We start from the raw sequence: 57,671 nt of genomic DNA on the forward strand, positions 1-57,671 counted from the left end.
GCTTTCAACAGGCCGAAGGCGAACTTGAACAAATGCTAAGCCAACTGATTGAGAATTAGAAACAATCTGCAGTAGGGAAGAATCATTTACACAAAATTATTGACGCTCCCCTGAAATAAATGAAATGACGTAAACCTTTTGGTCATTTATAAATAATTTAGAACAAAAATAAATGTAGAAACCTATGTCGAGTTATTATTTAGATGAAAATATGAAAAAACCTCTTACTCAGAATCGAGTAGGAGGGATTTTTTTCGTTCTGATATCAATCTTTCCATCTCTTCTATATCCTCAAGAGTAGCTTGCTTGCGAAGAAAAGATCTAGTTGTACTACGATTGCGCAAATATCTTGCGTGTTCGCGATTTTTTTCTTGCCATTTCTTATTTGCTTCAGTCTGTTTGCTATTTTCTTCCAAGGGTACACGCCTCCTTTATTTACTTAAACCAAATAAGCCAAATGATTAATCCGATGAAACCTATCCAGGCAAGAGTCACTTTCCAATCTAATTTAATTTTCTCTAAAGTGATAATTATATTTTTCCATTCTTTTTTCATGGTATAATGAACATAGAAGCTAGGGGGTGTTAACCACCCCAGCTAAGTTTGATTGAGAACTTGAATATTAGAAGTGTGATTTCGAAGCCAACTTCTAATTTTCGGGCTCTCTTTTTTCTATGTCTCACTTTCTATATTTATATTATACTATCGATAGTATGGATAATCAAGCTTTTCCTGCCTTTTTTGTAAAAAAATAGCCCTTTTCAGGGCTCAAAAGGATCTGTTCAAAGACTCGAATTCAATCATAATTTTCGTTTTTCCAATCACCGAATACTTCTTCACAACAAACTGCTTACGATCGTTAAACTCACCAGCAACTACTATCCGCATTCCTTCGTCCACATCTGCTAAAAAGTTGAGACTGTGTGCAGCGATCAAACAATTTACATTATCCAGCGAGAAACGCACTAAAGGGGTCCTCGATATTTTCAACACTCGTGGCTTCGAAACTACACCTTTCAATGACTTCATGATTATCGCCACCGTATCGTTGTACATAGTAATTAAAATTAGTTTTCCCTAAAGTAAGTTTGACATAATGATCAACGCAACGAGTTCCAAAAACGCACTCTTGAGATTCAGATATACTATCAGGAAATTCCTGTACAAACTCTGAATAAGAAATATAGCCCTGCTCATACTGACTGATTACATTCATGAGAGATCAAACCATTTTAGCTCCCCGGCGTAAAATTCTACATTTCGAATTTCCTCATATTCAACGAGAGTAGAATCAACGTAAATTCCTATTTCATTATGCCCGGAAAGGCAGCCTACAATGTCCGGCAAGAATTTGTCATTCTGGGTGTAGTTAAGCTGAACAGCAATCTTTTTATTTTTCAAGAGAGCCTCTTGAAGAAATTCTCCAATTTCTTCAATTTCCATTTCCGGTTTAGGTGGGTAAGTGTAGCTCGTTCCTTTTCAACTTTATTTACACTTGTTGTATGTTCCGATAAAAAGAAACCTATCCATTTTAATTTTTTCCGGTCCTCGTAATGTTTAATCATTCCCATAATTATCACTCCTCACGGAATTTGTACGAACCTTTATTCGTTTTTTTGTAAAGCGAACAGATTATTAATTCCCACATTATTCCCACGAAAAATGTAAAAACATATAATATTCCAGAAATTAAAATAACTCTATATAAAAGAGCACATAGAAATACATCACTGTATTAAAGTCGATTATAAACGCTCAAATAGATCTGGATAAAAGGATAGAAAAGGGTATAAAAATGAGATATTTTAAGAAGCCTTCATGGCCGTTTTGAAAATGGACGAGGATGAGCCGAAGAAATAAGATTTTAAAAGTAAGATCAATAGGAGTGGGTTACAAACAATATTACATTTTCAGTTGTGGTTTTATTGCTATTGGTATAATATAAAAGTATCTTATGGAGGAGATGCTTTTTTTTTGCATTCAAATTAAACAAGAGCCTAGATTTAAGATAAGGAAAATTCTAAAAAATAAACTAAGTCCAAAGAAGTTGTTAAAAATGATAGGGATTACTCGTCAAAATATAATATGTTATGCGGATGGAAAACAAATACCTAGTTTAGATATTAAGTAGGAACCATTCTCAATTTTGAAAAAAATTATGTGAAAAATCCGAAAACCGATAGTTTATCTACTCATATTAAGACAAACGGAGAAAGAGATAACTCAACAAGTGTTATCAGAAATGCTTGATGTTTCTAGATAAGAAATATGTAGTAGGACACCACTAAAAAAGACAAATGCGAAAATTGATGGTTTATAAGTTGTTTGTATGGTAAAAAATTGGTTCAAAGAAGCAGAGTTTTTTCAAAAGATTAGTGATTCTTCTATGTATTGATATACAAAAAATCGAGGTATTTCTAACACAGAAACATTAGATTGGCATGTACACTTAAATAAGGTTTCATAGATATGGAGTAAAAAAATTTTTTATGATAGGAGAAAAACATTGGTCTTTTTTGAAAGTTTTCATTTTGATGAATCAGATACTAAATTTATATTTAGTAAAGATAGTCTTTGTTTTCAAGAAGTTATTGATTCATTCAGTAATGCAAAATCTATTGTTGTAGTTACATATTCACTTCCGACAAGTAAAAATAGTAAAGATAGTTTTTTAATGAATTCTATTTTAGAAGCTACAAAAAACGAAATTCCAGTAAAAATTATTACAAATATTCCTGGAAGATTTGAAGAGTATTATAATAAAGGAAGTAAAAGTAAATCAAGACAAAAAATAAGTAAATATGTAGAGAGTTTCAATCCAAAAAAATTTGGTTATCTGTTGACTATGTACTTCAACTTTAATAACCATATTAAAATTATCATGACAAATGAGATCGCTTTTGTAGGATCAGCGAATTTCAGTGAGGCTAGTGGTAATAATTATGAATCAGGGATAATATCACGAAATCCTTCTTTTTTAAGACACTTGACAAATAAAATTATTCCAGAGATTGAAAAGGAGTCTTTAGGATACTACGACTCAATTGAAAGTGAGATTTTATTGGATAATATAATAGCTCTATTTTATGTTGAGGACTATATTCAAAGAGTACTAACAGATATTTCTCAAACAAGTTTTTATATTACTGGTACGAAATATGGAGTAGGAAAAGAATTTAACGATTGTAAGGATTCATCTGACGAGTTGCGTTGGAAGAGACTAATTCACGTATCAGATATGCTAGAATTTTTTTGTGACCATTTAACTGATTTAGATAGTACCTACTTTAATTATGATAAGGACCTACAAGAATTCAAGAAATTTTATGATGAAACTACCGAATTTCTTTGTACTAAAATAGCTAACTTAGGATTGAGAATCGAAGAAGGAAAAAAATTTGATGAGTATGAATTCATCATGAATTTGGTTGAGGAATTGGAACATAGTTCAATTGGATACCTAGAAGACAATTCTTCTCTCGAAATAGCACAAAATATGGCATATCATGAATCCCAAAATCGAATGTATGAATTACGTGATGATCTAATCAAGTTAATGGATTTTATCCAAGAGTATATCGATACGGTCTCTGAAGGGCGAGAACAATTAGGGAAATTTGTTTCTAAATACAATAAGTTGAATAGAAGAATTGATAATACGAATTTACAGCAAGAATAATTTTAAACTTTTCTGATTAGATATTCTTGGAATTTAATACCACCCCAAAATCTTCCGACAACTTTTTCGAATAGTTACAAATCAACTTATATAGGGAGACATTAATTATGAAAAAAATGGTAGGAATAGTTCCTTTTCTATTATTGATTTGGCTGCATTTAGCCTATGGTACTTTTGGTAAAATGTCTGTGTTTCACCAATCTTTTATGGCCCTATCTAATTTTTTAGATAGTGTTGTACAAAACAATCTTGCGTCAACATTAATTCTTTTTTTAGGAATTCCTTTATTGTCAATAATTGGTTGTTATTATAGCCTTTTTAATGAGAAGGATAGCTCCCAAAAAATATTTTTTGGAGGCATGGCACTCGTATCAATTATTAGTTTTGGTATCTTTCTATTTATTACGTTAATGGGTTTAACAAATCAATAATCAATAGAGAAATAATAGATTTTTATGTGTAGAAATCAAAATCCCTCGTACTCGATTCTGGGTAGGAGGTTTTTTGTCAAAGTACAAACATACGTTCGAAATGATGTGAGACATAGTCCTCAACTATCAGAACTGTATGAAGTGTAGCACAAAAGTACGAATATGATTAGCTATACTCAAAAAATAAAAAAACAAGAGATACAGAATTCTTATTTGCTAGTCCAATCACAAACATAAAATCTAACAATAATGTTTTACTAAATCAAAGACCCTAGCCATGCTAAGGCCTTTCTTCATTGCTTCAAATTCAATCATAATCTTCGTTTTAATAATCACCGAATACTTCTTCGCAACAAACTACATTAGTTTTAATCATCTGTGAATTTATTTATCGATCTTTTTAATAAATAGTAATACCAAGATATCATTGGAATAAAAATAAAACTTAGTAGGTAAAAGAGGTAATTTTTTTGAATAAATAAAATAATCGTAGCAATAGAGAAGAACACTAGTAACACTAAGAATAGATTGATGGCCGTATTACATGTCTCTTAAAGTTTTTACTCATAACTTTCCTGCTTTCATTTTAGTGAAAGTATATCATTTTCCATAAATTCACTTGATGCTTTTTGAATTGTAGTGGGCTTTGTTTACAATAGAGACTTGTTAATTGATTCATATAACTAGTAATATTTTTTTAAAACATTTTTGCATACTTACTTATTGAAAACAATTTATAAAATCACTTTCATATTATAAATAACTGGATTTTTATCAAATAAAAGTTCAAAATACTTATAGAATATAATAGGTTTTTTCATCAAAAAAGCTAGAGACTTCAGAATATTTTAGCGAAAACTTATTATTATCCCCATTTATTAACAATTCTGAGGAGTATACTGCTTCTGTTAAATGAAAACCACGAAAGAAAATTAACTGATTTCCCTAAGAATAGAGGAGAACATTTTAGCTCACATGAATGAATGCTAAGTGGATGCTTTCTTTGATGAGACAGCCTCCTAATGGTGTGTTTCTGTAGAATAGTTAAGTGTAAATCTGGTTACAAAATTTAAAAAGTGTTGAGGAGTCCACTATGCAAAAAATTTTTCCCAAAGTTCCTGCTGTTTCGAACAATAGTCGTTTATTTGCTATTCTAATGGCTTTTTCAGGAGGAGCAATAGATGTCTATTGTCACAATTATTTCCATGGACTAGTTGCTACACAGACCGGAAATATAATATTGATGGCGTCGAATTTATCTCACAATGATTGGCAGCAAATGCTTCCTAAAATCCTATCTATCATCATGTTCACAGTAGGTTTTTTATTAGGGATTCTTCTTAAACGGAGTAACTTCAGTGACTACTGGCGAAGTTACACCATGTTGCCTGCGATTTTATCTAGTTTTGTCATTCCATTATTACCTCAAGATCTTCAGCTTTTTAAAATTGGTATTCTTGCTTTCGGGAGTGGTTTACTTATGCTGACGTTTAGCGGTACTCAAATTGAAGGAAATCCTTATACGATTATGATGACCTCGGGGAATTATCGTAAGATGCTTAACGAGTGGTACTTGTATTTGACCTCAAAAGATAAATCTTCCATGCAAAAACGGAATGCACACAACTATACTATAGTCGTTGTCTCTTTCATAGTTGGTGCATGTTTACTAGCCTTTATCAGCCAGTCTTTAAAAATGTATTCGATTTGGATAGTAACGATCACATTTACCATTTCTTTTTTTATTGAAATTTACCATGCCAAGAAGACGAATAAATAAAACGTCAAAGCAACATGTATGTTAAACAAGCTAAGTCTTATTTTTAAACATATGACCACTAAGTATTATTGATGAAAAGAGAAATTAGTGGATGAAATTCGTACAAAAGAACAAGTGAGATAGTTATGGCAATTGGGGAGTTTAAAAAAGCGCAAAATAATTTCTGCCTTTCTGACTTTTCAAAAAGACTGTTGAACAAACTGATTATAAATACACTACCTAATTGATCAGATAAGACACAAGATAATGTAATCGAGCCCGTATCAAATTTGTTAATAGGGTCTCACGAAAAGTTATATTTTTAAGTTTAATCTATTAGCTAGTGTCTCCAAGTATTTGCTTTTTGATGGATGAGCCATAGAGCCATAATAGTTTATCAGTTTTCTCTCAAAAGAGTCACATAATAACCAAAAAAGTAAATATTATTTACAGAATGATTATTGTAACTAAAAATCTCTCTTACACGGAATTAAGTAGGAAAGATTTTTACGTTCAATTCAATTTTTCCTTAGTTCGTTAAGAATAGGTGATTATTACATTAATCTTTAGTATTGTTATCAAACAGTCGTCAAACTAAAGAAGTGTCATACTTCTTTGGAATCGTTGATGCCATGTTTAACAGCAAGCCGAATGATCCAGTATAAGACAAAGCCAATAAAACCATACCAAACAAAACTGAAAAGCCACATTTTGAACTCCTCCTTTTTACTAAATCATACCACGATAAAAAATAGTCACTTACAAATATTTAGAAAAGAGAAAAGAGGATAATTAGTCTTCATGTCTCTCCAAAGCACCATTGCTCATTAAAATAACTTCTCTTAGAAAAAATAATACTTAAGAATAAGGATTTTTCCATTTTGGGAAGATCTTTTTTTTGCTAAGGAACCGTATGTCAAACAAAACAACAAATATTCTTTTGATAATAAAATAATCTATGAATAAATTATTGATTCAAAAAAACGAGCATAGTATAATTAAGAAAATAAAAAATATATTTTTACTAATTTATTAATTGCTATTTAATCTGACTTAGGATAAGGTATTAAGCCATCATGATGGGTTTTAATATAAAGAAACGAAGGAGTGTGGAGATAGATGAACATGAAAAAATTTCGTAAGAGTCTTTTGTTTGTTGCGGGCTTATTTGTTGTTACTTTTGGTGGTCTTTTCTTCTCTGAAAATGCCTCTGCCACATCGACTTCTCAGGCAACATCCTGGGTAAATAGCTCTATTGGTAAATCTTATGATTTTGATGGCGTGTACGGGGCGCAATGCTTTGATTATATCAACAAGTATGCCTATGATCTATTTGGAACAAGTTTTTCGGGGGCTGGCGCAATTGATTTATTGAATACGGGTAATAAGAATGGTTTCAAAGTTATCAGAGATGGCGCTAATCTTTATCCTCAGACAGGAGATATTTTTATATATCAGGTATATGGCTCACCTTGGGGACATACAGGAATTGTTATTAATGCTGATAAGAATGGGATGACGGTAGCGGATCAAAACTTTAACAATGTTCAACGAGTTCAAAAGCATTATATTAAATACAATGACTCATGGGGTGTTATCAAAGGGTGGATCAGACCACCGTTCAACAATCAAACCAATCCAAATCCTACACCCAACCAAAGGCTAAAAGTTTATAAAGTAGATGATCTACAGCATATAAATGGGCTTTGGCAAATCAAATCCAATGATCTCGTACCGACTGGCTTTAATTGGACAGATAATGGGATTGCTGTAGGTGATGTGATTGAGGTTGATCGAAATGGGAACAAAACTAGCGATCAAGTGATTGAAAAAGGCAGCTATTTCGTTTTTGATTCAGCAAAAGTGATCAGTGCGACGAATGCCCAAAAAGGAACAGGTGGCTGGTTCTGGTCGAATGTTCATTTGAAAGATAGCGGGTCGATCTGGTTATCCGTATGGAATAAAAATGATTTACTCTATGGAAAAAAATAGCAAAATTAGCCGCCTTATCCTAGGCGGCTTTAAAATTTTGAAGATCATGATTAAAAATTTACGTTTGCTTATTTTTCTTGACATGGAACGCGTTTCATTAACTATAATCACCTTGAAGGGTGGTATAAAAATGACAATAAAAATGATCGCTGTTGACATGGACGGGACGTTCTTAAATGATGAAAAGAAATATAATGTCGTTCAATTCAATCAGATTTTTCAGGTCCTAGAAGAAAAGAAAATTAAATTTGTGGTAGCAAGTGGCAATCAGTATTTTCAGTTACGTTCCTTTTTTCCTTCTCATTATGAAAGAATGGCTTTTGTAGCAGAAAACGGCGCAAATATTTTAATTGGAAGGAAACATATTTATAATGCAGAAATCCCGTCTGAGAATATCAAGAAGACATTGGCAATTCTTGAAAAATTACAACCGAAAAATTTGATTTTATGCGGCAAAAAAAGCGCTTATATTTCTGAAACGATATCAGACTCCGCGCTAAATGAAGCAAAATTTTATTATCCTGTACTAAAAAAAATAGCTAACCTATATGATATAGGTGATGAAGATGATGCGATTTTTAAGCTGGCTCTTTCATTTGATGAAGAGGACGCGAATGAAAAATTACACATTCTAAAAAAATCCTTAACCGGTATACTGATTCCAGTGTCAAGTGGACATGGAGACATCGATTTAATCCTCCCGGGAGTTCATAAATTGAACGGACTAAAAATTTTAGGAGAAAAGTGGGGAATCGGCTTAGACGAAATGGCAACATTCGGAGATAGCGGCAATGATTTAGAAATGATCAGGGGTGTCAAAAATAGTTTTGCTATGGAAAATGCGCAACAAAAGATTAAAGAAGCAGCGACAACTGTGATTGGAACGAATAACTCTGGTGCTGTTTTGGATACCATCCAATCTCTGATAAATTAGAATCAGAGACAATTTTCCTTGTTACAAACCATTCCATTTACAATAAAAAGTCATTAAGTGATACTTTTTGGGACTCAAAGTCAATGGACTAGAAGGTGAAGAAAAGTATCATGTGTTTAAAATAAAAAAATCTGTTTAAACAGACCAAAAAGGGTAAAAAGCTTGTAGTTTAGGGCTTTTTACCCTTTCCTTTTTTGGCATGAATCTTGCTTTTAATAGAGTGAGGTGAAGGATATGAAAAAAAAATTTTTAGTGGCAACACATGGAAAACTAGCCAGCGGTTTTCAAAATTCGTTGACAATATTAGCTGGTCGAGGCGCTGATCTTATCGTTGTTGATGCATATTTGACAAATGAGGATTATACGCCAATCATTAGTGATTTTATCAACTCGATCAACGCTGATGAACAAGGCATTATCTTTACTGACCTTTATGGTGGTAGTGTCAATCAAACAGCGGTGACCGAGCTGATGAGAAACAAGAAGGAGCAGATCTTTGTCATTTCTAACAGTAATTTGGCAATTATTTTATCATTAGTTCTGACTCCTGAAAGTGAAATTTTCACTCACAATAGTATCAATGAAGCAATTAATGATTGTCAGGTTCGCTTAGTGTCCACTCAATTACCAGAGGAAGAAGCACTTTTTTAGATAAATAAGAAGAATTTATAGGAGGAAAAAAGATGATAACACAAATACGCGTAGATGATCGCCTGATCCATGGACAAGTGGCTGTCGTTTGGACAAAAGAATTGAATGCTCCCTTATTAGTTGTTGCCAATGATGAGGCAGCAAAAAATGAAGTGATGCAAATGACATTGAAAATGGCGGTGCCTAATGGGATGAAGTTATTGATCCGATCCGTCGAGGAGGCCATTCAACTATTTAATGATCCTAGAGGAGCTGATAAACGAATTTTTGTGATTGTAAACAGTGTGAAAGATGCCAACAAAATTGCTCAAAATGTTGAAACCGTTGAAACTGTGAACATTGCTAATGCTGGTCGATTCGACAAATCAGATAAAGCAACAAAGACGATGGTTTTTCCGAGTGTGCAATTAAATCCTGATGAGTTGGCTGCGGCAAGGGAATTGGTGCGTTTGGACCGTGTTACCTGTTATAACCAAGTTTTGCCGTCTAATCCGCAATTAAGTTTAAAAGATGCTTTAAAATAGGAGGGGAAAGAAATGTTAATGCATGCAACGATGGCAGCTCTGGCGGTCTTTATCTGTTTTGCCGGAAATTATTTGACTGGTCAAAGTATGTTGGAGCGCCCATTAGTGGTAGGGCTTGTAACTGGTATATTGATGGGAGATATGAAAACTGGAATTCTAATGGGTGCATCATTAGAGGCGGTCTTTTTAGGAAATGTAAATATTGGTGGGGTAATTGCTGCAGAACCAGTGACAGCGACAACGTTAGCAACAACTTTTGCAATTATTTCGAATGTGGAACAAAATGCAGCAATGACATTAGCGGTTCCTATCGGTATGCTGGCTGCATTCGTAGTGATGTTCTTAAAAAATGTATTCATGAATATCTTTGCTCCATCCTTGGATAAGGCGGCTCGCGAGGATAATCAAAGAATGATCGTGCTTTTGCATTATGGAACGTGGCTTATTTATTATTTGATTATCGCTTCTATCGCTTTTATTGGTATTTTAGTTGGCAGTGGTCCGGTCAATACATTTGTTGAAAATATTCCTCAAAATTTGATGAACGGGCTTAGTGCAGCAGGAGGTTTGTTGCCGGCTGTGGGATTTGCTATGTTGATGAAACTTTTGTGGGACAAGAAGCTGTCGGTCTTTTATATTTTAGGTTTTGTCCTAACCGCTTATTTGCAATTGCCGGCAGTTGCGGTTGCAGTTATTGGTGTAGTGATCTGCGTGGTCAGTGCGCAACGAGACTTAGAGATCCGCGACGTGAACAATGGAGGAAACAGTCGCCATGTTGGACCGATGACAAAAGCGGAAGAAGAGGAGGACTTTTTCGCATGAAATTTCAAGAGAATTTATCCAAAGAAGAAAAGAAAATGATGCGCTCCGTCTTTTGGCGTTCATGGACGATGAACGCCAGTCGTACAGGAGCAACGCAATACCACGCAGTAGGTGTGATCTATACGTTATTGCCAGTAATCAATCGTTTCTATCAATCGAAGGAAGAGCGTGCAGAGGCGATCGTCCGTCACACGACCTGGTTCAATGCAACGATGCATATCAACAATTTCATTATGGGATTAGTTGCATCTATGGAAAAACAAAATAGCGAAGATGACCAATTTGATCCGAGTTCGATCACAGCGGTAAAAGCTTCATTGATGGGACCTATTTCTGGGATCGGTGATTCTTTCTTTTGGGGCATTTTGCGGGTCATTGCAGCTGGAATCGGTATTTCACTCGCGGCGACTGGCTCACCATTAGGTGCTATCTTATTTCTAGTGATCTATAACGTTCCTGCCTTCTTGATTCACTATTATGCACTTTATAGCGGATACTCGGTTGGCGCTAGTTTTATTCAGCGGATGTATGAATCCGGTGGTATGAAGATTTTAACGAAAGCATCTAGCATGCTTGGTTTAATGATGATGGGTTCAATGACAGCATCCAACGTGAAGTTTAAAACCATTCTCGAAGTAAGCGTTGAAGGAAGTAAGGAAGCAATGAAGATCCAAGATTATTTGGATCAGTTATTTGTGGGGATTGTCCCATTAACAGTCACATTGATTGCTTTTTGGCTCTTACGGAAAAAAGTGAACGTCAACGCCGTGATGTTTGGGATTATGTTTCTTGGTATTATTTTGGGACTGTTAGGAATATGTTAGATAAGCAAGCTGTTTTTTTCGATATTGATGATACATTATTAGATAACTATTGTGCCTTCAAGGAGACGATCCAGGAATTCTTTCCTGGATCTCTGAATGAATTCGCTTTGAAACGGTTGTATCGAAACTTTCGCCAAAACAGTGAAAAGATCTATCAAAGCTACTTAGATGGAAACAGGAAGCACAAGGCTGATCGCTGGCGGTTAGTTCTTCAAACATTACAGCCAACTTCAATCGTTAATATTTCTGAGTTAGACGACTATTACCATCTACGCCAAGGAAAACAACTCCTATCAAAAGAGATGCAACTTCTTTTGCGAAGCTTAAAGAAAAGCGGAATCTTATGTGGCGTGCTGACCAATGGATTTACGTTGCAACAGCAGAATAAAATCGATCAATTGATGCTTAATCAATTTATTGATCCAAATTGGCAGTTTATCTCAGAAGAGATAGATGATGCGAAGCCCAATGTAAGCTGTTTTCAGAAAGTGGCAAAGCAATTACCAGAGCAAATACAACGAATCTATTATTTAGGAGACAGCTATTCGAATGATATTATCCCCGCTCAAATGGCAGGCTGGCGGCCAATCTGGCTAAATCGGTTTGGCGATAAGGGAGAATCAGCTATTATTCAAGCAAAAAATGCAGAAGAAGCTGTCGTTTTACTTTTGTCACAATTGCTTTCTAATCGGGTATAAATCGGGGAATCAATCAACGTTTTTAAAAAGTACAGGAATTTTTATCCCCTAACAAGAAAGTTTATAGCAGAACTAATTCTCTTACAGAGACGGAGTGACTTTTTTTCTTCTATGCTGTATTTTTTATGGGGGAGGTAAAGATATGCGAAAAGAAACACGAGAACAGATACTACAGCTAGTAGTACAAGAAAAGGCCATGACGACGCAAGAAATTGCCAACGCTATTGGGTTGAGTCGCTCAGCAACCAGCTTGTACTTAAATGAACTGCTAAATCAAAACATCGTAAGTAAAGTTGGAACGAAGCCTGTCTACTGGGAGCTTGTTTCAGATGACACTTTTGTGGAAGACGTCTTTTCTCAGTATATAGGCAGTACTGGTAGTGCAAAAAATGCCATTGAAAAGTGTAAGTCAGCCGTTTTATACCCTCCATTAGGATTGCCCTTGCTCTTACATGGGGCGAGCGGTGTAGGTAAAAGTTTTTTGGCGGAGTTGATTTTTGATTATCTTCAAATGAAAAAATATCCAGGCGCACAAAAGTTTTTGGTCTTTAATTGCGCTGATTACGCGAATAACCCCGAACTATTGTCTTCCATTCTATTTGGGCATACGCGAGGAGCTTTTACTGGAGCAGAAAAGGAAAAAAGCGGACTTTTAGCTTTGGCAGACAATGGGGTATTGTTTTTAGATGAAGTTCATCGACTCTCGCATGAGAATCAGGAGAAGCTTTTTCAATTTATGGATACCGGGAGATTTCGTCCAGTTGGCGAAGAAGCAGAGATGGTCCAAGCAAATGTGCGACTCTTATTTGCGACGACAGAAGCGCCTGAAGAAGTTTTACTGCCTACTTTTTATCGTCGAATTTCAGTAATTGTGGATTTACCTTCTTTTCATGAACGACCCATTTTCGAAAGAGTAGATTTGGTCACCCATTTATTTGAGCGGGAGGCAAAGCGCATCAAGAAAAGTATCGTCATTTCAAATGATGTTTTTTCTGAATTAACCCACCAAGAACTTCCAGGTAACATTGGCAGCTTGTCAAACCAGGTAAGAATGGATTGCGCCAATGCATTACGGATAGCGCCAAACAGTTCAACATTATTTATCGGATCGGACAATGAACATACTATTCAAATCTCTTATCCACCATCACCAAAGGCAACTTCGGCCAATCTTCATCTTTTGAAGCAGAAACTGATTTCATTACTTGATATAAGTGATTTCATTGTTATGAAAGAAAAGTTACAAGATTTTGATAACAAGTATCTTGAACGAACTATATCCTGGATGAACGATAGTCTTTCAATAAACATTATCACTAGCATTCAACAGCAAAACCGATTAGTGATTGATAATGAATCTTTGACAGAGGATGCTGCTTCCTTAGTTTGTCGGCTAATACAAGTATTACAAACCGAGACTACTACGAAAAAAATAACAGAGAAACGTCATCTTCTTTCAAAAGAATACCCAAGAACCTTGCTTTTATCAACAAATTTAACAAAGACATTACCCGATGAGATTCAACCAATAGCAAATTTTCTTCTGGCAGTGCTGCTTATTGGCAAAGTTACAGAAGATATTTACTATCAAGCGCTTCTTGTTGCTCATGGAAATACCACCGCTAGTAGCATCCAAGCTGTGGCAAATAAAATGTGCGGTGACTATGTTTTTGATGCCATTGATATGCCTTTGTCTTCTTCCGCAAGAGATATCGTTTTGAAAGTTAGCGATTGGCTATCAGAAAGAGATACTTCTGAAGGGGTCATCATGCTAGTAGATATGGGCTCATTGACACATTTGTATAAAAGTTTAAAACCTCAGATTCTTGGTGAACTATTAGTGATCAATAATTTAACCACCTCTTTCGCATTAGAGATCGGACAGCAGCTAATAAATGGGCATTTTTTTTACGAGATTGCCAAAACGGCAGAGCAGGATTTTGTTACGAATATTCAATATTTTGAAGGGTTTGCAGTAGAAAAGAATGTCATCATAGCCAGTATATCTGGCCGAGACATCGCCAAACAAATCAAAGCCATTTGCGAGAAATATTTTAATCCTGATATCAAGCTGATTGTATTGAATTATAGTGAACTAGTGAATACATTAGAGCGCGCCTCATCAGAAGAAGGTTACTTGAAAGAAACCGCATTGATCGTAACCACTTCTTACCTAGATAATTCGGCGGCTGTTCCTAGTATCAACTTGATTGATGCACTAGATGAAGATGCAGAGGGACATTTGAATAAACAACTGAAAAACTTGATTCACCCAAGTAGCGTGCCATTATTAGTCAAAGAGTTCATCCATTTTTTCTCAAAAGAAGGACTGTCAGAAAAGCTAGAGTTCCTGAACCCTGATGTCATTATTCGTCAAGTAGAAGATGTGGTAGAGAAGTGCGAGAAAAGGTTCAACTTAAGATTGAATGCAAAAATGAAATTCAACTTGATGATGCATTTGGCGTTGATGGTGGAACGAACAATTCTTGGAGCCGAAGATTATCCTGTACCGGAAGACATCAATAAGTTAAAAATAAACCAGAAACCTTTTTATCAGAATGCACAGATGATTTTTTATACTCTAGAGCAATTTTATAAAATCAAAGTATCGACTTGGGAACTGTATATCGTGTATGAGATTTTGTTAGGCTAAAGCTTGATAAAAATGATCAACTGAAACCTTTGAGAATATTCAACAGGTGTTTTTAACAAATTGCATAAAAACGAAAAAAGATCTGAGATGGTAGTTACCGTTCAGATCTTTTTTCTATGGGCTCAGCTATAGATAAAAGGAAAGGGCGTTCCCTTTAACCATTTTTGTTTATTATTTTATTAACAGCATTTTTTCAGCTCCCAAGAAAAACATTGCACTAGAAGCGACAAATTGTTCATGAGAGAATAAAAATATATGGTGATCCACTTTATATTAAAGAGAAAGTTTTAAATGCTCGTTTCAAGAATTGATCGAAGTAGTGGATGATTGAGATAGGTAGAACGATTGTTGGACTTACTTTGAAGGGTGAAATGATGCTGGCCTCTTTGCACAATATGTGATTCTTTCCGACGAAAAGTAACGGATATACCGATGGAAAAATGGAATAACTAAAAAAAGATGAAGGAGTATTGATATGAAAAAGAAAGCAAAAATCTATTGTTTACTAGTTCTGGTCGTATTTACAGCTGGATGTATCAGCAAAACTGAAATAGGATTTGCTGAAGAGAATGGAACAATTTCCGCTAGTTCTGATAGTTCAGCTTTTATTGATTCATTCAAGAATGATTCATCCAAATGTTCAATAGCGGCATCGCAATGTCCAAATTCTGAGTCTTCATCTTCAAGTACTGAAGTTAAAACTAGTGACGAACGACCATCCAATGATAAAAAAACTCTAAATACAACTGAAGATTCGATTTCGGACAAGCAAATGGAGTCAGAAGGAAAAAAAGAGTACCGTGCAAAAAAAGACTTGAAAAAGGCATCAATAGAGAACTCTGTGACGGTAAACACATATCCTGAATTTAAGGCTGCGTTGCTTGACTCAAAGGTACAATCGATTACTTTAGCTAAGGATCTTAAAGTATTGGAAACATTTAATATCTTCAATAATAAAAAGATTCTTGGAAATGGTCATACAATCGATATGAATTATCAAAAAATTGGTGTAGCGTTAAACAACGCTGTATGTGGGATCGAAGACATTCACTTAACCAATCAGCCTATCTATCCGCTTTTCTGGTCTGAGTATCCAGGCGTGACTGTTAACTATAAGAACGTGACTTCAACAGGAAATCAGTTTATTTATTTGGCGAATGGAACGGCAAATTTGGAAGGAACCATAGAAGCAAGTGCCAATTTAGAAGAAATCTTTCAAGGAAAGCAGTTAAACATCGCAAAAGATGCGATGGTGAAATTTACAGATACCGCAAATTACATTGCTCTTAATACAGGCGACGGCCTAAACGTTGGTGCAAAAGCAAATGTAAAAGTAGCTGCAAAAGGATTAGGACTATCTATGTATAATCCTAACGGAAACATTGCTGTCCACGGAAATGTAACGATCGACTCCGATGTGGACTCTGCCATTCGTGGTGCAGCAGGAGGAAACTTGGTAATTGATCATGCTGGAACATTAGACACAAGTTCAAAGGTAACTGATGAAGAAGCGATTCTGCTTTATAATGGATCAGTGACAGTCAAAAGCAATGGGACATTGGTTGCTTCCTCTGAAGGACTGCAGGCAACACTTCAAACTGGGAACAAATTAAATCTCCTTGAAGGTTCCAATTTCAAGATTTCCAATAGTAAGGGGCCTGCTTTGGGGGCCTGGGCGCTTCCAACAACTGCTCATATTGATTCCTCAAAGGGACTAAGTACGTGGAAAGTAAAAAATACCGAATCAGAAGAACCAGATGCTGTTTATGAAGGTCCCTTAACCGCAAGTTTTGTTCTAGATACCTATACAACTGGCCAACGAACGTTAGACTTGGAATCAACTAATGCAGCTTTCTTAAAGAATTTTGATTCAGGAAAAGTTGGGAAAATTGTTGGCGGCAGTTTTTCAAAGAAAACAGAGATCGCCCCAACTACGATTGAGGCATTGACCACTGAAAGTACGCAAGTAAGTGGAACGGCTGAACCGAAAGCGGAAATTGTAATCAAAGTGAATGATAACGAAATCGCAAAAGGAACGGTCAACAAAAACGGAAAATATCTGCTGCCAATTCCACAACAAAAAGAAGGGACGAAAGTTGTTGCAGTGGCAACATTGAATGAATTATCATCCGATGCAAGTACAATAGTCAAATACGTTGGACCTCGCTTCGAAATACCAGATACCCTCGATTTCAAAGAGCAAGAAATTCCAGCTTCGGATGAGTTTGTGAATCTGCCAAGTAACCAAGAAATACGAGTGAATGATACTAGCAGTAAAAAGAAGGAGTGGTTCCTGTCTGTTCGCGAAGAACAACCTCTGCAGAATAGTCACGGGGATCAGCTAAAACATCGATTGAGCATTGTTGAACAAGAACAGATAACTCAAATCAACTCAACGTACCAACCGGTTTTTGAAGGCAAAGGAGCTGCCAAGATTAAACTCGCAGAATGTCTTCGAATGACGGTTCATCCGACAGATCAAAAAGGAACATATGAAGGACAATTAACTTGGACTTTGACAAATGGTCCTCAATAATAAAGTGATTTTCAAAACGAAAACAAAGCTTTTAACGTTTGTTCTTGTTATGCCGCCAAGAACGAACAATAAGGATTCATTTAAGCCGTCATAAGGATAAAAAGGAGATAAGAAACATGAAAGCAGCAGTGATTAAACACATTGGATCGCCGGAAAAAATAGAAATTGTAACGTTGCCAGATCCGAAAATTTCGCCAAATGAAGTTTTGATTGAAGTATGCGGTGTTGCTGTGAATCATGTCGATACCTTTATTCGTTCTGGAAGTTACCAAACACCCATTCCTTTGCCTTTTATTATTGGACGTGATGCAGTAGGAAAAGTCATTGATGCAGGTGAGAAAACCAGTAAGTTTAAAGTGGGAGAATGGGTTTGGACCAATAGCATGGGCTATGGAGGCCGTCAAGGAATTACCAGTACACTCGCTGCCATTCCAGAGGAGCGCTTGTTTCGCGTGCCGGAAAACTGTGATCCATTGCAACTTGTTGCTTCTGTACATTCAGCAGCCACTGCTGCTATTTTGCTTAAGGATGTGCTAAATCTATCTGGTGAAAGAACACTATTGATTGAGGGAGGCGCGGGGCATTTAGGAAAGAAGTTGATTCAGATTGCTTGTGACTTAGGTGCTCATGTTTTAACAACGAGCCATCCTGATTCCTTTGGTGGGCTCCGAAGTTTAGGCACCCAAGAGTGTTATAGTTATCATACAGATGATCTAGTTCAGCTGATTCATCAAAAGCATCCTCAAGGGGTCGATTTTGTGATTGATACTTCTGGACAAGTCTCTTTACAAACAAACCTGGACTGCTTATCTGTTAATGGTGTCCTAGGACTCATCACAGCACCGATTCAACCAGCTGCTTTTTCCGTGCAGTCTTTCTATACCCAGAATAAACAAATCAAAGGATTTGTGATTAGTTTAGCTACAATTTCTCAACTTCAGTCTGCTGGGGAACAGATAAATCGCTATTTTGGTCAGGGAAAATTACTGGAAAACAATATTCTCATCAAACATTTTTCCGATGCCTCTTGGGCTCATTCGATCCTCGAAAGAAATGAGGAAAAACGTAAAATCGTTCTAATCCCTGGAGATGAACAATAAAGGAGGACTCTTTCAAATCCGATAATTCATACACGGTGCTAGTTGAAAACCGCTGTTTTTAAAATCTAAAGTAATCATTTTATTAGAAAGGACTGGTTTACATAAGAAAGTAAGCTGGTCTTTTTCATTTTGTCCCTACACGTTCATTTTTATTCGCTTCTCGCGAAATTTATTAAACTAGAAAAATTTTGCCTATCATGGGAAAATAATTTTTGGTCGATTTTGGACCCTAGTTTCTGTAATAAGTTGTACAAAGAGAAAATGACAATTTTTCATTAAAAGAGGTTATCAATTGACGTTTCTTAAAGATCGTCTCATCATATAATTAAGACATCACTGTTTATTCATAAAAGGTATAAAAATTAAAAGGCCTGATTCTAAAAAATTGTTGTGGGAACTTTCATGTCTTTAGATTGTAGATGAGTGGTATTTTTTCCTCTCAAGAAGGTAATGGCGGACTTATCCGCTTCAGAAAGAAAACATTTCTTTCTAAAGCATTAGGAATTACAAGTCTGAACAAGTTAGCGGAAGAAATATTTTAAGAAATTCGTTTAAAAGGCGTGATTTTAACGGTTGGTGATAGTAAATGAAAAGGAAGTGGGTAGAATGGAATTAAAACAAATTTCTAAAACGATTGAGAACAAACCGATTTTGAACAATATCGACCTCGACGTTCGACCGGGAGAAATCGTTGGTTTGATCGGTCCGAATGGTGCGGGTAAGACCACCACGATGAAGATAATGAGCGGTTTAACGGTTAACTATACAGGGGAAGTGACTGGCGATGAACGAGTGGGGATGTTGATTGATGGACCAAAGTATTTTCCAAACAAGACAGCAAGAGAAAACTTATCTTATTTTCAGGCTATGTCTAATGATAGTTACCCGCTAGAATATATCGAATCGCTTTTTAACATGGAAGGCTATCAAAACAAAAAGGTAAAGAACTTCTCTTTAGGCATGAAGCAACGTCTAGGGATGGGAATCGCACTCATTAATAAGAATGATTTATTGATTCTGGATGAACCGATGAACGGTCTTGATCCAGATGGAATTCAAGCAACCATTGACACACTGAAACACCTTGCGAAAGATTTAAATCTCTCGATAATCATATCGAGCCATATTTTAAGAGACTTAGAGAAACTTTGTGACAGAGCTTATTTCATCAAGAATGGCGAAATTGTCTATCATGCGGAACTCGGCGCAAAAGAGCGTTATCAATTTGTTTTCTCAAAAGAAGACATAGTCAACGTTGAGAAATTGATCGGCCAAATTGGAGAATATGAACAATTGAATGAAACCTTTATCGTAGACGCTTCGGTAAGAGTTGAATTAATGAAATTACTTGTTCGTTTTGATTTATTTCCAACTGAAATAAAAAAATACCAATCAAATTTGGAAGAGCTGTATTTTTCAATGTAGGAAGGAGAAAGAATGATGAATGTATCCGTATTAACAAGAAAAGATATTCGAAGACGCGTCGTCTCTTTTGGCAGCAAGTATTTAATTGCAGTTAGCCTGGTTTGTTTAGCATTGCCATTCCTAAACTATTTCATGGGAGATCATTTGGATTTCACTGATTATCTGAGCGCGGTTAACTTTATTTTCCCTATTTTATTGCCTATACTAGCTGTTAATTTCCTAATAGACGATCAAAACACGCATATTGGCGATTTCTTCTTTAAAACAAAGAAAGGCAGAAGAAACTATCTTCTTTCGCTTTTGCTCTCTGCATTTGCTCTAGGTATTGTGGCAGGAATGTTATTATTGATTTTTAGTTTAGTCTTTCAATTTGGCTTTCAAGTGACAGTTCCCTGGGAACCAGTTCTGCTTTCGATAGGGGCTTATCTTTTGTGTCCGCTTTTCTATTTGAGCATTGCGTTGATTTTAGCGTTTTTTGTTAAATACGAAGGGGTAACACTGATGACCATCACGATTTTATTGCTGATCCTGTTACCAATTTTGATCTCGATTGGTGCTGCCAATATCGGGCTTTCTTTTCTATTTGAGACACCATTGTATTTACTTAGTTTTTTAGGAGTAGAGTCCTTTGCAGCAATCGATCTTGTGTATACAGCGTTTATGATCCTTATTCTTTATCTGATAGCTAATTGGAGAATCAAAAAGATTGATTTCTAAATGGGGGCTTCAGCAAAAAACTTAGCGTGACAATATATGTTCATAGACGAATGAACATCAGTCTGTAAAAAGATTTTTTAAATGATTAATTTCAGTATTCGCCTACGTCCATAAGATATGTAGGTGATTTTTTTAAGTTCCAGAAGCTGTTATTTTTCTCTGACCTTACTTGATCGGCTAGAATGAAGAACTTCAGAGAATAGCAAATAATTCAAAAGATTTGAGGTGCGAACAATGCAAACTTTTTTAACAAAAACATCCTTGAAGAAAATCGTTCTACTAGATTATTTACTTGAACAGAACACTCCCTGTGAAATCGACGAATTAAAAAAGATCCTTCATGTAACAGATCGATCAATCTTAAATTATATAGACGAACTAACAGAATTATTCGAAAAATATGATAGCAAAATCTTGTTGCTGAATGATAATAATAAACGATTTCAAATCCAAAAAGAAGAAGATTTTCCGATATACACTATCTATCTTCATTTTTACAAAGCATCCTATAATTATCATTTGATTCAGTTCATGTACAATCACCCAGAAAAAACCTTGAAAGACTTTGCTGAAAAACAATTTACTAGTGTCTCGACTGTTCTTCGTTATGCGAAACTTCTTGAACAGTACTTTAATCGTTACCGAATACATTTCCATCCATATCGATTGCAATTAACTGCAGATGAGAGAAAAATCCGCAGCTTTTTCTATTACTTCTATTGGAACGCTACTAGAGAAAATGGTGACAAATGGCCTTTCCAAACAACTTTAAGCAAAATAGAGCATCTGATAAGTTCTTTTGAAAAAAACTATCAGATCACATTAGAACCTTTACAAAAAAGGGTCTTTTCTTATTGGCTGGCGATCAATTTAGAGCGAAGTCAAATCAAAAAGGTCGTTGTCACTGTTGATGATCAGTCAGTGATCCAAGCAGATCCTAATTTTGAGCGATTGCAAAAATGGAACAATCAGTCAGGTTTGTTTCTTGATGAAAATGAACTCTTTTTTCTTTATCAAGTAATTTATTCTTTTGGTATTATCGATGGAAATAGCCAATATGAAAATAGTTATGCTACTGTTCAAAAAAAACATCAAACCCGTTCTTATAAAATTGTTTTACATTTGGATAAAGTATTAAGAGAGATGTTTAAGTTTAATCTAGCAGTTGATGATCAAGAATTAATTTTTAATTTTATTGCGTTTCATGAGCGTAGTTCCTTTTTCTTTGGAAATACGGATCTTTTTTTTAATCGTTCCTACATCGATGAAGTAAAAGAAGAAAGCCCAAAGAAATATCGCATTATTGAAGAATTCCATCAGCGATTGGCTGACACAACAGATCAAGATTTAGCACTTCTTTTGCAGAACTGGGAACAATTATTCTTAAATTATTATTTTATTCTCGATTACTACGATCTTTTCTCATTTTATATTGATCCGATAAAAATTTTAGTTCATGATGATTTGCATCATACTCACCGGCTGTGGTTGATGAATAAAATCAATGCGCTTTTCGGACATTCTTATACCTTTGCCTTTTATGATTACCAAACAAATATTAGGGAGGTTGATTTAGTGATTTCAAATTACTACTTCAACACTGGTGAAATTCCATTGATTTTAATGAAAAACATTCCTACAGAGCGCAACTGGCGCCAACTTGGAGAAGTGTTATTTCAGTTAACAACTATCAAAGCAAGTTTGCGTTAAACGCAGATTTGCTTTTTTAAATCGTAATTTCTTCTCGAAACAAGAAAATTCTTGAACTAGAAAAAGCAATCAGGGCATGGCAAAATATTCTTAGATCTTAATTAGATCAATTATTATTTAGGAGGAATTACAAAATGAAAAAAACTTTGGTTGCTACAACCGCGCTAGGATTACTTGCACTTAGCGCAACAAGTATGACTGCTTTAGCTGACAGTCAAGAAAGTCAATTGACAGGTGTTACGAACAAAACTGACGTAACATTTACACCTGGATCAGGAGAAGATGTAGACCCAATCGTTCCTGATGATACCCATGATGACGATCCAAGCACAGGAGATACCGGTTCATTATCAATTCCTTTCGCTTCGAACATCACATTTGGTCAACATGAAGTCTCTCAAGGAGACGAAACGTACTTTGCATTGAACCAAAAACCACACGTACAAGTAAACGACACCCGGGGCGGAGCAAAAGGTTGGTCACTTGGTGTGACATTGAAACCATTTGTTGGTGAAAATGGGAACGAACTAACTGGAGCCAAAATGACATTGTCTAATGGTAAAGTTGTCACTAAAAACAACAAATCTCCTATGCCTAAGATGGCAGACACTTCATTCGACTTGAATGAACAATACCAAGACTTAATGCTTGCTAAAGAGGGGCAAGGTGCTGGTGGCTTTGCTGCTGTTTTTGAAGGGGAAGACGGCAATAACCAAAACGTGAAGCTTTATGTTCCACGAGCAGGAGTTGAGGCACAAGCTTATACAGCAGATCTAACGTGGGTGTTAACTGATGCGCCAGCCTAAGAATCACGGAGGATGGGGAATAGCATTCTCCATCTTTTTTATTTTTTCTATTTTCTTCTTGTTAGGTACATCTCCCTTAAATGGCTTTGCTGAGGACGATTCGAAAACAGACAATAAAGTTTCTTTTGATGCACAAGCTGTTTTACCGGAAAATCAACAATCAGAAGCAAGTTATTACGATTTGAAAGTTGCTCCTGGAAGTTCACAAAAGTTAGTTCTTAAACTGCGAAATACCAGTACAAAGGACATCAAGGTCAATGTAGAAGCAAACAACGGAATAACCAATCAGAATGGGGCAATTGACTATTCTAAACATGGGGAAAAACTTCTTGGAGGACCTTCTTTTGAAGAACTGATTTCAAAGTCACAAAAAATCTCCTTAAAACCGGAAGAAGAAAAAGATGTTACTTTTGAACTGAAAATTCCTAAAGCAGGGTTCGATGGAACTGTGCTAGGCGGATTTTATTGCTATGAAGACACGGAAGGAAAAGAAGAACAATCCAAAGGGTTTACTCTAAACAACAAATTTGCCTATACGATTGGAGCGAAATTGATTTGTTCTGGTAAAAAAGTGCAACCAGACTTTGCTTTGACAAAGGTTACGCCGGGTTTAGATAATGGCTATTTAACAGTTTTTGCTGACCTGGAGAATTCGCAACCTATACTCATGAGCAAATTGGATATGCATGCTACGGTCACTAAAAAAGGCCAAAAAGATGTGCTAAAAGAAATGAATAAAAAAGTCTCTTTTGCTCCTCGGACTAAATTCAGTCTGCCAATCAGCTGGAACAATGATCCATTAAAAAAAGGAACCTATGAATTAGTCATTGATTTGAAAAATGACGAAGGAAAAACATGGCAATTGAAGAAAGACTTTGAAATCAAGGGGAAAGATGAAGAACTTAACACGAAAGCAGTCGAAGTAAACAAAGAAAAAGACAACACCTTCATTTATGTGATTGCTGCACTGTTCTTAGTGATCATTCTGGTATTAGTCGGCTATATTTACAATATGAAACGTAAAAAGCAATAGAATGGGGGAAGAACAATGAAAAAAATCTTTAGTCTATTCTTATTGATGGTATTACTTGGGGGAGCAGTATCAGTATCAGCAAGTGAACAAGTCAAAAGCGAAGTAGGAATCTCTTTCTATCAGCCTACCAATAAAAATCAAGTAATCCCAATGGAAAAAGTAGCTGTTGGGGATAATGGTGTGGCTGTAGGACCTAAAACATTGCCAAAAACTGGAGAAGAAAGACCGTTTTTCTTACAAGGATTCGGTGTACTATTACTAGGCACAGCTATTACGCTTTACTTATTGAAGAAGAATCAGAAGGATAAAAGGGATGCTTTATGAGAAGATACGAGCATCTAATCTACTGGTTGATACTATTTTCCGGCATTTTTTTAGGTGCAGTTACAGCAGAAGCTGCACCAAGACCTTTAACTGATCTAGGCTACTTTCATTGGGCCAATCAATCAGTGACACCAGCTGAGAATACATTTGTCATGCACTACAATGATCGTTTGTCAGTTACACCTCTAGAAGGAAAAGCGAGTAAGAGTTTCATAGAAGTTAACCGAAATACGAATCGAAGTAAAGCATTAGTAAAAAATGTCGGCTTCTATAAAGGGCAAGAAGTTAATCTGATGATAACACTTGAAAGAAATAAAGGAAATCTAGATGGAGGATCGATTTATTTCACGAAAAAAGATTTTTTGCGAATCTATATTTATGGGGAAATGATCGTTAACTATGATTTTTTGGATAAAAACGGGAACCCACTATTTTTGGAAACAACTTTAAATTATTATGGCTTAAATCAAAATAAATATGTCGGCTTTTTGTCTCCAAGTTCTCTGATCAAAGGATTGTACGCCAACAATCCTACAAATGTCAGGTATGATGTTTGGGATGGAGGAGCAGATGATTATTGGGTATATTTCAAAAATCCAGCAGGCGGCGGGGAATGGGCAGTTGATCCAAGGCAAAGTTTTGAAATAACTACCAAGGCGATTTCTAGTATGAAATTTGTGATCCATAATAATGATGCCACTACTTCGTCGGTAAAGTATGATACCAAATTTTTAGCAAAACCAGAATTTCCTGCTGCATACGGCGTTCAATCATCTTTTGAAAAAGCAAATCAGGATGTCTACTTGAAAGCGCAGCAAACTATTCCAAATATAGAAAATTGGCAAAAAAATAATTCTATCCAAGTTTCTTTCAATTTAAAAGATATGTATGATACAAAACAATATTCCATCAGAAATGCCAAAGTCGTCAATTTTAGCGGGGAAGATGTGACAAAATATTTTACCATTGAAAATGTTTCAGATAGTGATGTTATCAGTTTTAAAATTAAAGATTTTAATTCCCCAGAGTTATATAATACTGTTTTGTCCTATTTTGTAGATCTAACATGGGAAGGTGCATCATCCCCAGTAAATGTTGACCTCGTCAAAGAGGGGAAGCTATCACTGCCGTTTAGCACTCAAACATTCCGAAATGAGCAAAAAATAGGAGAGCATCCTGGAGAATCTTTGGTGAATTATCTAGGGAAAGTGACTGTCCCTTTCCTAGATGAGAATGATAATATTTTGCAGGCGCCATTTGTTAAGGAGGGGATCGTTACAACCTCCTTTGATTTTTCTGATGAATATCCGCAAATAGAAGGATACTATCCAATAAAAAGGACAGAAAAAGACAGAGGACTTTTTTTGCCAGATGAGCAAGTGATTGCTCATTATTACAAAAAAGGACAGCCTTTACACTTTGAACTCCTTAATAAAGAAAGTCCTTTACTGGTCTCAAGGTTTAACAACAAAAGAGAGTTAGCTATCCAATACTCTCAAGACCCTTCAAAAGAGGAAGCGACAACTCTCTCTTTCGTTGCCAAGTATCAGGATGAAGAAAAAGTTGTAAAAGAAATTCCGTCTGCTCCTCAAAAAGGGGATGCTAAAATTACCTTCGCATTTCCTGAAGAATGGATTGGTCATGAGGTTTCTTTTTACATGAAAGATACAGACGGTCAAGAATCGAATATGGAAACGCGGATCATTGAAAAGGAAAAAGGCCCTAGCTTGTCTCTTCCCGATGAAATCAGTTTCGGTGAAGTTGCTATTCCTACAGAGGACAAAGTCGTCTTTCCAATTACTAAAGATAAGGCTCAAATCGAAGATCATAGTAAGCTAGATCGAAGTCGCTGGAAAGTGAAAGTCAAAGAAGAACAGCCGCTTATGAATGATCAGAAAAACGTATTAGCTCATCGTTTAATCATAAAAGGCGATAAAACAGACTTTCAGATCAATAATTCCGACCAAGAAATCTGGTCAGGAAGTGGAAGTGCTTCTTTTGATTTATCGAAAGATCTAAAATTGGTTGTCCATCCTTCTGATAATATAGGAAGCTATCATGGTTCTTTACGATGGACTTTTGAAGACGCGCCAGACTAGGTAATTTGAGCAACAAAATCCATCGCTAAATATTAGAGGAACATTGGCTCCTTAATAATTAGTGATGGTAGAGAAAAAAACTTTAAAATTTTGGTAAGACAACATTATTGACCCAGAGTCAGATAATGTTGTCTTGTTAATTTGCCTCAAGAAAAGGAGAATCAACAATCTTCTTGTGTTGATATGTCAGAATATCTTAGCGCTACAACTAAACGATCATCATTTAAGATCAGAATAGGTAGGTGACATGAAAAATTATAAATTTTTTTTGGTTCTTTTTTTAGCCGGGTTGCTTTTGAATTTGGGACTATCTATTCTAATCGATAGACCTTTCAAATGGTGGATAACTGGGGGCTTATTTATAGGTTTTTCAGTTGCTTACCATGTTAGTTCAGAGAACAAAAAAACTACAGATAAAGGTACTCCTAGTAAGTAAGATTACTATCGCAAGACCAAATGACTTTTTGCTAAAAAACTTGGTATTTTCACTTAGATAGACTGGCACTTTACCAATAAGGAGTAATAGTTGTGTGAGATCATTTCTGATTCAACTAGTTCCATAAATTCCGTAGAAAAAGGACTAGCGAAACAGCTAGTCCTTTTTCTACGGAATTCTATTCCCAAGTTTGATTCATTTTGTCAGCATAAAAAGCAATCGCTTTGTGATAATCTCTGATATTTTGATCCGATGAAGTTTGTGCCAGCAGTTCTAATAAAATTTGATTGGATTGGCTGTATTGCTGAAGGTTAAATAGAGCCATCGCATAAAACACCTTTAGCGCATTATTAGTCGGGAATTTATCTTGTGCTTCACTTAAAACTTGTTCCGCTTTTTGATAGTTCCCTAAAGCCCGGTAAGTACTGCCTAATCCCAGGTAGGCTTCTTCCAGATCTGGCTCAGTCAATCCTAATTGAATCGCTCGTTCATAATAAGGCACCGCTTGAGATTCTTTTCCTAAGACATCAAAGCTCCAAGCAATTTGATAATTTAGATAGGCATTCTCAGGATTAGTTGGATAGATTTTTAGCAATAAGTCATTTGAATCTTGAAATTTTCCAGCTTTTCTTAACTGGATGGCTGTTTCGATTATATTCATTTGGTTTTCCATCATCTGTTATAAACACCCTTCGATTATATCCTTATTTCTGATAAGCCTCAAGCCAATGATGAGGCTGTAAGCTTCTCAATTCTGCAAATTCAATCCTGTCAACATCTTTTGTGGTCAATGCACACAACACATCACCACCCCAAAGAGCCAGCCGTTCTTGACATATGCCGCAGGGAGAAAGAATTTTGAAGGGAGCATTTTCGTCCTCTCGAACCAAACAGAGGGTATGGGTGATTCGTGCATTCATTTTAGCCGCTTCCAACATACAACCTAGTTCCATACACACACTGGAACCGGCATTCGGAAAGTCTGGCGAGATGCCAATTACTATTTCATCAGTATCTAAATAGGCACCGGCAACACCACCCCAACCTGTCGGATACCGCTGAAGTAACTCCGATTTAACCGTTTCAAAAAGTCTTGTTTCAGCTTTCATAAAAATCTCCTTTTCTTAATCGTGTCCTAGAAAAGCTTCTTTAGCGCTAAAAAGTAGAAGGGGACAAGCTTATGAAAGGAGAAATGCTTAGTTCGCCTCTACTTTTATGTGGCACTCTCTTTAAATACTAAACCCATTTAAATAAGAAACTTCTAAAGAAAATCAAACAGGCAATGTTGCTGTTCGCCTTCTTTTATTAACTGGCTGTTCCGTATTCCCGATGCAGTTTACTGATTCTTTGTTTCTGCTTATCTGTCAGGTGCGGTAGGTTTTCTAACTTGGAGAACAGAGCAGGCAATGCCTCAAGAGGGGTAATTTGAGCAACACGAATCGCATTTTGAAGCATAATCAGCAAGTTGCTGATTTTTTCAGTTTCAATCATCCCCAGGTAATCGTCTTTGATATTTGAAAACTTATTCTCAATATCACAAGCAACTAAATGGCTGACCAGATCATGGGCGATTCGTCGATGATAGGAGTTTTTATGGGCATGCAGTTGCCAAAAATCCTCCCAGTATGGATAAAAAAGTGTTGGCTCCAACAGAGAAGCTCGTTCAATAATCAAGTAACTATTGAAATAATAATTAATGTGATTCTTGCCATCAATGACATTTTTAACTAATTTTTCTCTTAACGAGTGGTCCAGCAAAGTGCTTTTAATATACGGTGTTGGGTCAAAACTTGTCGTATCAAATTTTGATTCAATCATTTCATAGGTAAACCGTTCCGAGTAGGTCATAACAGCGCTCCTTTATAAGTAGTTGAGAGAAGTGAATCACTATTTTCCTTCGTCATTTTTCAAATCAATGTTGTGGATTACTATTATAGTATCAAAGAATGAAAAGAATTACTTAAAAAAATTGATCTTCTTCAATTAGCCCTTTTTGTTCTCTTTACTATTGAAGGATTTGATTGGAGATGACAAAAATGATAGTTACTGACTGGCATTTTTCGTGCTATATTGTGTAAACCCTATTAGTGAAAGAAGGAATTCTCGATGCCAGTCATCGCTATTTTAATTGATTTGATTACTTGTGCTAGCTACTTTTTTCAATTGCATTCCATACCGTCACAATCCTTGTACTTGTTGGGAATGATCTTACAAGTATTCTTTGCCCTCATTTTATTGATTATCGCTTTCACCTATAGCGGTAAAAAATTTGCTCGTATCCAGCCCCATCTTTTTTACCGGGTCGTTTCTATTAGGTATGGGATTATTTTGATCTCTACATTCATCAACGGAGCAGTCCTGTTTTTGTATGTCCTGAATTACTTAGGTATCAATGATGTGGTCTTTTCCAACTTCTAATCAAGCAAAACAGTAAAAATCACAAAAAAAAATCCACTCGTATAAAGTGGATTTTTTTTGTGATTTTCATTTAAATTAGGTGGCAGACGAAAAGGCAATTAGCACTTCGTCTTTTTATTTCGATCTTAGGAGAGATAAAACTCTTTCAACGTTTTCGCGATCATTTTTGCGATGGGATGGCCCTCGGTAAAGCTGGAAGACAGATAAATCGTACGAGAGAGCGGGAAATCATCCAAGGTGCGCAATACGAATGGGGCACTTTCTTTGTAGCCCCAGGTCACTTTAGGAAAGAAGGTGATCCCTAATCCCTGATTGATTAATGAACGCAATGTTGCCGGATCATCTGTGGTGGCGCCAATACTCAAAGCAATTTTCCTTGATTCAAATGCTTCGTCAATAGTACGTCGTAATGGTGTATTCGATACCAGCATGATTAGTGGCAAATCAACGATATCAGCGGTCAATAGCGCTGCTTTTTTCGCTAATGGATGATTTTTAGGAATGGCCAACAAAATCGGTTCGGTAAAAATGGGTAAATTCGTCATTCCGGTTTTCGGTTCAGAAGTAATGTAAAAGACCCGACCTTTTTCCTTTTCAGCTTTTCCGTGTTGTTTGATTGAAAGTTGAATATCTGGGTGCTTCTCAACAAAAGTTTTGACCAAATTGGGAATTGATACCGAGGCAACTTCAGAATAGATCGTGATGGAAGGAATGATTTCTTCATTAAGAGATCGAATCGCTTCTAATCCCTGGTCATATTGTTCCAGTGTTTTAGTGACATAAGGGTAAAATTCTTCCGCATACATCGTCAGTTCAATGTGACGGCCAGTATGATAGAACAAAGGCACGCCTAAATCACTTTCTAAATGTTTCATGGCCCGGCTCAATGCCGGTTGCGAAATATACAGTTCTTGCGCAGATTGAGTAATATTTTTAGATTCCGCGACTTTTTGGAAATAACGTAAATGTTCGAGGTTCATAGGACACTCCTTATTCCATACCTTTTTGTTATGGATACTCATCAAATTGGTATTTTTTATTATAACAAACTTTGACTAGAATAACAGTGTAAGAGAAATTGTTAAGGAGGTTCTTCATGAGTACAGGTTTCTTATTCCCAGGTCAAGGCAGTCAAACAAGCGACATGTTGCATGATGTACCAGATGATTACTTCATTCGCTTGGAACAAGCTACTGGCTATCAATTGAAAAAGGCAACGAACATTGAAAATGACACTGTCTATATTCAATTAGCTATGCTTGTCAAAGCTGCTTATTATACCGACCAGATCAAGAAAGCAGGCATTTATCCTGATTTGGTCGCAGGTCATTCAATCGGCGCTTTTTGCGCAGCATTGGCTAGTGAATGTCTGAGCTTTGAAAATACTGCCAGTCTGGTCTATCATCGAGCGACACTGATGAAAGAAGCGTATCCTGCGGACTATGCGATGGGTGTAATCGTTGGGCTGACAAGATCAGAAGCGGAAAAGGTAGTTGCAGAAAGTTTTGACATCAATTTTCCTGTGTATCTATCTAATGAAAATTGCCCAATGCAACATACCTTATCTGGACATATCAAGGGTTTGCAGCAAGCATTAGACCATGCGAAAACGTATCATGCCCAGACCGCAAAGCTACTAGCAGTTCCTGTTCCATCTCATTGTGAATTGATGGACGAAACCGTCAAAAAGTTTGAGCCCTTCTTGCAGAACGTCACGATCAATTCGCCAGCTTGTCCTTATGTCAAAAATATTGACGGACGATTGACAACTGATCCAGCGGAGATCCGCAAAGATCTGTTACAAAATATTGCTCATCCAGTGCAATGGAACAAAATGATGGATGTCATAAAAGAAATGGGAACCGATATCGCTCTTGAATTTCCTCCCGGCAATACCTTAACAAAGCTGATTCATGCGAAATTTGGTGAAAACAAGGTGATCCGAACCATCAACTTGGACCAACACGGTATTGATGATGCCATATTCCTATATCAAAAATGGAGATGAACACAATGGAAAAACCAGCAAGAAACTGGGCCAGCAAACGCGAGCAAAAAGCCCAAACAATGAAAAAAATCGAACATTTGCTTGATGGAAAATATGTACCAACTGAAACCATTATCGAAGTGTTAGAAACGGTTATTCAACCAGGTGACAAAGTCGTTCTAGAAGGAGATAACCAAAAACAAGCAAGCTTCCTTTCAAAAAGTTTGGAACAAGTCAATACAGATAAAGTCAATCAATTGCATATGATCATGTCGAGTATTTCTCGTCCAGAACATTTAACTATCTTTGAAAAAGGCATCGCAGCAAAAATCGATTTTTCATACGCTGGTGCCCAAAGCACACGTGTCGCTCAAATGATCGAAGACGGCACAATGAAATTAGGCGATATTCATACTTATTTAGAATTATACGGACGTTTGTTCGTTGATTTGATTCCTAATGTCGTTCTTGTCGCTGCAGACAAAGCCGATAAACAAGGAAATCTTTATACAGGCTACAATACAGAAGAAACACCAACTATCGTTGAAGCTGCTGCTTTTAAAGATGGCATCGTCATCGTGCAAGTCAATGAAGTGGTAGACGAATTGCCACGGGTCGATATTCCAAGTGATTGGATCGATATCGTTGTCCTGGCTGATCAACCTTATCAATTAGAAGCATTATTTACTCGGGACCCTCAAAACATCACCGAATTACAAATCTTGATGGCAATGATGGCATTAAAAGGAATTTATGCCGAACATGAAGTTCAATCATTGAATCATGGGATTGGGTTCAACACTGCCGCTATCGAGCTACTTTTACCAACCTATGGCGAAACGTTAGGAATCAAAGGGAAAGTTGCTAAAAACTGGGTCTTAAATCCACATCCAACAATGATTCCTGCTATTGAATCTGGTTGGGTCGAAAGCATTCACAGTTTTGGCGGCGAAGTAGGGATGGAAGAATATATTGCTGCTCGTCCAGATATTTTCTTTGTTGGGAAAGACGGTACGATGCGTAGTAACCGTGCTTTGTCGCAAACAGCTGGTCAATATGCGGTTGATATGTTCATCGGTTCCACTCTGCAATTGGATTATGAAGGAAATTCTTCAACCGTAACCAAAGGACGTTTATCTGGTTTTGGCGGTGCGCCAAACATGGGTCATAACCCTGGCGGTCGTCGTCACTCAACACCGGCATGGCAATCATTGCGTGACGAAAAGGATCCATTAGGCAAAGGTCAAAAATTAGTTGTTCAAATGGTCGAAACTTACAGCTCAAACAAAAAACCAGTCTTTGTTGAAACACTAGATGCATTGGACGTTCAAAAACAAGCGGGCTTAGCCAACGCCCCTGTAATGATCTACAGTGATGACACAACTCATATTGTGACCGAAGAAGGAATTGCTTACCTTTATAAAGCCACTTCTAAAGAACAAAAACAAGCAGCAATCGCAGTAATCGGCGGTGTCACCCCATTAGGTATGACGAGTACCAAAGAATCATTGGATCAATTGCGTGCTGCTGGCATTGTAAAATTACCAGAAGATCTTGGTATCAAACGCAGCGATGCGAAACGTTCATTACTAGCTGCGCAAACCGTGGATGATTTGATCGAATGGTCTGATGGCTTGTATCAACCACCTATGAAATTTAGAACTTGGTCATAAAGGAGAGAAGAATAAAATGGAACAATTAGCATATACCTATAAAACAACCAAACCCATCAAAGAAAAAATCCATGTTGGTGTGGTTGGTTCAGGGGATTTAGAAATTTTACTTTTTCCAACAGATAAAGCGGAAACTTCAGTGAAGATTTGTACCGGAAGTGACGGCTTTGGCGATGTTTGGCAAAATGTTTTGACACGCTTCTTTGAACGTTACCCAATCACCGCAGACATGGTTATCAATGACTTTGGTGCTACTCCTGGAGTTGTCTATCTTCGATTAACACAAGCAATGGAGGAACTTTCAGATGAAAAATAGTTTTGTTGAATTAAATGCCCGCGAACGTGTCAATGCGTTAGTTGATAATGGCCGTGAATTGATTGATCCCTTTGATCAAATGATCGCGCCTAATTTGGTCGCACAAGATATTGTTCCCCAAAGTGATGACGGGATCGTGGTTAGCCGCGGTAAAATTTCTGACAAAGAAGTAGTCGTTATTGCTATGGAAGGTAAATTCCAAGGTGGCGGTATCGGTGAAGTTTCCGGTGCGAAAATCATTGCCGCTTTGACCCATGTACTGGAAGAAAACCAAAACGGCCACGAAATCTATCCAATCATTGTATTGGATACTGGTGGTGTCCGTTTGCAAGAAGCCAATTACGGGTTGCTCTCGATTTCCGAAATTGGTAATTTGATTGTCGCTTTGAAAAAATATGTTCCAGTCATCGGCTTAGTTCCTGGTCGTGTTGGTTCATTTGGGGGGATGTCCATCACTTCAGCCTTAATGAGCTATTTGATTGCTACCAAAAAAGCCCGGATCGGTTTAAATGGACCAGAAGTGATTGAACAAGAAGCGGGTGTTCGCGAATTTGATTCCAGTGATAAAGACTTGATCTGGAACACGATCGGTGCCCGGCAACGGTTGAATGCGCAAATCGTTGATGAATTAGTAACAGATAGCGTTGAGGCAATCAAAGCAGCTGTGATTGCAGCAATCAACGAAAAGAAAGACAGCCATCGCAGCGAAAACGCCGACTTTTATCTTTCTTTGTTGGCAAAACTAGATTTATCCAAACCAATGGCGATTGACAAGTACAATCAAGCATTAGCCGCTCACAAATCAGCAGCTGTGAAGGAAATCAACGTAACAGAAGGGACAGAAGATGCTGCTACAAGTGTTGGTTACGACTGGTTTGCGGCATTGACAGGGTTGAAACACCCAACTTCTACAAGTGCCACGGTTTATGCTGCAGCTTCAAACTTATTCAACGAAGATGCGGTTGTCACAGCCATTGTCCCAAATGCACAAAACCCAATGTACCGTGTTCGTAATGGGGAAGTTGGCTTGATCGAAGGTTTTGAAATGGCTCATGTCTTAGAAACCGTTTATCAAGAAGACAAAGAGAAGGCCGTGAAACGTCCGGTTGTTGTCGTGATCGACGTACCAAGTCAAGCTTACGGTTATAACGAAGAATTGATTGGAATCCACGTAGCCTTAGCAAATAGTGCTGCAGCTTATGCAAAATTGCGTCAAGCAGGTCATCCAGTGATCGGCTTTATCGCTGGGAATGCGATCTCTGGTGCATTCTTAGCCCATGGCTTACAATCTAGTCGCTTGATCGCTTTGAATAGTAGCAATATCACTGTTCAAGCAATGTCTAAAGAAAGCGCCAGCCGTGTAACAAAACGGTCAATCGCAGCGATCGAAGCAGCAGCAGAAAAAGTGCCAAGTATTGCCTACGACATCAAAAATTATACGAAGCTTGGTGCGATTTTCACTTTCTTAGAATCAATTACGGATCAAGAAACCAGCGCTGACCATGTCAATGCGGTGATCGACGCCATCAATGCAGCGATTCTTGATGTTCGTCAAACAAACGACACTATGTTGACCAACCGATACACCAACGAGATTGCTGTTAAAGGCGGTCGTTTAGAAACAAATAAAGTTTTTGCCCGTATGAATGAAGAATGGACTGATTAAACAATGAACTTTGCCCACGATATTGTATTGATCGATAACCAAGCGCTTGCTGATCTCGTTTTACCAGATTGGCTGCAACAAAGGGAAAAAATGTATGCGACTGTCCGTAGAGGCATTCCTCAAAGCCCACAACATATCCTTGTCGGCTTTCGAGGAACAAAACGGGTACAGCGCTTCGGCACCGAGATACTTTCCAAGTATGTGATGGCGACCATTCATCCATGGCAGCTGATTGCCAAAGAAAGTTTTCGCCAAAAAGACATTGCAGATTATCCTGTTTATCGCCAATATCGTGAGGCACAACGATTGTTGTGTGATTGTCAGTGGGGTGTGGGTGGCAGTTTGGGGTTTGAATTGGCTTCAGACCAAACCGCGATCAAAGTAACCAGTGACTTGGATCTCTTGCTTTATGCTGATTCTGCCACTCAACTTCCTTTACAACTCATTCAGGACAATAAAGATTTTTTCAATGATTTAGATATTCAAGTAATAACTAAAAAAGGCGGTTTTTCCTTAAAAGAATATTTGAGGAACCCCCAAAAGAAACTATTACTTAAGACAGACGAGGGTCCAAAACTCACCAACGAGATTTGGTAAATATAAGAAAAGTGAGCGAAAAAAATGTTCGAGAATAAAGAAATCAAAATCAATATCAGCGACTTCCTAAAAGTCTTTGCTGTGACCGCCGTTATGATGCAGACTGTTTTGAGTTTTGCTTTAGCAAATGTCCAAAACGAAAAAACCGCCGCCTTTATTGGTATATTTTATGTCATCGTGAAATACACCGCACCAATGTTTATTTTTGCAATTGTTTATAATATGGTAAAAACAAGCCAACATCTTTCTTATTGGGAATTTCTGAAAGAAAAATTCTTTGAATTAGTGGTTCCTTATCTGTTGTGGACGACTGCATACTTATGGCTCTTTCCAGCCGTTCAACAAGGTCAACCCTACACAGATACTGCTTCATTCTTATTGAAATATATTACCGGTGACGGCGCACCCCATCTATGGTATACCGTGATGATGCTTCAAATTCAATTATTGATGCCGTTTTTCGTATGGTTAGGCTACAAAGTCTTTTCAAACAAGAAAAATGTTTGGCCTGTCCTAATCGTTGCGACAGTTTTATATGTAGCTTGGTATTTATTCTATGATGCGCAAGTTTTTGCCGGACCTCATCATGACAACTGGTACTTATTGGATCGTTTCGTTGCTAGCTTTGTGATTTATGGTATTTATGGCGAAGCGGCATTGATGTATCATGAAGCCATTTACCGCTTTTTATATAAAATGCGCTATGCACTATTGCCAGTTGGCTTAGTATTAGCTTTATTTTCAGCTGATCATTTATTACACTTTAGCGGAGATCTTTCTTTCGCTCATGCACCTTATTTGAATACATTACAAAGTCTTTATAGCTTAGTGGTGATCTTCGGCGTCTTTATGTTAGGCTCAACTATGATCAAGAACAATGCACCACAGCTTCGTGCATTCAAATGGTTATCTGTATATGCGTACCGTACCTATTTAGCCAATGTATTTGTATTTCAAGTTATTCTAGTTTGTTTCAAAGATACACTATTACAATTACCAACGGGAATCATGATTCTTGTTGCCTACTTAGCTACTGCCAGCTGCAGCTTTTTATTAAGCTATCTTCTGCATGTGATTTGGTCAGGGATCAAAGGACCATTTAGTAATTAATTCATAAAAAGAGGGGATCTTATGGAAGAACAATCTGCCTTCGCTACCTGTCATCAACTGGCAAAACTAGTTGAAAAAGCGCTGATCGATGAAGTGGAACTCTCACCCAAGCCAGGCTTAGTCGATCGTTTTACAACTGGTTCACATAGCGATATGAATCACGAACTATTTGTCTTATCTGCACAAACGCTGACACCATTTTTTGAAGAAATGGCGCTGGCTTCTTGGCAAAAAAGACCGAGCCAAGCCGTCAGAGAAGCGATCGCTGAGATTGGTCGCCGTGCTGAAACAGCCATGTTTGCAGCTACTGGTGGAGTCAATACCCATAAAGGGGCCATTTGGGCAATGGGATTGTTTATCAGTGTGATCAGTAGCCAATACAGCTGTGATCGTCAGTTGTTTTTACCAAAGATTTTTACAGAGATTCAACAACTGGTCGCTTATCCAGATCGTCGGATACAAGTTGTGGCTACTGGAAGTCACGGAAACAAAGTCAAACAAAAATATGGTTATACGGGTGCTTTTGGGGAAGCAGCAGCAGGTTTTCCTCATGTTCAAGTGGCATTATCTGATTTTTTGTCACGACAAATAAAAGATTCACCAGAAAAAAGACTCCATATGCTCCTAGCGATCATGGCCACTCTTGATGATACTTGTATTTTGTATCGCAGCGATCAACAAGTGCTGAACCATGTTCAACAGTTGGCAAAGCAAGCCAATAAACAGCCCATTCCTAGCGCTGCTTTTGAAGCATTGAACAACTATTGTCAACAGCAAAATGTTTCACCCGGCGGAAGTGCCGATTTATTAGCTGCCAGTTTCTTTCTGCTTTCTTTGGAAAACTTAACGAGTCAGAAACTTTATTTCACTACAGCAAAATAACATATTTATTCCATTCGTAAGACTTTTAAAGAGATTGTTTCTTAAACTCTTTAAAAGTCTTTTTTTATCTGTTCAAAAAAACGTGTTATTCAATCGAAATAAATAAAATATAAAAAGAGAAATAATTTATCCGAAAAACCTCTTTTAATTGTTTGCTTGGAGGTCGCTAAATTCTAAAAAAACTTTTTAAAGTCTTCTCAGATAACGGCGAATGTTGGACTTAAACATTTGTTTTAATTGTTATTTAAAAAGGATAGAAGAGGGGTTTGACACCTGAATTAAAAAATAGTAGTATCTAACGTGAATTGAATATGTTTCTTCGGGGCAGGGTGTGATTCCCGACCGACGGTGACAAGCAATGCTTGAAGTCCGTGACCCGCATTCGTGCGGTTGATCCAGTGAAACTCTGGAACCGACAGTTAAAGTCTGGATGGGAGAAGAAAAACTTACAAGAATATTGACGGGAGGAGTCTATCCTTTTGGTCATCGTTTCTTTGAGTTTGTCTAATCAAGACCTCGTGTACTTATGCACGAGGTCTTTTTATTTAAAGAAAGGAGGAATGTTTATGCATGAAACGTATATGAAGCGCGCCATATCCGAAGCACTAAAAGGCAAAGGACAAACCTTCACGAACCCTTTAGTCGGTGCTGTCATTGTGAAAGATGAGGAAATAGTTGCTGTAGGCAGCCACATGACTTATGGCCAGCCACATGCGGAAAAGAACGCCATCGATTCATGTAGTTCCCCCGAAAAACTAATTGATTCAACCATTTATGTGACCCTTGAGCCTTGCCACCATTACGGAAAACAGCCACCTTGTACAACTGCTATTCTACAAAGCGGCATCAAAAAAGTGGTAATTGGTCAATTGGATCCCAATCCGTTGGTATCTGGCAAGGGCAAAGCGTTTTTAGAATCACAAGGAGTAGCAGTGATCACCGGCGTTTTAGAAAAGGAGGTACGTGAAATCAATCGCCACTATAATACGTATCACGAAGAGCAACGTCCTTTTGTGGCTTTAAAGCAAGCAACCACACTTGATGGAAAAATCGCTTTGGCTGGTCAGCGAACAAGGATAACCGGTGAAGCTGCATTGCGCCGGGTTCGTCAGGAACGTTCAGACTACCAGGCTATTTTGATAGGGAGCCGCACTGCCTTAATCGATAATCCTACTTTGCGGACAGAGGCTGCCTTTCCGACTTATCGAGTGGTCCTAGATCGTAAAGGAGAAACCTTGAAACAGCAGCTAACTCTTTTTGAGGATACCAGTAGTCCTGTACTGGTCTTTACTACGAAAAAAGTCCAAACTGTTTTCTCAAATCACGTGAAAATCATTACCACGCCTTCACTGACTCTCTCGTTTGTCATGAAAGAATTGTATCGACGCAAGATTCAATCGGTTTATGTTGAAGGCGGAAGCAGCATTCATGATGCCTTTCTGGCGGATGGTTATTGGGATCAAGTTATCACCTATCTTTCGCCAAAACTTATCGGCGGCAATGGAACAGCGAGTTTTGCTAGTTCTCGAGAAGTGAATCAGATGTTTGCGCTAACGGAAGTCACTGTTGAACCGGTCGGAGAAGAGTTAAGGATCGTTGGAAGGAGGCAGGAAAATGTTTACCGGACTCATTCAAGAAAAGGGTAAGATCACACGGATCGTGCCTAGTGGTCGCACCATTGCATTGACTTGTCATGCTTCTGAAGCATTGTTAACGGATTATCGGGTTGGCGATAGTATGGCGATCAATGGCGTATGTTTGACAGCGATCAAGACTGGCAAACAAGAATTCACTGTCGAGATCATGCCGGAAACTTATCAACGAACCACCTTTTCGACCGCAAAAATCAATGACGAAGTCAATTTGGAACGAGCGTTAGCTTTCAACGGCCGCTTGGAAGGACACTTGGTGGCAGGTCATGTAGATACTACGACAACGCTGCTAGAAAAGCGTGTGTTGGAGAATGCGCTGATTCTGACATTTGCTTATCCCGACGAACTGAGAAATGAGATCATTCCACAGGGCTCTATCGCATTGAATGGGGTTAGTTTGACGATTATCGAGACCACACTGCGCTATTTCTCCGTTGGACTGATTCCTCATTCCAAAAATCAAACCAATCTGGGGCGACTTAACCGCGGTGAAGCAGTGAATGTTGAAACAGATCTATTAGGAAAATATGTCAAAGCCAATCAACTGATCCGTGGCGGAAGAAAGGAAATGTCCTATGAGTAAAAATAAAATCGAAACAGCATTAGACTATTTAAGAAATGGGCAATTAATTATTGTTGCTGATGATGACGACCGGGAAGCGGAAGGAGACCTTGTTGGAATCGCTAATCTAGCTACGATGGAAAGCGTGAATTTTATGACGAAATTTGCTCGAGGGTTGATTTGCGCACCTATCTCAGCTCAACTAGCTGACCGCTTGCAGCTAACTGAAATGGTCGCGCAAAATACGGATACTTTCAAAACAGCCTTCACTATAAGTGTCGATCACCGTTCAACGACAACAGGAATTTCTGCTGAAGAACGCGCGCGAACGATCCGAGCATTGGCTAATCCTCAAACTAAGGAAGAGGACTTTCAAAAACCAGGTCATATTTTCCCGTTGATCGGAAGGATAGGCGGGGTACTGGAAAGAAGGGGCCATACCGAGGCTGCATTGGATTTAGCAAAATTGACCAATCAAAGTGAAGCGGCCTATATTTGTGAGATTCTAAATGAGGATGGCACGATGGCTCGCCGCCCACAATTGGCTCAACTCGCGAAAAAATGGCAGCTGCCGATGATCACTATCGAAGAGTTAGCGACTTATATGGCAACAAGTCAGTTAACCGTTCAATTGCCAACCGCATTTGGATCCTTCGATTTAACCTTATTTGAAGATCAGCATCATCTTGAGCACTTAGTATTAGCAAAAGGGGATTTGACTAATCCCGCAAAACCATTATTGGTTCGTCTTCACTCAGAATGCTTGACTGGAGATGTTTTTGGATCCCAGCGGTGCGATTGCGGGGAACAACTACATGAAGCCATGCGTCAAATCGAAAAAGAAGGTACCGGAGCCATCTTGTATTTGCGTCAGGAAGGCCGAGGTATCGGCTTGAAACAGAAACTGCAGGCGTATCAATTACAGGAAAAAGGCTTGGATACGTATGAAGCCAATGTTGAATTAGGTTTTCGTCCAGATGAACGGGATTATGGTTTTGCGGCGATTATTCTGAAGTCTCTTGGCATCAATACGATTCGCTTGCTGACAAATAATCCAGAAAAAATCACCGAGTTAGAAGCTCATGGCATTCATGTTGCTGAAAGAATTCCGCTGGAAATAACTCCAGTTGCAGAAAATAATCGTTATCTTCAAACAAAAAAAGAAAAATTCCATCATTTATTATCACTTTGAGAAAGAAGGAGAGCACAACATGACACAATTTGAAGGAACATTTGACGGACAAGGAATGAAAGTAGGGATCGTGGTTGCGCGTTTTAACGAGTTTATTACGGCGAAACTTTTGAGTGGCGCCCAAGATAATTTGATACGGCATGGAGTAAAAGAAGAAGACATTGATGTTTACTGGGTACCCGGTGCCTTTGAAATTCCCTATATAACAAAAAAATTAGTCAACGTGAAGCAATACGATGGCTTGATCACACTGGGTGCAGTTATCCGCGGTGCGACTACCCATTATGAGCTTGTTAGCAATGAAGTCGCGAAAGGCGTGGCCCAAGTTGGATTAGCGGCAGACATTCCAGTCATGTTTGGCGTTCTAACTACAGAAACTATCGAACAAGCCATTGAGCGGGCCGGAACCAAAGCGGGCAATAAAGGTTCAGAAGCGGCGCAAGGATTGATCGAAATGATTTCATTGAACCGGGTGATTTAATGTTTTAATACCTGTCTGCGACTTTCTTATAGTTGCATTTATTTGCTAAAGGCATTCAATTTTTTCTGAAAAACTGCTATGATGAACAAAAAAAACTAGGGGCGAAACGAACGGATGCAAGAAGGAAAAAGACAAGTCAAAGCGATGGGAACGATCATTCAGCTTTGGATCCAACATGAAGATCCCACACCAATTTTGGAAGCAGCAGTCCAACAAATCAGAGCGTTTGAAAAACGGTTTAGTGCCAATGATCCTGCTTCAGATCTGATGAAAGTCAATCAAAACGCCGGAATTCAGCCGACCAAAGTAGCCAAAGACTTGTTTGCTTTGATCGCCTTAGCAAAAGAGCACAGCTTGCCAGAGGATAGTTTCTTGAACATCGCGATGGGACCCCTGATTCAGGAGTGGCGTATTGGTTTCTCAGATGCCAAAGTGCCGACTGCCGAAAAAGTGACGGAATTACTACAGGTGACCGATCCTCAACGAATCGAATTGGATAACAAACAGCAGAGCGTTGCCTTAGCTGCCGGTATGTCAATAGACCTAGGTGCTGTGGCCAAAGGCTATTTCGCAGATCAGCTGGCAGATTTTTTTAAGCAATCTGGTGTCAGTGCCGCTTTGATTGATCTGGGCGGGAATGTTGTTACCTTTGGTGAAACACCAAATCATGCGGATCACTTATGGCGTATCGGAATTCAGAATCCTTTTTTGCCAAGAGGAAATTTCGTGGCAGCCTTAAAAATCCGCGATCGTTCTATCGTAACCTCAGGGATCTATGAACGTTCCCACACCGTCGACGGTAAGACCTATCATCATATTTTCAATCGTAAAACCGGTTATCCGATAGAATCAGCGTTAGCAAGTATCACGATTATTTCCGATCGTTCAGTGGATGGCGAAATTTGGACCACACGTCTCTTTGGTAAAAAACCTGAAGAAATCATGAAACAACTCAGCCAACTCGATGGCATCACTGGATTAATCGTAACCCGACAAGGCCAATTGCTTTATCCCTCTACGCTACAACCACTGATTGAGTTACCTGAAACGAATCAAAAAGCCTAATTGAAACATACTCAAAGATAGAGACGAAACTGCCTTGACAAAGCAGCTTTCAGAGTCTGGTAAATGAAGTAAAATGAAGTATTTAAACTGGTGAAACAAGATAGCAGAACGACTGCGCCCCCCTGGCAATTGCACGATCTTAAAGTGCCTGCTTAATCTGTTTAGCTCGTTTGACATACCATTACTTCTGACTCTTTCTTCTTTGAGTATGTTTTTTTTACTTTTGATGGCGGTTTTAGCGATCATACTTTTTCTAGAAAATAGCGAATCAAGTTTTGATCAGCTATCGATAACGGACGCTCTGCTTGATGAGCGATAAAATAATTTAACGTTAGCATTTCTTCAGGTATCGGATAAAGGTTGAAAGGCGTCATTGTCGCTGCTTGCAAGACACTTTCAGGAACGATGGCCAACCCGAGATTGTTTTCAGCAAGTGCTGCTGCAGTATAAATATTGCTGCTTTCTACGAGAATGGTTGGTTCAACTTTGTACTTTTTCAATAATTGATCAATTTGCCGACGAATCGCGGAGCCGCTTGTCGTCAATATCAACGGGCTTTGTAACAGTTCTTTCATTGAAACACTGTCTTGAGAGAGAAATTTTTTGTTTGCTTGATACAAAGGCGAAATAGGGGGGATGATCGCAAAATAATTTTCACTCTTTGTGGCGTAAGTCGTCAAATTAGGTGAAATAGTCTCCGGGTTCTGGCCAACAAAAAAATCCAATTGATTACTTAATAAACGTTTCTCATTGTGCTTTGGCAAATCTTCACGCAAAAAAACGGTCACATCCTGGTGTTCTGCCAAATAGTCAGGTAAAAAAAGTGGGAGCAAGAACGAGCCCAGACTGGGCAAGATACCCAATCGCAATGTTTTGGTTTCTGGTGATGTGTAGCGCAGTAACCGATGACGAAATTTCGCGGAAGCGGTTTCCAATGTTTCAAGGTATTGATAATAGATTTTACCGGCTTCAGTCAAATGCAAAACACCTGACTGACGAATAATGATGGCCGTTCCCAACTCTTGTTCGACTTTTTTGATGGCTTGCGTAAGATAAGGCTGAGAAATAAATAGGTCTTTCGCTGCTTTGGTATAGTTATTGTACTTTAGTAATGTGTCGATGTACTGCAGCATCAAATGGGAATCTTTAAGAGACATAGAAGTTGCTCCTTCCGTAGAAATATGTCTATTATAACAAAAAAGTTATCATAATATAATTAAATAAATATTTCACAAATGTGAATGGTCAGACTAAACTGTAGAAGTACTTAATTGGAACAAATAAATTGTCCTTCAGATCCTTCTATCGGAATGAAATCAGAGAGATTTAAGCTGAGTTTGACCATTTTTATCTTTCTAAGACGACTATTTGTACGATTAACTTTTGAAACAATTGATCTAAAAGCGAGTTATAATCGAATCAATTGTTAAATTTATCACATTTAGGAGAGATGAGTATGAAACTGATCGGAATCGTTGGCACTAACTCTGCACGTTCGACCAATCGCCAGTTATTGCAATTTATCCAAACCCATTTCAAAGATCAGGCAGAAATCGAGCTTTGCGAAATCAAAGATCTGCCAGCATTCAATGAACCAGAAGACAGAACAGCACCTGAAGCAGTTCGAGAATTAGCAGAAAAAATCGAGGCTGCTGATGGCGTGATTATCAGTACACCTGAATACGATCATTCCATTCCAGCAGTACTAAAAAGCATGATTGAATGGCTTTCTTATACGACCCGTCCCTTGATCGACAAACCAGTGATGATCACTGGTGCCTCACTTGGTGCTTTAGGTTCTTCCCGAGCGCAAGCACATCTTCGCCAAATTCTTGATGCACCGGAAGTCAAAGCACGAATCATGCCTAGTGCCGAATTTTTACTCGGTCATTCGATGCAAGCCTTTGATGAAGAAGGATGCTTAAAAGATGAGGAAAAAGTCGCTGAATTAGAAGATTGCTTCAATGAATTCAAATTATTCGTGGAAATCACGAATCGTCTCGTCAGTGAATATTCGACTGCCAAAGAGCGCTCAAAGAAATTTTCTTGGGAACAGGTATAAGAAAGAGAGGAAATGTCCATGAAATTTGTCGGTATGATCGGTACAAATGCAAAGAAATCGACTAATCGCCAACTGGTGACATATATGCAACAAGCATTTGCCGATTTAGCAGAAATCGAAATTTTAGAAATTGATCAAGTTCCTATGTTCAATGAAACAGAGGATCAAACCAATAGTGAAGTCATTCAAACATTAAATCAAAAAATTTTGGCTGCCGATGGCGTGATTATCGCGACACCAGAACACAATCATTCCATACCATCCGCACTAAAAAGTGTCTTAGAGTGGTTGTCCTTCAATCTACACCCGTTTGATGGCAAACCAGTGATGATCGTGGGTGCTTCTTATGACGTCCAAGGTTCTTCACGGGCACAACTACACTTGCGTCAAATTCTTGATGCACCTGGTGTCAATGCAACGGTTATGCCTGGTAATGAATTTCTTTTAGGTCGTGCGCATCAAGCATTCGATGAAAATGGGCAGCTGAAAGATCAACGGACTGTTGACTTTTTGGAAAGCTGTTTTAGAAAATTCATTCGCTTTACAGAAGTTGCTAATATCTTGAATGTTCCCGAAGAAGTAGTTTATCAGCCTGGGAATTATACTGTCACGGCACCAGGACACAATGGTGATTTACCAATGGTGGTTACATTAAGTGAAGAACGGATCGAAGCAATCAATATCGATACTTCCGGTGAATCGGAAGGAATCGCAGATGTGGTCTTTGCGCGTGTTCCACAAGAAATCATTGAAGGCCAAACATTGAACGTCGATGCGATCTCAGGTGCTTCCGTTACCAGTAACGGTGTCGTTGATGGTGTCGCGAAAGCAGTGAAAATGGCTGGTGCAAACCCAGATGTTTTAAGAAAACGTCCTAAGGCAGCCAGTGCGCTAAAAACGGAAGATGAAACTTACACCACGGATATCATCGTTGTCGGTGGTGGTGGGGCAGGATTGAGTGCCGCAGCAAGTATCCTTCAAGAAGGCAAAGAGGTGATTTTAGTTGAAAAATACCCAGCCATCGGTGGAAATACCGTTCGCACGGGTGGACCAATGAATGCCGCAGATCCGGATTGGCAAAAAACATTTGCTGCGCTTCCAGGTGAACGGGCTGCGCTAGAAGAAATCATTGCCTTAGATGAAGCAACCATTGATGCAGAATACTTGGCTGATTTTCGATTGTTGAAAGAACAAATCACAACGTATTTACAAGCAACGACTCCAGAAAAAGAATTCTTATTTGACTCTGCCATCTGGCATCGTATCCAAACTTATTTAGGCGGCAAACGGACCGACTTAGAAGGAAATGTGATTTACGGTCAATATGACTTAGTAAAAATCCTAACTGATCGTGCACTAGAGTCTGTGAAATGGCTAGAAGAAATCGGCGTTGAATTTGATTACAAACATGTCGATATGCCAGTTGGAGCAAAATGGCGCCGAGGCCATAAACCATTGAAAAATGAAGGGTACGCTTTTGTTTCTGCCCTACACAATTTCGTCAATGAAAATGGTGGAAAAATTCTTACCGACACACCAGTCAAAGAATTGATCATCGAAGAGGGACAAGTCGTAGGGATCATTGGGGAAGGTCGCAATGGACAAAAAGTAACGATCCATGCCAAAGCAGTTATCTTAGCTTCTGGTGGCTTCGGTGCGAATACACAAATGCTGAAGCAGTACAACACATATTGGACTGAAATCGAAGATGACATCAAAACTTCCAATTCGCCGGCAATCACAGGGGATGGTATCAAACTAGGGGAAAGTGCCGGTGCGGATCTAGTTGGAATGGGCTTCTCACAAATGATGCCGGTATCTGATCCGAATACAGGAGCATTATTCAGCGGTCTGCAAGTACCTCCCGCAAACTTTGTGATGGTCAATCAAGAAGGCAAACGTTTCGTCAATGAATATGAAAGCCGTGATGTATTGACACAAGCAGCAATCGATAATGGTGGCCTATTCTATTTGATTGCTGATGAAGAAATCAAGAAAACAGCGTACAATACGTCCCAAGAAAAAATCGACAAACAAGTAGCTAACGGAACATTATTCCGCGCCGATACCCTTGAAGAATTAGCAGAACAAATTAATGTTGATCCAACCATCTTGAAAGAAACGATCACTGCATACAACGCCTATGTCGATGCAGGAAAAGATCCTGAATTTGGCAAAGATGTGTTTGATCTTAAAGTAACGACTGCTCCATTTTATGCAACTCCAAGAAAACCGGCAGTACATCACACCATGGGGGGGTTAAAGATCGATACACAAACCCATGTGTTATCAAAAGAAAATCAAGTGATCAAAGGTCTATATGCAGCTGGTGAAGTAGCAGGAGGAATCCATGCAGGAAATCGCCTTGGTGGTAACTCATTGACTGATATCTTTACCTTTGGACGGATCGCTGGTAAGACAGCAGTTGCAGAAAATCTTTAATAGGTTAAAAGAAATGTGCAGAAGAATCGCACTGCACATTTTCTTTCAAAACGTTATGTGAAATAAGTAACATGAGGTGTATTCATTCAATTTATTTAAACAAAACTATTTTTTGGGGGTAAAACATGGAAACAAAACTCAACCGTTGGCTAGTCTTGATTGCTTCAACTGCTGTTCTGTTATGTACAGGTGCCGTTTATGCATTTAGCGTTTTCGCTGGACCGCTTAGTCAACTAAAAAATTGGACAATGGAAGAAATCATGCTGGCATTTACAATCAATGCTGCTGTCGGACCTATCACAATGATTTTAGGAGGATTCTTGACCGACCGTGGATTGGCAAAATGGACGATTACTTTTGGTGGTTTATTATTTGCGCTAGGTTTCTTCTTAACTGGATTTGTGGAATCACCTGGGATGCTCTATCTAACTTATGGTGTGCTTTCAGGTCTTGGTCAAGGATTTGCTTATTCTGCTTGCTTAAGTAATACGATTCGTTTATTCCCAGACAAACGTGGACTTGCTTCAGGATTGATCACTGCAGGTATGGGCGGTGCAGCCATCATCGCCGCACCGATCGCGAATGCAATTATTGAATCAAGAGATGTGTTGACTGCTTTTCGTTTTATCGGTATTGGTTATATGATCGTCGTTGTAATGGCATGTTTCTTTATCAAAAAAGCCCCTGCAGATTATCGTCCAGCAGGATGGGTCCCACAAACTTCTGCGGCTAAAGGAACCGCAGCAAATTATTCCTGGCAAGAGATGATGAAAACACCTGCTTTTTATTTGATTATTTTGATGCTCGGAGTTGGTGCATTTTCTGGTTTGATGATTGCTTCCAATGCTGCTGTGATTGGGCAGGAAATGTTCGGATTAACAGCTACAACAGCCGCTTTTTATGTTAGTCTATATTCTTTAAGCAATTGCTTAGGTCGAGTGATTTGGGGAACAGTTTCTGATAAGATTGGGCGCTCCAATACATTGATGATCATTTACGGTGTCGTTGCGTTATCTTTACTCGTTTTGACACTTTCAAGTGCAGCGATGATCTTTGCAGTGGGAATCATTGGGCTAGGACTCTGCTTTGGCGGAGTGATGGGGGTTTTCCCATCGATCGTAATGGAAAATTACGGACCAGCTAACCAAGGAGTCAACTATGGAATCGTCTTTGTTGGTTATTCTACTGCTGCTTTCTTTGGACCACGAGTAGCAGCAGGAATGGCTGCCAGCAACAATGGAGATTTTACAAACGCATTCTATACAGCAATTGCTTTGGCAGTCGTCGGCTTTATTTTGAATATTGCTTATGTTCAACTAAAAAAATCACATAACGTTTCAATCGCCAAATAAACAGCGCAGCATTGAAAAGGCTATAAGTCTCTATAAGAGGATAAATAATCAGTAGTACTAATATAGATATATGCGGATTGACAGACTTGATTGACCATGATCATGGTCAATGAACTTAGAAATGCTTTTACCGGTGACAGGAGTTAGTACGATTGATTGATCAGTTAGATGGAGTAGCTTTTCAAGTACTGAGAATAAAAAAGTGGTAAAGTCTTTAATTTCTTTTTTTTCATGTTCCAGTGCAAAAAGTGATTATACTATTTTTTCCCTAAGTGATAGGATATCAGGTAGAAAGATGATTTTATAGAAGGAAACTCGAATCAGCTGATTATTCATTTTTATACGATAGTCATAATATTCATGAAGGAATGAAAAAATAGATTTGGTAGTGTCAATACACGTCGCTTATCATAAAAAGGCAACGTGAATTTTAATAACCATCAGTAATAGAAGTGCTTGGGGAAGTCTTTTCTTTTGCTGATGGTTTTTTCACAGCGACATCGGATGTTTGACTAAAATAAGAATAAAGAAGGACACTAATCTGCTTTCCTAAGATTAGTGTCCTTCTTATCTTTCATTCAAGTTGGAAGTTAGCAATAATTTTCTGGCTGACCATTTCGGGTGACAACTCAGTATTATCGATTTTCATCGTTTTTACTTTTGGAAAAAGGGATGCCAATTCCGTCGAATGGCTTTCCAAACGGTATTTTTCATTAAAAGTAAGAAGTTCTTGATGCGAAAAAGCAAGATCCCGTTTTGACGGCTTCGCTTTTAAACGTGCTTCCTGACGGTTACGTGCGATACGCTCCTCTAATTGCGCAACAAGTTCAACAAAATAAACCGGTTGTCCAGCGCTTAAAAAGATCTCAGAAATTTTGTGTAAAAAAGCAATATCTTCTTTCTGATCAAATCCCACTAAAACAGTAAATATGATTGTCTTAACTGTATTCTGTTCACCAGCCACAAATGCTTTGAAAAGTTCGATCCTAGTGGAATCAGACAACTTAAATGCCGCAGGCGTATACCCAAGATAATTGGCAAATAAATCAATAGTTTGATGATTAAATAGTAATTTACCATCAATTCTTTTTTCAAGTTCGCGACCGACAGTCATTTTTCCAACAGCCTGAGCACCAATCAAAACCAGTAATGGCATAGAAGCACCTCATTCTTTTAGACTTATTGTAACAGAATGTCAGGAAATAATGGATCCTATTTAGATGCGAAAGTCCAACTTTTCTCCCAATCCTGCTGAGCGAATCTTTTTGTTGCGTTTGGGCATTCAGCTATACTTAAGGCAGACTAGAATAGTGGAGGATGGAATATATGAATGAAATCATTCAAACGTTTAGCGAGCGAAAGGAGGAGTTGCTGCGGGCAATCTTTCAACACTTGGCCATTTCGCTGAGTGCGTTGATTTTAGCCATTTTAATTGCTATTCCATTAGCAATTCTGTTGAGCCAAAAGAAACGAATGGCAGAATTTGTTTTACAGATCACAAGTATTCTACAAACAATTCCATCATTGGCATTATTGGGTTTATTGATTCCTTTTGTTGGTATTGGTACCGTCCCCGCTCTAATAGCATTGGTAGTTTATGCGTTACTGCCCATTTTTCAAAACACGTATATTGGGCTTTCCGAAATCGATCCGTCGATTGAAGAAGCGGCGGATGCATTTGGTATGTCTCGCTTGCGAAAACTCTTCAAAGTTGAGTTACCTATTGCAATGCCTGTCATCATTTCTGGGGTACGTACAGCATTGGTGTTGATTATTGGAACGGCCACGTTGGCAGCATTGATTGGTGCTGGTGGATTGGGAACCTTTATTTTGTTAGGGATCGACCGTAATGATCCGAGTTTGACACTCATAGGGGCGGTTAGTTCGGCTCTATTAGCAATCTTATTCAGTGGACTGATTCGTTTTTTACAAAACCGCAGCATGAAAACCACACTGATCTCTTTAGGTGTTATCTTTCTTGGAATCGGCGGAATTCTTTTCGCACAGTATAATCCTATTTCAAATAAAACGGTAACGATTGCTGGTAAACTCGGTTCAGAACCAGATATCCTTATCAATATGTATCAAGCAGTGATCGAAGAAGAAGATCCTAGTTTAACCGTCGAGATCAAACCAAACTTTGGTAAAACAAGTTTCTTATTTAGCGCTCTTGAAAATGACCAGATTGATATTTATCCCGAGTTTACGGGAACAGTATTAGAAAGTCTAGTCAAAGTCCCAAAAAATACCCAAATAGATGGTTCTCCAGAATCAACTTATCAAGAAGCAACAAAACTGCTAAGTGACCAGTTTAATATGCGCCTGTTAGAGCCGATGACCTACGAAAACACCTATGCTTTAGCCATGCGTCGTGAACAAGCAGAAGAGTTGGGTATAACGAAGATTTCTGAATTAGTTGCTCATGAGTCAGAGCTTCGGGCTGGTTTTACTTTAGAGTTTATTGATCGGGAAGATGGCTATCGCGGGATCCAAAAACAGTACGGGCTGACTTTTGATTCTGTCCAAAGTATGGAACCGGCACTGCGCTATCAAGCGATCCAAAGCAAGGATGTCGATGTGATCGATGCTTATTCGACAGATAGTGAGATCAAACAATACGATCTCGTCGTTTTAGAAGATGATCGACAGCTCTTTCCACCTTATCAAGGAGCCGCATTGATGAAAGATGAGTTTGCTGCAGAACATCCGCAAGTCGTCAAAGCATTGGAAAAACTATCAGGAAAAATCACAGAGGACCAGATGATTGACATGAACTATCAAGTGAATGTAGAAGGAAAACAACCGGCTGATGTTGCTCGTGAATTTCTAAAAAAAGAAAAGATTTTTGGGGAGGGAAACTAAATGGAACCAATTATCGAATTTAAACAAGTTGCCAAAGAATTTGAGGGGCAAGTCGTATTAAAAGAATTGGATCTCTCCATTCATCAAGGAGAAATCTTTGTCTTAGTAGGTCCCTCAGGAAGCGGAAAAACAACCTCCCTTAAAATGATCAATGGGCTGATCGAACCGACGGAAGGCAATGTTTACTTCAAACAAAAACGAGTGAAAGACTATCAACTCCAAAAGTTACGTTGGAAAATTGGTTACGTGTTGCAGCAAATTGCTTTGTTTCCAACGATGTCCGTCAAGGAGAATATTGAAATCATTCCAGAAATGCTCGGTTGGGATAAAAATCGTCGCAATCAACGTGTCGATGAACTACTCACTGAGGTTGGACTTGAACCAGAGACGTTCAAAAAACGGATGCCGGCTGAACTTTCAGGTGGTCAAAGTCAGCGGATCGGAATCTTGCGAGCGTTGGCTGCAGAACCAGACATCATCTTGATGGATGAACCTTTTAGCGCCCTTGATCCGATTTCTCGAACCAATCTTCAGGATCTCGTATTAGATTTGCATAAAAAATTAGGCAATACGATCGTCTTTGTTACCCATAATATGAATGAAGCCTTAAAATTGGGAGATCGAATCGGTGTGATGAATGAAGGCAGACTGGTACAATGTGATACGCCTGAAAAAATACGGACAGAGCCAAAAACGGATTTCGTTCGCGCCTTTTTTGACGAAACACAAGGAGCACAGCAAGAACAACGTCTTCAAGCGATTATTGATGCTGGTTACTACCAACAATCAACTACACAAGAGGGAATGTCCCTCGATGTGAAGGTCCCTCTTTCACAAGTATATGAAGTCTTGGCCAACCACGAACATTTGGTTGTTACAGAACAAGGACAAGCGATTGGTGAAGTTACCCGTACAGATATCTTTCATTTTCTAAGTCAGGAGGAGCAAGATGCAAAACTATGATGTAATCGTTGTGGGTGGTGGACCAGCCGGAACTGCTGCGGCCTATTCTTTCAGCGAGCAAGGGAAGACTGTCGCAATCGTTGAAGCCGATCTCTGGGGAGGAACTTGCCCCAACCGCGGGTGCGACCCCAAGAAGATTTTAATGAGTGCCGTTGAAGCAAAGGCGAAGGCTGCTCACTTAGCAGGAAAAGGGATCACTGGAGAGCTGGGTATTGACTGGAAAACTTTGATGGCTTTCAAGCGCAGTTACACGGACACTGTTCCCACACAGACGAAGCAGGGCTTAGTGGATACTGGAATCACGACCTATGAAGGAGAAGCGGAATTTATCGATGAACAAACGCTGCGGATTGGTTCAGAAATCGTTTCAGCTGATCAGTTCTTGATTGCTACAGGACAACGACCTGCGCTACTCCCGATTAAAGGACAAGAATATTTGCATACAAGCACCGATTTTCTTGCAATGGAAAAAATGCCCGCGAAAATCACTTTTTTAGGAGCGGGGTATGTTGCTTTTGAACTTGCGACAATCGCTCAAGCAGCAGGAGCAGAGGTACACATTATTCATCATAACGACAGACCACTGAAAGCATTTGATCAGGAATTGGTGAATGCCTTTATTGAGCAATTACAAAAGCAAGGAATTTTCTTTCATTTCAATGTAGAGATTGAAAGCATCAGCCAAATCAATGAAGGATACACGCTGCAAGGTACAGGCTTTGAGCTGGACACCGATTACGTGGTAAGTGCTGTTGGACGCATCCCAAATGTTGAATCCTTGCACTTAGAAAATGCAGGAGTTGATTATTCCAAACGCGGGATCAAAGTCAATGACTATTTACAAACATCGAACCCACGAGTTTTTGCCTGTGGAGATGTATTGGATAAGGAACAACCTAAACTGACGCCTGTTTCAAGTTTTGAAGCAAAATATGCGGTCGCTTCAATGAGCCAAAAAGGTTCTCGTTCTGCAATCACGTATCCCCTGATTCCTACAATCGTCTTTGGTGGGTTGAAATTGGCTCGGATCGGTCAAAGTGAAAAACAGCTCGCTCAAAATCTGCAGATCCATAGTGAAACAATCAACCTTGCCGATTGGTTTACGTACCGTCGCATCAACGATCCTGTTGCGATGCTTAAACTTGTTTACAATCAAGAGGGACAAATCATTGCGATTACCTGTCTTTCAAGTATCGCAGATGAATTGATTAATTTGTGCTGCTTGATTCTGGAAAAACAGCTCACTCACCAAGAAATTGAAGCGCTGATCTTTGCTTATCCAACTCCTGCAAGTGATTTGACTTACATCATTTAACGCTGGAAAACGATCGTGTCTCATAACGAATGCTTTTGAAAGAGTCTCTCCTTCAACTTTTCTGCTGATAAAACAGATCACCATGACAAGTTGAAGGGTGGGCTTTTTTGTGTTCATGTGTTCTACCTGTCTGTTGCTTACTTTCGTGAAAAAGTTTCAAAAGTTTCTTGACTTAAAGTGAAGGTGAAGCAGTATACTATCAAACAGAGAAGGGAGTTTTTTGATGTTATTAAAATCAATTACAGATCCAGCAGATTTAAAGAAGCTATCCGCTGCAGAACTACAACAAGTTAGTGAGGAAGCAAGAACCGTGTTATTAGAAAAAATCAGCCATCATGGAGGACATAACGGACCGAATTTGGGCGTTGTCGAAATGACAGTTGCTTTACACGCTGTCTTTGATTCTCCAAGAGATAAAATGATTTTTGATGTTTCTCACCAAACCTATATTCATAAAATGCTGACTGGGCGAGGTCAAGCCTTCTGGGATCCAGCGCATTATAGCGATGTCTCTGGTTATACCAATCCAAAAGAAAGTGACCATGACTTGTTTACAGTGGGGCATACATCCACGTCATTGTCTTTAGCAAATGGGGTTGCCAAAGCACGAGACTTAAAAAATGAAGAAGGGAACGTAATTGCGGTCATTGGTGACGGCTCGTTATCTGGTGGTCTGGCTTATGAAGGATTGAACAATATCGCGGAGACTGGAACAAACACTATCGTGATTGTAAATGATAACGACCAGTCGATTGCGGAAAACCACGGAGGTCTCTACAATAACTTACGAGCATTGCGAGATACGAATGGTCAAGCGGAAAACAATTTCTTTAAGTCATTAGGGTTTGACTACTATTATCTTGCTGATGGCAATGATCTGACAGCCTTGATGCATCTATTCAAACAAGTGAAAGACAGCGATCATCCTGTTGTCCTTCATATTCATACCGTTAAAGGAAAAGGCTTCAAATTTGCCGAAGAAAATCGCGAGAAATTCCATGCTGGTGGACCATTTAGTCTTGAAACAGGGGATTATCTTGCAAATTCTGGTGGAGAAACTTATTCAACGGTAACGACCGATTATCTTTTAGAAAAAATGGCACAGGATCCAACAGTCGTTGCAGTAAATGCTGGCACGCCGATGATCCTTTTTACCCCTGAACAACGAAAAATCGCCGGCAGTCAATTTGTTGACGTCGGGATCGCAGAGGAACATGCTGCAACCATGACTGCCGGTCTGGCAAAAAATGGGGCGAAACCCGTTTGGGCAGTTTTTTCAACCTTTATGCAACGAAGTTTTGACCAAATCTCACATGATTTGTCTTTGAACAATGTGGCGGGAACTATTTTAGTTTATGGCGCTTCAGCTTATGGCATGAATGATGAAAGCCATTTAGGGATCTTTGATATTCCATTTTTGAGTCATATTCCGAATCTTGTTTATCTTGCACCGACCAATAAGGAAGAATATTTAGCGATGCTGGATTGGTCTATTGACCAATCCCAACACCCGGTGGCAATTCGCGTTCCTGTCGGTCCATTAGAATCAGGTCGTGTCGATCAAACAGATTACAGTCAACTAAACAAAAATCAACTCATTCAAGCGGGCAGCAAAGTTGCCTTACTTGGTGTAGGAAATGCTCTTGGCCTGGCAAAAAAAGCAGCTGCCATGATAGAAACCGAGCTTGGGATCACACCTACGGTCATTAATCCTAGATTTATTTCTGGATTAGATACTGACACATTGTCTGGTTTAATTGCTACACATCAATTGTTGCTCACTCTTGAAGATGGCCTTCTTGAAGGAGGCTATGGACAAGCTGTCGCTAGTTATTTAGGAAAAGCTCCGATCAAAATTGTCAATTTTGGTTTAGATAAAGCCTTTCATGACCGTTATCAAGCAAATGAGTTGCTACAAGAAAATGGGTTGACCGTTGATGCCATTCTTCGAGAAGTTCGTCAAGAATTGTCTCTTTAGTCATAGTGAGCTAGTCGCATAGTGAGCGTCCTTTTAAGGAAAGCAGACAATTCGTCTAGGAGTAACAACTGATAAGAATAAATATAGAATCGTTTAAACTGCCCTTTGTTCGATACAAACAGAACAAAGGGCAGTTTTTGATAAAAAAAGCGTCTGCCTTAGTTTCCGCTAAGACAGACTGTAAATTATTATGTCAAGGTCTATTGTGTCATAGTAACCTTAAAACAACCATAAACTTTTCGAAAAAATAGGCATTTATCTTTTGAAAATAATCATCAGTCCTTCATTCACGATACTTGGTCCAGTTGCCACTGACAGCAGGCTGCTTTTGCTTTAGCATATGACTCTACCCACAATAGTCTTCTTAATTGATTTGAGTTGATAATTGCTGCAAAAAGTGGTTAGATTAATTGGGGAATGAAGTAACAGTCGTTGATTGACGACTTGAAAAAAGGAGCGTGTTCATGAATTACTACCATCGGTTTGTTGCCAATGTTCCATTAAGACGTTGGACAGTGCTGATCTTTCTTTGCGGGATCTTATTTCTGCTTCGCAGTATGATGACTATTATTTTATTAACCTTTATTTTTACTTATTTGATTTACAAACTGGTCCAGCTAATACGCAAGAAAGTGAATGTGTCAATCAAACTTCTTTCAATCGTGTTGTACTTGATCGTTGTCGCTTTGGTTTACTTAGTCATTACCAAGTATGCACCGATTCTTTTGAACCAATCCGCGCAACTGGTTAAGTCAGTGACCGATTTTTATCAAAAAGCAGACTCTAACAATGAGTTATTAGAGTATTTGCTACATTTGGTGCAAACAAGCGATTATGTCCAAAAAATCCAAAATGGAGTCGTCGTCGTCATCAATTATCTTTACAACTTCGGTGAATTGGCTTTGACTGTATTGATCTCTTTCTTATTGAGTTTTTTCTTTATGATTGACAACAAAAAAACAGTGGCATTTTCTCAGCTCTTTTTGCAAGGGAGTGCTTCCTGGTTTTTTGAGGATGTTTACTATCTCGCAAGGAAATTTACCCGCGCATTCGGAAGTGTGATCGAAACCCAGCTATTGATTGCTATCGTTAATACAGTGATCACAGTGCTTGCTTTAGCTGTCATGGGCTTTCCTCAGCTGTTAAGTTTGGCCATGATGATTTTCTTCTTAAGCTTGATTCCAGTAGCAGGAGTCATCATTTCTTGTATTCCATTAACTTTTATTGCCTATACGATTGGCGGACTCAATGATGTTGTCTATGTTTTATTAATCATTATTTTTGTTCATGCTCTCGAGTCCTATGTTCTCAATCCGCGGCTGATGTCCCATAAAACAGAGATTCCCATGTTCTATACGTTCATTGTTTTATATCTGGGTGAGCATCTCTTTGGTATCTGGGGTCTGATCGTGGGGATCCCACTATTTACTTTCTTATTAGATCTAATGAAAATCAAGCAAGTCCCATCAATCCGCAATGCACTTAAAAAAAGTGAGTCGAGTGAAAAAGTGTAAATAAATGCCAACCAGTACTCAGATTAGAGGACTGAAGAAACGTCTAGAATGATTTATCTTAACTAGACGTTTCTTTTTATTTTCTGGTACACTGTCTGTGATAGCTTCACCAATTTAGTGATAGGAGAGAATCATGCAAAAAATATACCTTGTAGAAGATGATGCTACGATCGTTTCAGTACTGGCTGATTATTTAAGACAATGGGGATATGAGTGTTATCCCGCCAAAAAATTTGCTGAAATTTTGCAGGAATTTCGTGCGGTAAGTCCCGACTTGGTTCTTTTGGACATTTCTTTGCCTTATTACAACGGGTACCATTGGTGCCAAGAAATTCGTAACATTTCTGAAGTGCCAATCATTTTTCTTTCTTCAATGGATCAACAAATGAATCAAATCATGGCAATGAACATGGGAGCCGATGATTATCT

51 protein-coding genes and 1 riboswitch (1 of these 52 running past the window's edge) are annotated in these 57,671 nt (G+C 38.4%); of the genes, 42 read left to right on the forward strand and 9 right to left on the reverse strand.

From position 1 onward, the window contains the following. Positions 1–224 precede the first annotated feature (224 nt). From ACTFWY_RS03740 to ACTFWY_RS03750, 3 genes are all read right to left on the reverse strand, one after another. Positions 225–416: a hypothetical protein gene (locus ACTFWY_RS03740; RefSeq protein ID WP_252711936.1), complete on the reverse strand. Its 192-nt coding sequence runs from the start codon at positions 414–416 to the stop codon at positions 225–227. 352 nt (positions 417–768) lie between these two features. After that, entirely contained in the window at positions 769–1,029 is a 261-nt protein-coding gene (locus tag ACTFWY_RS03745; protein ID WP_138372222.1) for a hypothetical protein, read from the reverse strand. Between the two features lie 183 nt (positions 1,030–1,212). Next, positions 1,213–1,401: a hypothetical protein gene (locus ACTFWY_RS03750; RefSeq protein WP_242386830.1), complete on the reverse strand. Its 189-nt coding sequence runs from the start codon at positions 1,399–1,401 to the stop codon at positions 1,213–1,215. Between the two features lie 1,105 nt (positions 1,402–2,506). Here ACTFWY_RS03750 and ACTFWY_RS03755 point away from each other — a divergent pair. From ACTFWY_RS03755 to ACTFWY_RS03850, 20 genes are all read left to right on the forward strand, one after another. Further along, the gene (locus ACTFWY_RS03755) at positions 2,507–3,679 is read left to right on the forward strand and encodes a phospholipase D-like domain-containing protein (protein WP_175413550.1); all 1,173 of its coding nucleotides are present in this window, start codon (positions 2,507–2,509) and stop codon (positions 3,677–3,679) included. Between the two features lie 107 nt (positions 3,680–3,786). Then, positions 3,787–4,110 (forward strand): hypothetical protein, encoded by a 324-nt coding sequence (locus ACTFWY_RS03760; protein WP_176333571.1) that lies wholly within the window; start codon positions 3,787–3,789, stop codon positions 4,108–4,110. A 1,093-nt stretch (positions 4,111–5,203) separates the two neighbouring features. Beyond that, positions 5,204–5,890, forward strand: coding sequence for a YoaK family protein (locus ACTFWY_RS03765; RefSeq protein WP_311828180.1), 687 nt, complete (start codon positions 5,204–5,206; stop codon positions 5,888–5,890). A gap of 1,104 nt (positions 5,891–6,994) precedes the next feature. Beyond that, positions 6,995–7,861, forward strand: a complete 867-nt coding sequence (locus ACTFWY_RS03770; RefSeq protein WP_135172317.1) for a lytic exoenzyme target recognition domain-containing protein — start codon at positions 6,995–6,997, stop codon at positions 7,859–7,861. Beyond that, on the forward strand, positions 7,848–8,795 hold the full coding sequence (locus ACTFWY_RS03775) for a Cof-type HAD-IIB family hydrolase (RefSeq protein WP_252711938.1): 948 nt from the start codon (positions 7,848–7,850) through the stop codon (positions 8,793–8,795). Before ACTFWY_RS03770 ends, ACTFWY_RS03775 begins: the two co-directional genes overlap by 14 nt. Before the next feature lie 234 nt (positions 8,796–9,029). Next, positions 9,030–9,446: a PTS mannose transporter subunit IIA gene (locus tag ACTFWY_RS03780; RefSeq protein WP_138371925.1), complete on the forward strand. Its 417-nt coding sequence runs from the start codon at positions 9,030–9,032 to the stop codon at positions 9,444–9,446. A 32-nt stretch (positions 9,447–9,478) separates the two neighbouring features. Continuing rightward, on the forward strand, positions 9,479–9,970 hold the full coding sequence (locus ACTFWY_RS03785) for a PTS system mannose/fructose/N-acetylgalactosamine-transporter subunit IIB (protein WP_103300813.1): 492 nt from the start codon (positions 9,479–9,481) through the stop codon (positions 9,968–9,970). 12 nt (positions 9,971–9,982) lie between these two features. Next, complete coding sequence (locus ACTFWY_RS03790; protein ID WP_113849656.1) at positions 9,983–10,792, forward strand: PTS mannose/fructose/sorbose/N-acetylgalactosamine transporter subunit IIC; 810 nt, start codon at positions 9,983–9,985, stop codon at positions 10,790–10,792. Further along, on the forward strand, positions 10,789–11,616 hold the full coding sequence (locus ACTFWY_RS03795) for a PTS system mannose/fructose/sorbose family transporter subunit IID (protein WP_060814759.1): 828 nt from the start codon (positions 10,789–10,791) through the stop codon (positions 11,614–11,616). The genes ACTFWY_RS03790 and ACTFWY_RS03795 overlap by 4 nt, the downstream gene beginning before the upstream one ends. Next, complete coding sequence (locus ACTFWY_RS03800; protein WP_113849657.1) at positions 11,610–12,314, forward strand: HAD family hydrolase; 705 nt, start codon at positions 11,610–11,612, stop codon at positions 12,312–12,314. The genes ACTFWY_RS03795 and ACTFWY_RS03800 overlap by 7 nt, the downstream gene beginning before the upstream one ends. 142 nt (positions 12,315–12,456) lie before the next feature. Then, a complete protein-coding gene (locus ACTFWY_RS03805; RefSeq protein ID WP_103300816.1) occupies positions 12,457–14,967 on the forward strand; it encodes a sigma 54-interacting transcriptional regulator in 2,511 nt (836 codons plus the stop codon). A 475-nt stretch (positions 14,968–15,442) separates the two neighbouring features. Beyond that, a complete protein-coding gene (locus tag ACTFWY_RS03810; protein WP_311828183.1) occupies positions 15,443–17,503 on the forward strand; it encodes a pectate lyase-like adhesive domain-containing protein in 2,061 nt (686 codons plus the stop codon). Between the two features lie 116 nt (positions 17,504–17,619). Beyond that, positions 17,620–18,603 carry an alcohol dehydrogenase catalytic domain-containing protein gene (locus tag ACTFWY_RS03815; protein ID WP_103300818.1) on the forward strand — a complete coding sequence of 328 codons (984 nt, stop codon included), beginning with the start codon at positions 17,620–17,622 and terminating at the stop codon, positions 18,601–18,603. 606 nt (positions 18,604–19,209) lie between these two features. Next, the gene (locus ACTFWY_RS03820; protein ID WP_195957220.1) at positions 19,210–20,028 is read left to right on the forward strand and encodes an ABC transporter ATP-binding protein; all 819 of its coding nucleotides are present in this window, start codon (positions 19,210–19,212) and stop codon (positions 20,026–20,028) included. Positions 20,029–20,043: 15 nt separating this feature from the next. Continuing rightward, positions 20,044–20,745, forward strand: coding sequence for a hypothetical protein (locus ACTFWY_RS03825; protein ID WP_208774380.1), 702 nt, complete (start codon positions 20,044–20,046; stop codon positions 20,743–20,745). A gap of 234 nt (positions 20,746–20,979) precedes the next feature. Next, positions 20,980–22,455: a helix-turn-helix domain-containing protein gene (locus ACTFWY_RS03830; RefSeq protein WP_311828184.1), complete on the forward strand. Its 1,476-nt coding sequence runs from the start codon at positions 20,980–20,982 to the stop codon at positions 22,453–22,455. A gap of 134 nt (positions 22,456–22,589) precedes the next feature. Further along, on the forward strand, positions 22,590–23,261 hold the full coding sequence (locus ACTFWY_RS03835) for a WxL domain-containing protein (protein ID WP_311828185.1): 672 nt from the start codon (positions 22,590–22,592) through the stop codon (positions 23,259–23,261). Then, positions 23,248–24,294 (forward strand): DUF916 and DUF3324 domain-containing protein, encoded by a 1,047-nt coding sequence (locus tag ACTFWY_RS03840; RefSeq protein WP_439926584.1) that lies wholly within the window; start codon positions 23,248–23,250, stop codon positions 24,292–24,294. Before ACTFWY_RS03835 ends, ACTFWY_RS03840 begins: the two co-directional genes overlap by 14 nt. A 15-nt stretch (positions 24,295–24,309) precedes the next feature. Beyond that, positions 24,310–24,618 carry an LPXTG cell wall anchor domain-containing protein gene (locus tag ACTFWY_RS03845; RefSeq protein ID WP_103300824.1) on the forward strand — a complete coding sequence of 103 codons (309 nt, stop codon included), beginning with the start codon at positions 24,310–24,312 and terminating at the stop codon, positions 24,616–24,618. Next, positions 24,615–26,717 carry a hypothetical protein gene (locus ACTFWY_RS03850; RefSeq protein WP_311828187.1) on the forward strand — a complete coding sequence of 701 codons (2,103 nt, stop codon included), beginning with the start codon at positions 24,615–24,617 and terminating at the stop codon, positions 26,715–26,717. The genes ACTFWY_RS03845 and ACTFWY_RS03850 overlap by 4 nt, the downstream gene beginning before the upstream one ends. Positions 26,718–27,331: 614 nt before the next feature. On the opposite strand, the gene ACTFWY_RS03855 is transcribed toward ACTFWY_RS03850, so the two are convergent. The 3 genes from ACTFWY_RS03855 to ACTFWY_RS03865 all read right to left on the reverse strand — a co-directional run bounded on the left by ACTFWY_RS03855 (position 27,332) and on the right by ACTFWY_RS03865 (position 29,001). Next, complete coding sequence (locus ACTFWY_RS03855) at positions 27,332–27,814, reverse strand: tetratricopeptide repeat protein (RefSeq protein ID WP_113850305.1); 483 nt, start codon at positions 27,812–27,814, stop codon at positions 27,332–27,334. 43 nt (positions 27,815–27,857) lie between these two features. Next, positions 27,858–28,262, reverse strand: a complete 405-nt coding sequence (locus tag ACTFWY_RS03860; RefSeq protein WP_138371916.1) for a cytidine deaminase — start codon at positions 28,260–28,262, stop codon at positions 27,858–27,860. 196 nt (positions 28,263–28,458) lie between these two features. Continuing rightward, a complete protein-coding gene (locus ACTFWY_RS03865; protein WP_253937986.1) occupies positions 28,459–29,001 on the reverse strand; it encodes a hypothetical protein in 543 nt (180 codons plus the stop codon). 258 nt (positions 29,002–29,259) lie between these two features. Between ACTFWY_RS03865 and ACTFWY_RS03870 the strand changes: the two genes are divergently transcribed. Next, entirely contained in the window at positions 29,260–29,571 is a 312-nt protein-coding gene (locus ACTFWY_RS03870) for a hypothetical protein (protein WP_195957223.1), read from the forward strand. A 125-nt stretch (positions 29,572–29,696) separates the two neighbouring features. Here the strand turns inward: ACTFWY_RS03870 and ACTFWY_RS03875 are convergent, their stop codons facing one another. After that, a complete protein-coding gene (locus tag ACTFWY_RS03875) occupies positions 29,697–30,551 on the reverse strand; it encodes a LysR family transcriptional regulator (RefSeq protein WP_138371914.1) in 855 nt (284 codons plus the stop codon). Positions 30,552–30,667: 116 nt separating this feature from the next. Here ACTFWY_RS03875 and ACTFWY_RS03880 point away from each other — a divergent pair, with 116 nt between their 5' ends. The 12 genes from ACTFWY_RS03880 to ACTFWY_RS03935 all read left to right on the forward strand — a co-directional run bounded on the left by ACTFWY_RS03880 (position 30,668) and on the right by ACTFWY_RS03935 (position 42,754). Continuing rightward, a complete protein-coding gene (locus tag ACTFWY_RS03880; protein ID WP_103300829.1) occupies positions 30,668–31,579 on the forward strand; it encodes an ACP S-malonyltransferase in 912 nt (303 codons plus the stop codon). Between the two features lie 5 nt (positions 31,580–31,584). After that, complete coding sequence (gene mdcA / locus ACTFWY_RS03885) at positions 31,585–33,231, forward strand: malonate decarboxylase subunit alpha (RefSeq protein ID WP_311828188.1); 1,647 nt, start codon at positions 31,585–31,587, stop codon at positions 33,229–33,231. Between the two features lie 16 nt (positions 33,232–33,247). Continuing rightward, positions 33,248–33,547, forward strand: a complete 300-nt coding sequence (locus ACTFWY_RS03890) for a malonate decarboxylase subunit delta (RefSeq protein ID WP_060814921.1) — start codon at positions 33,248–33,250, stop codon at positions 33,545–33,547. Next, positions 33,537–35,213 carry a biotin-independent malonate decarboxylase subunit beta gene (gene mdcD, locus ACTFWY_RS03895; RefSeq protein WP_311828189.1) on the forward strand — a complete coding sequence of 559 codons (1,677 nt, stop codon included), beginning with the start codon at positions 33,537–33,539 and terminating at the stop codon, positions 35,211–35,213. Before ACTFWY_RS03890 ends, mdcD begins: the two co-directional genes overlap by 11 nt. Before the next feature lie 3 nt (positions 35,214–35,216). After that, positions 35,217–35,810, forward strand: coding sequence for a malonate decarboxylase holo-ACP synthase (locus ACTFWY_RS03900; RefSeq protein ID WP_113849673.1), 594 nt, complete (start codon positions 35,217–35,219; stop codon positions 35,808–35,810). 24 nt (positions 35,811–35,834) lie between these two features. Next, positions 35,835–36,920 carry an acyltransferase family protein gene (locus ACTFWY_RS03905; protein ID WP_171917442.1) on the forward strand — a complete coding sequence of 362 codons (1,086 nt, stop codon included), beginning with the start codon at positions 35,835–35,837 and terminating at the stop codon, positions 36,918–36,920. Positions 36,921–36,941: 21 nt separating this feature from the next. Next, positions 36,942–37,802, forward strand: coding sequence for a triphosphoribosyl-dephospho-CoA synthase MdcB (locus ACTFWY_RS03910; protein WP_113849674.1), 861 nt, complete (start codon positions 36,942–36,944; stop codon positions 37,800–37,802). A gap of 311 nt (positions 37,803–38,113) precedes the next feature. Continuing rightward, positions 38,114–38,248: riboswitch (FMN riboswitch) on the forward strand. Between the two features lie 120 nt (positions 38,249–38,368). Beyond that, positions 38,369–39,448 (forward strand): bifunctional diaminohydroxyphosphoribosylaminopyrimidine deaminase/5-amino-6-(5-phosphoribosylamino)uracil reductase RibD, encoded by a 1,080-nt coding sequence (gene ribD, locus ACTFWY_RS03915; RefSeq protein WP_311828190.1) that lies wholly within the window; start codon positions 38,369–38,371, stop codon positions 39,446–39,448. Continuing rightward, positions 39,417–40,037, forward strand: a complete 621-nt coding sequence (locus ACTFWY_RS03920) for a riboflavin synthase (RefSeq protein ID WP_021149731.1) — start codon at positions 39,417–39,419, stop codon at positions 40,035–40,037. Before ribD ends, ACTFWY_RS03920 begins: the two co-directional genes overlap by 32 nt. Beyond that, positions 40,030–41,208 carry a GTP cyclohydrolase II gene (ribA, locus tag ACTFWY_RS03925; RefSeq protein ID WP_311828191.1) on the forward strand — a complete coding sequence of 393 codons (1,179 nt, stop codon included), beginning with the start codon at positions 40,030–40,032 and terminating at the stop codon, positions 41,206–41,208. The genes ACTFWY_RS03920 and ribA overlap by 8 nt, the downstream gene beginning before the upstream one ends. 19 nt (positions 41,209–41,227) lie before the next feature. Next, positions 41,228–41,689 (forward strand): 6,7-dimethyl-8-ribityllumazine synthase, encoded by a 462-nt coding sequence (ribH, locus tag ACTFWY_RS03930; RefSeq protein WP_003126533.1) that lies wholly within the window; start codon positions 41,228–41,230, stop codon positions 41,687–41,689. 114 nt (positions 41,690–41,803) lie between these two features. Next, positions 41,804–42,754: an FAD:protein FMN transferase gene (locus tag ACTFWY_RS03935; protein ID WP_113849678.1), complete on the forward strand. Its 951-nt coding sequence runs from the start codon at positions 41,804–41,806 to the stop codon at positions 42,752–42,754. A gap of 242 nt (positions 42,755–42,996) precedes the next feature. Here ACTFWY_RS03935 and ACTFWY_RS03940 read toward each other — a convergent pair whose 3' ends face one another. Then, positions 42,997–43,911 carry a LysR family transcriptional regulator gene (locus ACTFWY_RS03940; protein WP_041120131.1) on the reverse strand — a complete coding sequence of 305 codons (915 nt, stop codon included), beginning with the start codon at positions 43,909–43,911 and terminating at the stop codon, positions 42,997–42,999. 299 nt (positions 43,912–44,210) lie between these two features. Here ACTFWY_RS03940 and ACTFWY_RS03945 point away from each other — a divergent pair, with 299 nt between their 5' ends. The 3 genes from ACTFWY_RS03945 (at position 44,211) to ACTFWY_RS03955 (ending at position 48,610) form a co-directional block, all read left to right on the forward strand. After that, positions 44,211–44,816 (forward strand): NADPH-dependent FMN reductase, encoded by a 606-nt coding sequence (locus ACTFWY_RS03945; RefSeq protein ID WP_103300839.1) that lies wholly within the window; start codon positions 44,211–44,213, stop codon positions 44,814–44,816. Positions 44,817–44,834: 18 nt separating this feature from the next. Then, positions 44,835–47,258: a flavocytochrome c gene (locus ACTFWY_RS03950; protein WP_311828192.1), complete on the forward strand. Its 2,424-nt coding sequence runs from the start codon at positions 44,835–44,837 to the stop codon at positions 47,256–47,258. 125 nt (positions 47,259–47,383) lie between these two features. Then, a complete protein-coding gene (locus ACTFWY_RS03955; RefSeq protein WP_311828193.1) occupies positions 47,384–48,610 on the forward strand; it encodes an L-lactate MFS transporter in 1,227 nt (408 codons plus the stop codon). Between the two features lie 574 nt (positions 48,611–49,184). On the opposite strand, the gene ACTFWY_RS03960 is transcribed toward ACTFWY_RS03955, so the two are convergent. After that, positions 49,185–49,766, reverse strand: coding sequence for a hypothetical protein (locus ACTFWY_RS03960; RefSeq protein WP_113849682.1), 582 nt, complete (start codon positions 49,764–49,766; stop codon positions 49,185–49,187). Positions 49,767–49,936: 170 nt separating this feature from the next. On the opposite strand from ACTFWY_RS03960, the gene ACTFWY_RS03965 reads away from it, so the two are divergent. The 6 genes from ACTFWY_RS03965 to ACTFWY_RS03990 form a co-directional block, all read left to right on the forward strand. Beyond that, complete coding sequence (locus tag ACTFWY_RS03965) at positions 49,937–51,472, forward strand: ABC transporter permease/substrate-binding protein (RefSeq protein ID WP_103300842.1); 1,536 nt, start codon at positions 49,937–49,939, stop codon at positions 51,470–51,472. After that, positions 51,473–52,435: an ABC transporter ATP-binding protein gene (locus ACTFWY_RS03970; protein WP_103300843.1), complete on the forward strand. Its 963-nt coding sequence runs from the start codon at positions 51,473–51,475 to the stop codon at positions 52,433–52,435. Continuing rightward, positions 52,422–53,750, forward strand: a complete 1,329-nt coding sequence (locus ACTFWY_RS03975) for a dihydrolipoyl dehydrogenase family protein (RefSeq protein ID WP_176333389.1) — start codon at positions 52,422–52,424, stop codon at positions 53,748–53,750. Before ACTFWY_RS03970 ends, ACTFWY_RS03975 begins: the two co-directional genes overlap by 14 nt. 223 nt (positions 53,751–53,973) lie before the next feature. After that, positions 53,974–55,728, forward strand: a complete 1,755-nt coding sequence (locus ACTFWY_RS03980) for a 1-deoxy-D-xylulose-5-phosphate synthase (protein WP_219645342.1) — start codon at positions 53,974–53,976, stop codon at positions 55,726–55,728. A 464-nt stretch (positions 55,729–56,192) separates the two neighbouring features. Beyond that, positions 56,193–57,242 carry an AI-2E family transporter gene (locus ACTFWY_RS03985; RefSeq protein ID WP_060814903.1) on the forward strand — a complete coding sequence of 350 codons (1,050 nt, stop codon included), beginning with the start codon at positions 56,193–56,195 and terminating at the stop codon, positions 57,240–57,242. Between the two features lie 133 nt (positions 57,243–57,375). After that, positions 57,376–57,671, forward strand: partial view of a response regulator transcription factor gene (locus tag ACTFWY_RS03990; RefSeq protein WP_103300846.1) — the beginning only. The gene runs 397 nt beyond the window's last position; the window shows 296 of its 693 coding nt (coding positions 1–296); the start codon lies at positions 57,376–57,378; its stop codon lies beyond the right edge, outside the window.

The organism is Enterococcus sp. 125944 (assembly GCF_051909435.1).
In the GTDB taxonomy this organism is placed as follows: Bacteria; Bacillota; Bacilli; order Lactobacillales; family Enterococcaceae; genus Enterococcus_D; species Enterococcus_D gallinarum.

Coding starts and splice junctions, on each gene's coding strand:
- ACTFWY_RS03780 (WP_138371925.1), top strand. CDS start 9,030: ATGAAAAAAAAATTTTTAGTGGCAACACATGGAAAACTAGCCAGCGGT.
- ACTFWY_RS03790 (WP_113849656.1), top strand. CDS start 9,983: ATGTTAATGCATGCAACGATGGCAGCTCTGGCGGTCTTTATCTGTTTT.
- ACTFWY_RS03935 (WP_113849678.1), top strand. CDS start 41,804: ATGCAAGAAGGAAAAAGACAAGTCAAAGCGATGGGAACGATCATTCAG.
- ACTFWY_RS03955 (WP_311828193.1), top strand. CDS start 47,384: ATGGAAACAAAACTCAACCGTTGGCTAGTCTTGATTGCTTCAACTGCT.
- ACTFWY_RS03910 (WP_113849674.1), top strand. CDS start 36,942: ATGGAAGAACAATCTGCCTTCGCTACCTGTCATCAACTGGCAAAACTA.
- ACTFWY_RS03965 (WP_103300842.1), top strand. CDS start 49,937: ATGAATGAAATCATTCAAACGTTTAGCGAGCGAAAGGAGGAGTTGCTG.
- ACTFWY_RS03770 (WP_135172317.1), top strand. CDS start 6,995: ATGAAAAAATTTCGTAAGAGTCTTTTGTTTGTTGCGGGCTTATTTGTT.
- ACTFWY_RS03800 (WP_113849657.1), top strand. CDS start 11,610: ATGTTAGATAAGCAAGCTGTTTTTTTCGATATTGATGATACATTATTA.
- ACTFWY_RS03820 (WP_195957220.1), top strand. CDS start 19,210: ATGGAATTAAAACAAATTTCTAAAACGATTGAGAACAAACCGATTTTG.
- ACTFWY_RS03835 (WP_311828185.1), top strand. CDS start 22,590: ATGAAAAAAACTTTGGTTGCTACAACCGCGCTAGGATTACTTGCACTT.
- ACTFWY_RS03920 (WP_021149731.1), top strand. CDS start 39,417: ATGTTTACCGGACTCATTCAAGAAAAGGGTAAGATCACACGGATCGTG.
- ACTFWY_RS03870 (WP_195957223.1), top strand. CDS start 29,260: ATGCCAGTCATCGCTATTTTAATTGATTTGATTACTTGTGCTAGCTAC.
- ribD (WP_311828190.1), top strand. CDS start 38,369: ATGCATGAAACGTATATGAAGCGCGCCATATCCGAAGCACTAAAAGGC.
- ACTFWY_RS03945 (WP_103300839.1), top strand. CDS start 44,211: ATGAAACTGATCGGAATCGTTGGCACTAACTCTGCACGTTCGACCAAT.
- ACTFWY_RS03970 (WP_103300843.1), top strand. CDS start 51,473: ATGGAACCAATTATCGAATTTAAACAAGTTGCCAAAGAATTTGAGGGG.
- ribA (WP_311828191.1), top strand. CDS start 40,030: ATGAGTAAAAATAAAATCGAAACAGCATTAGACTATTTAAGAAATGGG.
- ACTFWY_RS03765 (WP_311828180.1), top strand. CDS start 5,204: ATGCAAAAAATTTTTCCCAAAGTTCCTGCTGTTTCGAACAATAGTCGT.
- ACTFWY_RS03805 (WP_103300816.1), top strand. CDS start 12,457: ATGCGAAAAGAAACACGAGAACAGATACTACAGCTAGTAGTACAAGAA.
- ACTFWY_RS03855 (WP_113850305.1), bottom strand. CDS start 27,814: ATGAATATAATCGAAACAGCCATCCAGTTAAGAAAAGCTGGAAAATTT.
- ACTFWY_RS03795 (WP_060814759.1), top strand. CDS start 10,789: ATGAAATTTCAAGAGAATTTATCCAAAGAAGAAAAGAAAATGATGCGC.
- ACTFWY_RS03815 (WP_103300818.1), top strand. CDS start 17,620: ATGAAAGCAGCAGTGATTAAACACATTGGATCGCCGGAAAAAATAGAA.
- ACTFWY_RS03845 (WP_103300824.1), top strand. CDS start 24,310: ATGAAAAAAATCTTTAGTCTATTCTTATTGATGGTATTACTTGGGGGA.
- ACTFWY_RS03890 (WP_060814921.1), top strand. CDS start 33,248: ATGGAACAATTAGCATATACCTATAAAACAACCAAACCCATCAAAGAA.
- ACTFWY_RS03830 (WP_311828184.1), top strand. CDS start 20,980: ATGCAAACTTTTTTAACAAAAACATCCTTGAAGAAAATCGTTCTACTA.
- ACTFWY_RS03950 (WP_311828192.1), top strand. CDS start 44,835: ATGAAATTTGTCGGTATGATCGGTACAAATGCAAAGAAATCGACTAAT.
- ACTFWY_RS03900 (WP_113849673.1), top strand. CDS start 35,217: ATGAACTTTGCCCACGATATTGTATTGATCGATAACCAAGCGCTTGCT.
- ACTFWY_RS03960 (WP_113849682.1), bottom strand. CDS start 49,766: ATGCCATTACTGGTTTTGATTGGTGCTCAGGCTGTTGGAAAAATGACT.
- ACTFWY_RS03760 (WP_176333571.1), top strand. CDS start 3,787: ATGAAAAAAATGGTAGGAATAGTTCCTTTTCTATTATTGATTTGGCTG.
- ACTFWY_RS03980 (WP_219645342.1), top strand. CDS start 53,974: ATGTTATTAAAATCAATTACAGATCCAGCAGATTTAAAGAAGCTATCC.
- ACTFWY_RS03860 (WP_138371916.1), bottom strand. CDS start 28,262: ATGAAAGCTGAAACAAGACTTTTTGAAACGGTTAAATCGGAGTTACTT.
- ACTFWY_RS03850 (WP_311828187.1), top strand. CDS start 24,615: ATGAGAAGATACGAGCATCTAATCTACTGGTTGATACTATTTTCCGGC.
- ACTFWY_RS03745 (WP_138372222.1), bottom strand. CDS start 1,029: ATGAAGTCATTGAAAGGTGTAGTTTCGAAGCCACGAGTGTTGAAAATA.
- ribH (WP_003126533.1), top strand. CDS start 41,228: ATGACACAATTTGAAGGAACATTTGACGGACAAGGAATGAAAGTAGGG.
- ACTFWY_RS03775 (WP_252711938.1), top strand. CDS start 7,848: ATGGAAAAAAATAGCAAAATTAGCCGCCTTATCCTAGGCGGCTTTAAA.
- ACTFWY_RS03940 (WP_041120131.1), bottom strand. CDS start 43,911: ATGTCTCTTAAAGATTCCCATTTGATGCTGCAGTACATCGACACATTA.
- ACTFWY_RS03810 (WP_311828183.1), top strand. CDS start 15,443: ATGAAAAAGAAAGCAAAAATCTATTGTTTACTAGTTCTGGTCGTATTT.
- ACTFWY_RS03880 (WP_103300829.1), top strand. CDS start 30,668: ATGAGTACAGGTTTCTTATTCCCAGGTCAAGGCAGTCAAACAAGCGAC.
- ACTFWY_RS03825 (WP_208774380.1), top strand. CDS start 20,044: ATGAATGTATCCGTATTAACAAGAAAAGATATTCGAAGACGCGTCGTC.
- ACTFWY_RS03875 (WP_138371914.1), bottom strand. CDS start 30,551: ATGAACCTCGAACATTTACGTTATTTCCAAAAAGTCGCGGAATCTAAA.
- ACTFWY_RS03865 (WP_253937986.1), bottom strand. CDS start 29,001: ATGACCTACTCGGAACGGTTTACCTATGAAATGATTGAATCAAAATTT.
- ACTFWY_RS03905 (WP_171917442.1), top strand. CDS start 35,835: ATGTTCGAGAATAAAGAAATCAAAATCAATATCAGCGACTTCCTAAAA.
- mdcA (WP_311828188.1), top strand. CDS start 31,585: ATGGAAAAACCAGCAAGAAACTGGGCCAGCAAACGCGAGCAAAAAGCC.
- ACTFWY_RS03840 (WP_439926584.1), top strand. CDS start 23,248: ATGCGCCAGCCTAAGAATCACGGAGGATGGGGAATAGCATTCTCCATC.
- mdcD (WP_311828189.1), top strand. CDS start 33,537: ATGAAAAATAGTTTTGTTGAATTAAATGCCCGCGAACGTGTCAATGCG.
- ACTFWY_RS03985 (WP_060814903.1), top strand. CDS start 56,193: ATGAATTACTACCATCGGTTTGTTGCCAATGTTCCATTAAGACGTTGG.
- ACTFWY_RS03785 (WP_103300813.1), top strand. CDS start 9,479: ATGATAACACAAATACGCGTAGATGATCGCCTGATCCATGGACAAGTG.
- ACTFWY_RS03975 (WP_176333389.1), top strand. CDS start 52,422: ATGCAAAACTATGATGTAATCGTTGTGGGTGGTGGACCAGCCGGAACT.